The 44,653-nt window shown below is 62.5% G+C and carries 41 protein-coding genes and 5 tRNA genes; 31 read left to right on the forward strand and 15 right to left on the reverse strand.

All coding sequences use genetic code 11. The features are described from left to right. Positions 1–43: 43 nt before the first annotated feature. Positions 44–119: transfer RNA gene (locus tag Mgrana_RS11095), tRNA-Gly, on the forward strand. A 51-nt stretch (positions 120–170) separates the two neighbouring features. Here the strand turns inward: Mgrana_RS11095 and Mgrana_RS11100 are convergent. Further along, positions 171–1,217, reverse strand: coding sequence for a GGDEF domain-containing protein (locus Mgrana_RS11100; RefSeq protein WP_119357682.1), 1,047 nt, complete (start codon positions 1,215–1,217; stop codon positions 171–173). Positions 1,218–1,352: 135 nt separating this feature from the next. Between Mgrana_RS11100 and mreB the strand changes: the two genes are divergently transcribed. From mreB to Mgrana_RS11120, 4 genes are all read left to right on the forward strand, one after another. Further along, on the forward strand, positions 1,353–2,399 hold the full coding sequence (gene mreB, locus Mgrana_RS11105) for a rod shape-determining protein (protein WP_119357683.1): 1,047 nt from the start codon (positions 1,353–1,355) through the stop codon (positions 2,397–2,399). Between the two features lie 25 nt (positions 2,400–2,424). Beyond that, positions 2,425–3,420 carry a UDP-3-O-(3-hydroxymyristoyl)glucosamine N-acyltransferase gene (locus Mgrana_RS11110; protein ID WP_119357684.1) on the forward strand — a complete coding sequence of 332 codons (996 nt, stop codon included), beginning with the start codon at positions 2,425–2,427 and terminating at the stop codon, positions 3,418–3,420. Next, complete coding sequence (locus tag Mgrana_RS11115) at positions 3,413–4,201, forward strand: UDP-3-O-acyl-N-acetylglucosamine deacetylase (RefSeq protein WP_119357685.1); 789 nt, start codon at positions 3,413–3,415, stop codon at positions 4,199–4,201. Before Mgrana_RS11110 ends, Mgrana_RS11115 begins: the two co-directional genes overlap by 8 nt. Before the next feature lie 96 nt (positions 4,202–4,297). Further along, complete coding sequence (locus Mgrana_RS11120) at positions 4,298–5,260, forward strand: Gfo/Idh/MocA family protein (RefSeq protein WP_119357686.1); 963 nt, start codon at positions 4,298–4,300, stop codon at positions 5,258–5,260. A 3-nt stretch (positions 5,261–5,263) separates the two neighbouring features. Here the strand turns inward: Mgrana_RS11120 and Mgrana_RS11125 are convergent, their stop codons facing one another. After that, a complete protein-coding gene (locus tag Mgrana_RS11125; RefSeq protein ID WP_119357687.1) occupies positions 5,264–6,925 on the reverse strand; it encodes a tetratricopeptide repeat-containing diguanylate cyclase in 1,662 nt (553 codons plus the stop codon). Between the two features lie 199 nt (positions 6,926–7,124). Between Mgrana_RS11125 and gyrA the strand changes: the two genes are divergently transcribed. From gyrA to Mgrana_RS11145, 4 genes are all read left to right on the forward strand, one after another. Beyond that, positions 7,125–9,545: a DNA gyrase subunit A gene (gene gyrA / locus Mgrana_RS11130; RefSeq protein WP_119357688.1), complete on the forward strand. Its 2,421-nt coding sequence runs from the start codon at positions 7,125–7,127 to the stop codon at positions 9,543–9,545. A 118-nt stretch (positions 9,546–9,663) separates the two neighbouring features. After that, positions 9,664–10,683, forward strand: a complete 1,020-nt coding sequence (gene ispH, locus Mgrana_RS11135) for a 4-hydroxy-3-methylbut-2-enyl diphosphate reductase (RefSeq protein WP_119357689.1) — start codon at positions 9,664–9,666, stop codon at positions 10,681–10,683. Between the two features lie 17 nt (positions 10,684–10,700). After that, positions 10,701–11,720: a tRNA dihydrouridine(20/20a) synthase DusA gene (gene dusA / locus Mgrana_RS11140; protein WP_240631343.1), complete on the forward strand. Its 1,020-nt coding sequence runs from the start codon at positions 10,701–10,703 to the stop codon at positions 11,718–11,720. Between the two features lie 72 nt (positions 11,721–11,792). Then, positions 11,793–11,868 (forward strand) — tRNA-Asn (locus tag Mgrana_RS11145). Positions 11,869–11,940: 72 nt separating this feature from the next. Here the strand turns inward: Mgrana_RS11145 and Mgrana_RS11150 are convergent. From Mgrana_RS11150 to Mgrana_RS11160, 3 genes are all read right to left on the reverse strand, one after another. Then, a complete protein-coding gene (locus tag Mgrana_RS11150) occupies positions 11,941–12,615 on the reverse strand; it encodes a PHP domain-containing protein (protein WP_240631344.1) in 675 nt (224 codons plus the stop codon). Positions 12,616–12,700: 85 nt separating this feature from the next. Next, positions 12,701–13,642 carry a diacylglycerol/lipid kinase family protein gene (locus Mgrana_RS11155; protein ID WP_119357690.1) on the reverse strand — a complete coding sequence of 314 codons (942 nt, stop codon included), beginning with the start codon at positions 13,640–13,642 and terminating at the stop codon, positions 12,701–12,703. Between the two features lie 19 nt (positions 13,643–13,661). Next, positions 13,662–13,925, reverse strand: coding sequence for a GlsB/YeaQ/YmgE family stress response membrane protein (locus tag Mgrana_RS11160; protein WP_119357691.1), 264 nt, complete (start codon positions 13,923–13,925; stop codon positions 13,662–13,664). 158 nt (positions 13,926–14,083) lie between these two features. Between Mgrana_RS11160 and Mgrana_RS11165 the strand changes: the two genes are divergently transcribed. From Mgrana_RS11165 to hisD, 3 genes are read left to right on the forward strand one after another with little or no spacing between them, the layout of a single operon-like run. Next, the gene (locus Mgrana_RS11165) at positions 14,084–14,758 is read left to right on the forward strand and encodes a response regulator transcription factor (protein ID WP_119357692.1); all 675 of its coding nucleotides are present in this window, start codon (positions 14,084–14,086) and stop codon (positions 14,756–14,758) included. Between the two features lie 33 nt (positions 14,759–14,791). Then, the gene (locus tag Mgrana_RS11170; RefSeq protein ID WP_371862077.1) at positions 14,792–15,508 is read left to right on the forward strand and encodes a DUF3108 domain-containing protein; all 717 of its coding nucleotides are present in this window, start codon (positions 14,792–14,794) and stop codon (positions 15,506–15,508) included. A 60-nt stretch (positions 15,509–15,568) separates the two neighbouring features. Then, on the forward strand, positions 15,569–16,819 hold the full coding sequence (gene hisD / locus Mgrana_RS11175) for a histidinol dehydrogenase (protein ID WP_119357693.1): 1,251 nt from the start codon (positions 15,569–15,571) through the stop codon (positions 16,817–16,819). 10 nt (positions 16,820–16,829) lie between these two features. Here hisD and Mgrana_RS11180 read toward each other — a convergent pair whose 3' ends face one another. Continuing rightward, a complete protein-coding gene (locus Mgrana_RS11180; protein WP_119357694.1) occupies positions 16,830–17,387 on the reverse strand; it encodes a glycerol-3-phosphate acyltransferase in 558 nt (185 codons plus the stop codon). Between the two features lie 171 nt (positions 17,388–17,558). On the opposite strand from Mgrana_RS11180, the gene Mgrana_RS11185 reads away from it, so the two are divergent. The 9 genes from Mgrana_RS11185 to Mgrana_RS11225 all read left to right on the forward strand — a co-directional run bounded on the left by Mgrana_RS11185 (position 17,559) and on the right by Mgrana_RS11225 (position 26,849). Beyond that, positions 17,559–18,752 (forward strand): argininosuccinate synthase, encoded by a 1,194-nt coding sequence (locus Mgrana_RS11185; RefSeq protein WP_119357695.1) that lies wholly within the window; start codon positions 17,559–17,561, stop codon positions 18,750–18,752. 11 nt (positions 18,753–18,763) lie between these two features. Continuing rightward, positions 18,764–19,246, forward strand: coding sequence for a GNAT family N-acetyltransferase (locus tag Mgrana_RS11190; protein WP_119357696.1), 483 nt, complete (start codon positions 18,764–18,766; stop codon positions 19,244–19,246). Further along, the gene (gene argH / locus Mgrana_RS11195; protein ID WP_119357697.1) at positions 19,243–20,625 is read left to right on the forward strand and encodes an argininosuccinate lyase; all 1,383 of its coding nucleotides are present in this window, start codon (positions 19,243–19,245) and stop codon (positions 20,623–20,625) included. The genes Mgrana_RS11190 and argH overlap by 4 nt, the downstream gene beginning before the upstream one ends. A gap of 37 nt (positions 20,626–20,662) precedes the next feature. Next, positions 20,663–21,211 (forward strand): N-acetyltransferase, encoded by a 549-nt coding sequence (locus Mgrana_RS11200; protein WP_119357698.1) that lies wholly within the window; start codon positions 20,663–20,665, stop codon positions 21,209–21,211. A gap of 61 nt (positions 21,212–21,272) precedes the next feature. Beyond that, positions 21,273–22,391 carry a type II toxin-antitoxin system HicB family antitoxin gene (locus Mgrana_RS11205; protein WP_119357699.1) on the forward strand — a complete coding sequence of 373 codons (1,119 nt, stop codon included), beginning with the start codon at positions 21,273–21,275 and terminating at the stop codon, positions 22,389–22,391. Positions 22,392–22,441: 50 nt separating this feature from the next. Next, positions 22,442–23,608 (forward strand): glutamine-hydrolyzing carbamoyl-phosphate synthase small subunit, encoded by a 1,167-nt coding sequence (gene carA, locus Mgrana_RS11210; RefSeq protein WP_119357700.1) that lies wholly within the window; start codon positions 22,442–22,444, stop codon positions 23,606–23,608. A gap of 73 nt (positions 23,609–23,681) precedes the next feature. Beyond that, positions 23,682–24,542 (forward strand): cell division protein FtsX, encoded by an 861-nt coding sequence (locus Mgrana_RS11215; RefSeq protein ID WP_119357701.1) that lies wholly within the window; start codon positions 23,682–23,684, stop codon positions 24,540–24,542. Continuing rightward, positions 24,539–25,825: a murein hydrolase activator EnvC family protein gene (locus tag Mgrana_RS11220; RefSeq protein WP_240631345.1), complete on the forward strand. Its 1,287-nt coding sequence runs from the start codon at positions 24,539–24,541 to the stop codon at positions 25,823–25,825. Before Mgrana_RS11215 ends, Mgrana_RS11220 begins: the two co-directional genes overlap by 4 nt. Before the next feature lie 106 nt (positions 25,826–25,931). Further along, entirely contained in the window at positions 25,932–26,849 is a 918-nt protein-coding gene (locus Mgrana_RS11225; protein ID WP_119357702.1) for a carbohydrate kinase family protein, read from the forward strand. Positions 26,850–26,852: 3 nt separating this feature from the next. Here the strand turns inward: Mgrana_RS11225 and hisH are convergent, their stop codons facing one another. The 3 genes from hisH to Mgrana_RS11240 are packed head-to-tail and all read right to left on the reverse strand — an operon-like array spanning position 26,853 to position 29,092. Further along, the gene (gene hisH / locus Mgrana_RS11230) at positions 26,853–27,446 is read right to left on the reverse strand and encodes an imidazole glycerol phosphate synthase subunit HisH (RefSeq protein WP_119357703.1); all 594 of its coding nucleotides are present in this window, start codon (positions 27,444–27,446) and stop codon (positions 26,853–26,855) included. A 10-nt stretch (positions 27,447–27,456) separates the two neighbouring features. Then, positions 27,457–28,041 carry an imidazoleglycerol-phosphate dehydratase HisB gene (gene hisB / locus Mgrana_RS11235; RefSeq protein WP_119357704.1) on the reverse strand — a complete coding sequence of 195 codons (585 nt, stop codon included), beginning with the start codon at positions 28,039–28,041 and terminating at the stop codon, positions 27,457–27,459. Then, positions 28,034–29,092 (reverse strand): pyridoxal phosphate-dependent aminotransferase, encoded by a 1,059-nt coding sequence (locus tag Mgrana_RS11240; protein ID WP_119357721.1) that lies wholly within the window; start codon positions 29,090–29,092, stop codon positions 28,034–28,036. Before Mgrana_RS11240 ends, hisB begins: the two co-directional genes overlap by 8 nt. 204 nt (positions 29,093–29,296) lie before the next feature. Here Mgrana_RS11240 and mscL point away from each other — a divergent pair, with 204 nt between their 5' ends. The 3 genes from mscL (at position 29,297) to Mgrana_RS11255 (ending at position 30,450) form a co-directional block, all read left to right on the forward strand. Further along, positions 29,297–29,674 carry a large conductance mechanosensitive channel protein MscL gene (gene mscL, locus Mgrana_RS11245; protein ID WP_119357705.1) on the forward strand — a complete coding sequence of 126 codons (378 nt, stop codon included), beginning with the start codon at positions 29,297–29,299 and terminating at the stop codon, positions 29,672–29,674. A 128-nt stretch (positions 29,675–29,802) separates the two neighbouring features. Further along, positions 29,803–30,093 (forward strand): septum formation initiator family protein, encoded by a 291-nt coding sequence (locus Mgrana_RS11250; RefSeq protein ID WP_119357706.1) that lies wholly within the window; start codon positions 29,803–29,805, stop codon positions 30,091–30,093. Positions 30,094–30,150: 57 nt separating this feature from the next. Beyond that, on the forward strand, positions 30,151–30,450 hold the full coding sequence (locus Mgrana_RS11255; protein ID WP_119357707.1) for a hypothetical protein: 300 nt from the start codon (positions 30,151–30,153) through the stop codon (positions 30,448–30,450). Between the two features lie 306 nt (positions 30,451–30,756). Here Mgrana_RS11255 and dnaE read toward each other — a convergent pair whose 3' ends face one another. Together dnaE and Mgrana_RS11265 are read right to left on the reverse strand one after the other, a co-directional pair. Beyond that, on the reverse strand, positions 30,757–34,512 hold the full coding sequence (gene dnaE / locus Mgrana_RS11260; protein ID WP_119357708.1) for a DNA polymerase III subunit alpha: 3,756 nt from the start codon (positions 34,510–34,512) through the stop codon (positions 30,757–30,759). Between the two features lie 47 nt (positions 34,513–34,559). Beyond that, on the reverse strand, positions 34,560–34,973 hold the full coding sequence (locus Mgrana_RS11265) for a universal stress protein (protein ID WP_170146458.1): 414 nt from the start codon (positions 34,971–34,973) through the stop codon (positions 34,560–34,562). Between the two features lie 149 nt (positions 34,974–35,122). On the opposite strand from Mgrana_RS11265, the gene Mgrana_RS11270 reads away from it, so the two are divergent. The 3 genes from Mgrana_RS11270 to phoU all read left to right on the forward strand — a co-directional run bounded on the left by Mgrana_RS11270 (position 35,123) and on the right by phoU (position 37,518). Further along, the gene (locus Mgrana_RS11270) at positions 35,123–35,791 is read left to right on the forward strand and encodes a response regulator transcription factor (protein ID WP_119357710.1); all 669 of its coding nucleotides are present in this window, start codon (positions 35,123–35,125) and stop codon (positions 35,789–35,791) included. A 124-nt stretch (positions 35,792–35,915) separates the two neighbouring features. Next, positions 35,916–36,863 carry a sensor histidine kinase gene (locus Mgrana_RS11275; protein ID WP_119357722.1) on the forward strand — a complete coding sequence of 316 codons (948 nt, stop codon included), beginning with the start codon at positions 35,916–35,918 and terminating at the stop codon, positions 36,861–36,863. Further along, on the forward strand, positions 36,856–37,518 hold the full coding sequence (gene phoU, locus Mgrana_RS11280; RefSeq protein WP_119357711.1) for a phosphate signaling complex protein PhoU: 663 nt from the start codon (positions 36,856–36,858) through the stop codon (positions 37,516–37,518). Before Mgrana_RS11275 ends, phoU begins: the two co-directional genes overlap by 8 nt. A 13-nt stretch (positions 37,519–37,531) precedes the next feature. Here the strand turns inward: phoU and Mgrana_RS11285 are convergent, their stop codons facing one another. The 3 genes from Mgrana_RS11285 to Mgrana_RS11295 form a co-directional block, all read right to left on the reverse strand. Further along, positions 37,532–37,861: a metal-sulfur cluster assembly factor gene (locus Mgrana_RS11285; protein WP_119357712.1), complete on the reverse strand. Its 330-nt coding sequence runs from the start codon at positions 37,859–37,861 to the stop codon at positions 37,532–37,534. 77 nt (positions 37,862–37,938) lie between these two features. Further along, a tRNA-Gly gene (locus Mgrana_RS11290) sits at positions 37,939–38,014 on the reverse strand. Positions 38,015–38,026: 12 nt separating this feature from the next. Then, positions 38,027–38,103, reverse strand: a tRNA-Pro gene (locus Mgrana_RS11295). A 147-nt stretch (positions 38,104–38,250) separates the two neighbouring features. Here Mgrana_RS11295 and Mgrana_RS11300 point away from each other — a divergent pair. The 3 genes from Mgrana_RS11300 (at position 38,251) to Mgrana_RS11310 (ending at position 42,406) form a co-directional block, all read left to right on the forward strand. Further along, positions 38,251–39,384: a DUF697 domain-containing protein gene (locus Mgrana_RS11300; protein ID WP_119357713.1), complete on the forward strand. Its 1,134-nt coding sequence runs from the start codon at positions 38,251–38,253 to the stop codon at positions 39,382–39,384. A gap of 56 nt (positions 39,385–39,440) precedes the next feature. Beyond that, a tRNA-Lys gene (locus Mgrana_RS11305) sits at positions 39,441–39,516 on the forward strand. Positions 39,517–39,667: 151 nt separating this feature from the next. Then, positions 39,668–42,406 carry a lectin-like domain-containing protein gene (locus tag Mgrana_RS11310; RefSeq protein ID WP_147021182.1) on the forward strand — a complete coding sequence of 913 codons (2,739 nt, stop codon included), beginning with the start codon at positions 39,668–39,670 and terminating at the stop codon, positions 42,404–42,406. On the opposite strand, the gene Mgrana_RS11315 is transcribed toward Mgrana_RS11310, so the two are convergent. Continuing rightward, complete coding sequence (locus Mgrana_RS11315; protein WP_240631346.1) at positions 42,403–43,752, reverse strand: MFS transporter; 1,350 nt, start codon at positions 43,750–43,752, stop codon at positions 42,403–42,405. The two genes, Mgrana_RS11310 and Mgrana_RS11315, sit on opposite strands and share 4 nt — an antisense overlap. Before the next feature lie 73 nt (positions 43,753–43,825). On the opposite strand from Mgrana_RS11315, the gene Mgrana_RS11320 reads away from it, so the two are divergent. Next, a complete protein-coding gene (locus Mgrana_RS11320; protein WP_119357716.1) occupies positions 43,826–44,464 on the forward strand; it encodes an ArsR/SmtB family transcription factor in 639 nt (212 codons plus the stop codon). Positions 44,465–44,653: the final 189 nt, after the last annotated feature.

Below are 44,653 nucleotides of genomic sequence, written 5' to 3' on the forward strand. Positions count from 1 at the left end.
AAGGGTCCTGGGAGAGTAGGTCAGTGCAAGGGTTTTATTATTTGCGGGAGTAGCTCAGTTGGTAGAGCACAACCTTGCCAAGGTTGGGGTCGCGGGTTCGAGTCCCGTCTCCCGCTCCATAACCAAACCCCCCAGGTAAAGCTGCCTGGGGGGAGCTTAATTGTTATGTGCTAAGCTACTTCCAAGCGGTTCCGCCCCAGCGCTTTGGCTCGATACATGGCTTCATCGGCCCGTTGGATGAGGGTTTCGGCGGTGCTTCCCTTTTCCCAACAAGCCAATCCTATGCTGATGGTGGGGGATAAACTGCCAAGAAGAGGCTCTTTTCTTAGAGCCTCACTTAGGCGCTCGCCCAGCCGCTGGGCCCCGGCCTGATCGGTGTTGGGGGCCAAAACCAAGAATTCCTCTCCTCCCCAGCGACATACCTCATCTTCCGCCCGCAAGGCCGAGGCGATGCGCATTCCGACCTCGCGTAAAACCTGATCTCCTATGGTATGGCCGTGGGAGTCGTTAATCTGTTTAAAGTGATCTATATCAATCAAAAGAATTGAGAAACCAAGGGGACTATGGCAACGCAATTCACGTTCAATCCACGCTCCCATGGAACGGCGATTGGGTAGCCCGGTCAAAGCATCGGTATAGGCCATTTGGTGGACCGAGCTGTATTCAGCCTGGCTGTGAGCATAGAGGTAGATCATGGCTAAAAGCGCCAGCTGGCTGAGGAAAAATTGTCCGATGGGGTTGACGATTGCAAAATTTAGACCATTGCTTCCTTGGGCAACCAGCAAGCCCATAGCGGTGGTGCTCAGCCCGGCTAGGTAATAGACAACGGAGGCTAGAAGAGCAGCTCGCAGGGGTAAGATTAAAAAAGCGAGCGGGAAAAATAAGGCAAACCAAATGGCGCCATCCCCCAGCCCTTCCCGCTGTAGCGTCCCAGTGGTGGCTCGATAGGCCAGATTCCCCAGCTGGTATGAAAACATCAGGATTAATCCGGCCGCACCGACCCAGGCAGTACTGATCCAGCTTCGCCATAGCACCACCAGCAGGAAGCTGAACAACCCAATGACAAGGGGTATGGTCAGATTATCCCAAATCCCGACCCCCGGCGAGCGCTGGCCCATGAAGAGGGATAGCAGCGATGCCAACAAGCCTAAGCCCATGATCCCTAGCAGAAAGCTCCGCCGGAAGCGCTCATAGGGAGGGACGGATTGATCGCTCATCTGCTTGATTAATCTAACACCTTGCGCGAGGCTTCTCGGTGGGGTTTGACCGCAGGCGTGCTGGAAATGGCATGGGTGAGCGGGCTTCCCGCTTTGTTCTTGCCCTTCCCCCGGGAACAAGTACAATGAATCGCTATGGCTGGCTTGTTTTCATTGCGAGGGGAAGATGTGGGGATAGACCTCGGCACCGCCTCGGTGCTGATTTATATGCGCGGCAAGGGCATTGTGCTGCGTGAACCTTCGGTGATTGCTATGGTCTCGGGCTCTAAAGAGGTCAAGGCGGTTGGAGCCGAGGCCTACCGTATGCTGGGCCGAACTCCCGGTAACATTATCGCGGCCAGGCCGCTTAAAGATGGAGTGATCGCTGATTACACTTTGACCGAGCGGATGCTTACGCTGTTCATCAAGAAAGTTTTGCCCCCAGTGCGCTTTTTTCGCCCCCAGGTCATGGTGGGGGTGCCCTCTGGGGTCACGGAGGTGGAGCGCCGGGCGGTGGTGCAGGCCATCGTTGAAGCTGGGGCCAAGCGGGCTTATCTGATTGACGAGCCTCTGGCTGCAGCCATTGGTGCGGGGATCAAGATTGCCGAGCCTACCGGCAGCATGGTGGTGGATATCGGCGGTGGTAGTTCCGATATCGCGGTGATTAGCTTGGGGGGCATTGTCCGCTCGACCAGCCTGCGGATTGCCGGAAATGAATTCGATGATTCAATCATTCGCCACATTCGCAACAAGTACAACCTGTTGATAGGCGAGCGCACGGCTGAGGAGCTGAAGATTAAGATTGGGGCTGCAAGGCGCTTGCCGGGCGACCAGGGGGTGGTGGCGGAGGTACGGGGCCGGGACCTGATTACCGGGCTGCCTAAATCCATCGAGGTCTCTACCGATGATGTGGTTGAGGCCCTTCATGAACCTCTGGAGAAGATCGTTCAGGGGGTTAAGGGGATCCTCGAGGTAACCCCGCCGGAGCTTGTGGCGGATATTATTGACCGGGGCATCTTGCTAACCGGCGGAGGCTCTTTGCTGCGCAATCTGGATGTGATGCTACAGGAGGCTACGGGGGTACCGGTAGTGGTAGCGGAGAACGCGGTAGAGGCGGTCGCCATGGGTACAGGAAAAGCCTTGGACATGCTGCATGTGCTGCGGGAGGCTCTGGTAACTTCGGATAACGTGCTCAAGCGCTGATGGCTCACCGCTATTGGCGTGATGTATGTTGCTCTCTCAAATCGCTGCCCATCTTGAAGGAAGGCTCGAGGGCCCAGACCTCGAGGTACGGGGGTTGGCCTCACCGGATCTGGCGGCTCCGGGAGAGCTGGTGATGGTGCGTGAACCCCGGTTCCTCGAAGTAGCGCTCTCGAGTGGGGCCGCGCTCGTGCTGGATGAGACCAGCTTTTGCCCTGATGCGGTCAGCCGGATTCGGGTCCGCGACCTCCGGAAAGCCTGGCCCCGGTTGCTCGAGCTGTTCGCGGTTCCCCTGCTCTGGACGGGGGCAGGGGTTCATCCCACCGCTACGGTAGAAGCCGGTGCTGCTGTAGACCCGAGCGCGATGGTTGGCCCCTACGCCTTTGTGGCCTCCGGGGCTCGAGTGTTGGCGCGGGCGGTGGTTGGCCCCTATAGCTACCTCGGCGAAGACGCCGAGGTGGGGGAAGAGGGGGTGCTGGAGGCCCGGGTAACCCTGCACCGGCGCAGCTTGGTTGGCCCTCGCTGCTGGGTGGGTACGGGCACCGTGCTGGGAACCCTCGGTTTTGGGTTTCAAGAGGGGAAGCGTCTGCCCCACACGGGCCGGGTGGTGCTCGAGGAGGGGGTAGAGCTGGGGGCGGGGTGTGTGGTACAGCGCAGCGTGGTGGGAGAGACCCGCATCGGCGCGGAAACCAAGATTGGCGATGGCACCCAGATCGGTCACAATGTGCGAATTGGTCGGGGTGTGGTAATGGTCGGCAGCAGTGCCCTGGCGGGTAGTGTGGTGGTAGAGGACGGGGTGGTGATGGGCGGACAGGTGGTGGTGGCCGACCATGTGCGCATTGGGCGAGGGGCCAGAATTGCCGCGGGCAGCGGGGTGGCCAAGGATGTTCCCCCAGGGGAGACCTGGGCCGGGGCGGTCCTGGCCCGTCCGGCTCGAGAGCACTGGCGCCGGCTGGCCTTGCTGGACTGGCTGGTGGGGGTGGAGCGCAAATTGCGAGGCTGGCTGAGGTCGGGAGATGGTTGAGCTTGAGGGGATCGGGCTGCATACCGGACAAAGGGCTACCGTGCGCATTCACCCTGAATCGGGGCCGGTACGGTTTCGGGTCGGGGGGGTGGAGTTTCGCCCGCTGGCCTCGCAGGTTGTGGACACCGCGCGCTGCACCGTGCTGGGGGCCAACGGGGTACGGCTGATGACGGTAGAGCACCTGTTGGCGGCCCTCTTCATCCGGGGGATCTGGGAAGGGGTGCTGCTCGAGGTGACCGGTCCCGAGATCCCCATCTTGGATGGGAGCGCCCAGGAATGGCTCGAGGCCCTCGAGGCCTTCCCGAGCCCAGACGCCGCAGCCTGGTCGCTACCGGCGCCCCTGCGGCTCGAGGAGGGGCGCAGCAGCCTGCTGGCCCAACCAGCCGAGGCCTTCTCGCTGCTGGTGACCATCGCATTCCCGCACCCCAAGATCGGTTACCAAGCCGTGGAGTGCCCTCCCACACCTTTGGCGGAACTGGCTCCGGCCCGAACCTTTGGCTTTTTGAGTGAGCTCGAGGCGCTGCGCTCTCAAGGCTTAATCCAGGGGGCCTCGCTGCAAAATGCCCTGGTGTTCAGCGATACTGAGCCCCTGACCCCCCTGCGGATGTTGCGCGAGCCCGCTATGCACAAGGCCCTGGATTTCTTGGGGGATTTGTACCTGGCTGGAGTGCCGTACCGGGGCCGCTTTGTCGTGCATCGGGGCTCCCACCGGCTCCACGTAGAACTGGCCCGACGGCTCCAACCCACCTGGGCCGAGCTTTCAGCCAGCTTTCAGATATAAGCCTTAGCTTAGGATGGGCTTGATGAGAAAGCGGCAGGTTTAGGTGTATCATCCCATTCAGGTCATGAAGCCCTACTTCCGTGTTGCGGAGACTTTATGGAGCTAAACGTCGGCGTTGTGGGCGTAGGAGTGATGGGTACCTATCATGCTCAAGTGTATGCCGGTCTTCCGGGGGTTCGCTTGGTGGGGGTGGCGGACCCTGATCCATTTCGCCAGGCTGCTATTGAGCAGGACCTCGAGATCCCCGCTTACAGCAACCCAGAGGAGCTGCTGGGCCGAGTGCAGGCGGTTTCCATTGCCTCTCCCACCTCTCACCACTACGCTCAGGCCAGAATGTTCCTCGAGGCCGGAATTCATGTGCTGTTGGAAAAGCCCATGACCCGTACCGCCCACGAGGCCCGGGAGCTAGTGCGAATCGCCGAGCAACGGGGACTGGTCTTGCAGGTGGGGCATATCGTGCGCTTTTACCGCGCGGTCTCCGATCTGATGCAACTGGTGCGGGGCCCTTGGGTGTTGGAGGCCAGGCGGGTAGGCAACAACCGCCGAATTCGGGACATCGGGGTAGTCCTGGATTTGATGATTCACGACCTGGACCTGGTGTTGCTGCTGCTGAAAGAGCGCCCCAACCGCTACACGGTGGTAGGGCGGCAGGTGGATGGCCTGGATGAGTATGCCCAGGCGGTGCTGGATTTTCCTTCGGGGGCTCGAGCCCTCTTCACCGCCAGCCGCATCTCCCCCATGGCCGAGCGCAGCCTGACCATCACCCAGCCCGGCGAGGTGCTCCGGCTGGATTTTAACAGCGAGTACACCGAGCTTTCGCTGCACCGGGCCCCCTTAGGGGCTTCTGACCCTGATAAGGTCGAACCCAATGGGCGTACCCAGGTGCAGGTTGAACGCACCGCCTTCAACAACGATAACCCGCTGCGCCGTCAGCTCAAGCATTTCGTAGACCGCATCCAGAAGGGGGAACCCCCGCTGGTGACGCTGGAGGACGATTTGCTGGCGCTCGAGCTGGCCCTGGAGCTCTCGGCGGCCCTTCAGCCGGTGATGGCCCGGTAGAGGTCAGTACCTCAGGCAGTTCTTCCCGCTGTGCTTGGCTTCGTAGAGGCGAGCATCGGCGGAGTCTAGCAGCTTTTCGTGGTTGGGCAGGTGGGGGTCTGCCGCCAACCCTAGGCTGATGGTGACCTGGAGCTCGGGGTGGATGGTGCTCCAATCGTAAGCAGCGACGGCCAGCCGCAGCTGCTCACAGACCGGGCGGGCGGTCTCGAGGTTGCTCTGCGGCAGCACCAGCACAAACTCCTCCCCGCCGTATCGGGCCAGAAAATCGCTCTCTCGGGCATTCTGGCTCATGATCTCGGCCACCTTCTGGAGCACCAGATCTCCGATCAGGTGCGAGAATCGGTCGTTTACGTGCTTGAAGTTGTCCACATCCACGATGGCCACGGCTAAGGGCTGCTGGCTGTGCTGGGCCTGGGCATACTCCCTGGCCAGGGTGGCCTCGAGGTGGCGGCGGTTGTAGAGCCGGGTGAGGGGATCGCGGATCACCTGCTCTTCTAAAGCCTGCACCAACGCACTCTTCTCCAGGTTGGCCTGATGCAAAGCCTCCAGGGCTCGAGCCAGCTCTACGTTCTTCAGCCGCTCGATCTCGGCCTCAGCCCGGGCTTTTTCCAAGTCTCGAGTGATGCCGAACACCTTGAGGCGGCGCTCCACGCTTTCGGCCCGCACCGTCGTTTCAAGCTGATGATAGGCTTCATGGTGCTGGAGGGCCCGCTCAAAGTTGCCCAGGGCTTTGTGGGTTTCCCACAGGCGCTGGTGAACCTGTAGCTCGAGGTCTTTGGCCCCCAGGGCCTGGGTCTCGAGCAGGGCCTGTTGCAGGGCGGGTAGGGCTTGGGTGTGGCTGCCTTGGCTGGCGTGGAGGGTGGCCACGTTGATCCAGTAGTGGATCAGGGGTTCTTTGAGCCCGGTGTTTTGGGCGTGCTCGAGCACCCAATCCAGCAGCGTGAGGGCTTTGGCGTGATCGCCCTGCTGGGCCAGAGCCTCGGCCAGGTTAACCCGAACCTTGGCCTCCAGATCCTTCAGGTTGAGGGCTTGGCACAGCTCGAGGGCCTGATAGGAGACCTGGACTGCTTCCTGGAGCCGCCCTAAAGGGATGTAGCTGGAGGCCAGGTTACACAGGATGAAGGCCTCGCGGGGCTGATCCTGGAGCGCACGGGCCAGCTCAATTCCCTCCAGCTTGGCCCGTACGGAGTCCTCCTCCCGGCCCATCTGCTTGTAGACGATGCCGATGTTGTTGAGGCTGGCGGCGATACCGGACTGGTCCCCGATGCGCTGGTTGAGCCGATAGGTGCGCTCGACATATTCCAAGGCCCTCTCCAGCTCACCCAGGCCAGCATAGATGGCCCCGATGTAGTTGAGGCAGTCCCGCTCGAGCCCCGCATCGTTGAGGACCTGAGCGATCTGAAGCCCCTCGGAGAGCAGCGGCAGGGCTTCGGTGAAATTGGAGGCCTGATACTGACAGAACCCCAGATTGCGCAGGGCATACCCCTCCCCCTGGAGGTATCCGGTGGAGCGGGCCAGGTCAAGGGCTTTCTGGCTCAGTTCCTGACTGTAGGTGCGGCTGGCAAGCCGGTTTTCCCAGGCCTCCCGCACCCAAGCCTCGACCTGCGCCACCTCAGCCGGAGCGGGAGGTGGCTCGAGGAAAGAGGCAGGGGTATCCGCGACCATACTGGGCTCATGCTAGCGGATATACCCCTATGAGCTACCCAAATATAAACATATCCGCCTCAGGGGGATTAACCCTGCTCGAGGATAGAGGCTTCGGACTTCATTATGTTTTTGACATAACCACCCGGATGGGGTATACTGAAGAGTGCAGCAAGTGCCTCCAGGCGCTTTTTTTCTGCCGCTACATAGGAGCGAATGAATGTCCCAGGTTTTGCCGATTGAGATTACCGATGAGGTAAAGCAGAGCTTTATCAACTATGCCATGTCGGTCATTGTGGACCGGGCCCTGCCCGACGTGCGCGATGGCCTAAAACCGGTGCAGCGCCGCATCCTTTACGCCGCCTATCAAGATGGGGTTGTTCCTACGCGCAAGCACGTCAAGAGCGCCAAGATCGTGGGGGAGGTGATGGGTAAATACCACCCTCACGGCGATGCGGCCATCTACGACACCATGGCCCGGCTGGCCCAGGACTGGAACCTGCGCTACCCGCTGATTGATGGCCAGGGCAACTTCGGCTCGGTGGACGGGGACCCACCGGCGGCCCCTCGCTATACCGAGGCCAGGATCTCTGCCGTGGGCTATGAGATGCTGCAGGACCTGGACAAAGAGACCGTAGACATGGTGCCCAACTACGACGGCACCCAAACCCAACCTGAGGTGCTGCCCTCGGCTTTGCCCAACATGCTGGTCAATGGTGCGGCAGGGATCGCTGTGGGGATGGCCACCAGCCTGCCTCCCCACAACCTCTCCGAGACGGTAGACGCCTTGGTGGCCATGATCGCCAATCCGGAGATCGGCCTCGAGGAGATCCTGAAGCGCCTGCCCGGCCCGGATTTTCCCACCGGGGCCAAGCTCAGCCGCCGGGGCATCGCCGAGGCCTATGCCAGTGGGCGCGGGACCCTCAAGGTGCGGGCTCGAGTGCGCAACGAGGAGAAAAATGGGCGGGCCATGCTGGTCTTCACCGAGATCCCCTATCAGGTCAACAAAGCCGACCTAATCGCCCAGATCGCTGGCTTGGTCAAGAATCACGTGATCGAAGAGATCAGTGCCCTGCGCGACGAGTCCGATCGCCAGGGGATGCGCATCGCGATCGAGCTCAAGCGCGGAGCCAACCCCCAGGTGGTGCTCAACAAGCTCTACAAGCACTCCCGCCTTCAGACCACCTTCAGCGTGAACATGCTGGCGATTGTGAACGGCGAGCCCAAAGTGCTCAGCCTGCCCCAGATGATGCGGCACTACCTGGACCACCGGGCTCTGGTGGTGCGGCGGCGCACGGAGTATGAGCTGCGCAAAGCCCGGGAGCGAGCCCATATCCTCGAGGGCCTCCTCATCGCGTTGGACCATATTGACGAGGTCATCGCCTTGATCCGGGCATCTCAGGACGCGGCCGAGGCAAGGCTTGGACTGATCAACCGCTTCGCCCTGACCGAGATCCAGGCCCAGGCCATCCTGGATATGCGCCTTCAGCGTCTGGTCGGGCTGGAGCGGGAAAAGCTCCAGGAGGAATACCGCGAGCTGATGGAGGAGATTGCCCGCCTTAGTGCGATCCTCGAGGATGAGAAGCGGCTATGGCGGGTGGTGCAGGATGAGCTGCTGGAGGTCAAAAAGCGCTTTGGCGACGAGCGCCGTACCCAGATCACCGAGTTCGAGGAGGGGTTCAGCCTTGAGGACCTCATCGAGGACGAGCCGATGGTCATCACCCTGACCGCTCAGGGCTTCATGAAGCGCACCCCGCTCGAGGCTTACCGGGCTCAGGGCCGGGGTGGGGTAGGGGCCCAAGCGGGAAAGACCAAGGAAGAGGACGAGGCCATCTCGGTGTTTGTGGCCTCCATGCACGATACCTTGCTGATTTTCACCAACCGAGGCCGGGTCTACGGCGAGAAAGTCCATGAACTCCCCGAGGCCAGCCGACAAGCCCGGGGCACCCACGTGGTGAGCCTACTCCCGCTCGTCGAGGGCGAGGAAGTGGCGGCCCTGCTCAACGTGCGCGACCTGACCCAAGAGGGCTATTTTGTTTTTGCCACCAAAGAGGGCCTGGTCAAGAAGACCGAGATTCGGGAGTACCAAAACCTTTCCTCGGCGGGGCTCATCGCGATCAACTTGGTGGAAAACGATGCCTTGATCGCGGTCGGTATGGCCCAAGAAGGGGATCAAGCTATGCTGGCTACCCTGAGCGGCCAGGCCATTCGCTTTGACCTGGCGGATGTACGTGCGACCGGGCGGGCCAGCCAGGGGGTTACCGGCATCCGCTTCAAGGGGGGGCGCAGCGATCAGGTGGTCTCCTTGGTGGTGTTGCCCCAAGGGTACGAGGGGGAGGTGTTGGCGGTGGGTACCAAAGGCTACGGCAAGCGCACCCCCGTCTCTGAGTACCCTCTGCAGGGCCGCGGCGGACAGGGCGTGATCACCTTTAATACCAACGACAAAGTGGGGCAGCTCGGGGCTTTGATGCGGGTGCAGGGCACCGAGGACCTGCTGGTGCTTTCCAAGCGGGGCATTGCCATCCGCACCAAGGTGGCCAGCATCTCGCAGTATGGCCGGGCGACCAGCGGGGTCAAGGTGATGAATTTGGCCGAGGATGACGAGATGGCTTCGGCCTTTGTGATCGCTTTGCAGGAGTGAGCTTACCGAGGGCCCATCCGAGGGGACAGGTGAGCCTCGAGTTGGGCCGTTGGCAGGTTCACTTAGCATGCTGCCTTACCCCTGCCTACTGCCGGACGTGCTAGGGTAAGGCCTTGGTATGGTTGAGCGAATTTATCTGGCCAAGCCTCGAGGGTTCTGTGCAGGGGTGGTAATGGCCATTGAGGCGGTGGAAAAGGCCGCCCAGGAACTCAAGGGTGAGGGCGACTTGGTGGTGTATCACGCCATCGTCCACAACGATGTGGTGGTGAAGCGCCTCGAGGCTGAACACGGGGTGCACTTTGTCGAAGACCTGTCTGAGGTGGAGCAGCTACGCGCGGAACACAAGCTGGCCGATACGGTGGTCTTCTCGGCCCACGGTATTCCCCCCGAACTGCGCAGGGAGGCCGCTGAGCGGCGGCTATCCCAGATTGATGCGACCTGCCCGCTCGTCACCAAGGTTCACTCCGAGGCCAAGCGCTATGCCCAGGAGGGGTATACCATCCTCTTGATCGGGGATTCTGCGGATCATCAGGAGGTCAAAGGCACCCGTGGTGAGGCCCCAGAACACACCTTCCTGGTGGCGGTGCACACCCATATCGGCCGGGATCCCCGTCTGGCCGACCCCCGCACCCTACAAGTACCCAACCCCGAGAAGCTGGTGGTCCTGACCCAAACCACCCTCTCGGTGGATGACACCTTGGCCACCATCGAGATTTTGAAGCAGCGGTTTCCCCAGTTAGTGGTGCCCAGCCGCGATGATCTCTGCTACGCCACCAAGAACCGCCAGGATGCGGTGAAGCGGATTGCCCCACAGGTAGACCTATTTCTGGTGCTGACCAGCCTCCAATCCTCCAATGGGATGCGGCTGCTCGAGCTCTCTCGCAGCCTGGTGGGCCGGGCCGAGCGGATCAATACGGTTGAGGAGATTCAGCCGGAGTGGCTCGAGGGGGTCCGTTCGGTAGGCATTACCTCCGCCGCCTCTACCCCAGAGGATTTGGTGCAGGCGGTGGTGGCCCATTTCCGCGCCCTCAACCCCCAGCTTGAGGTGATTGAAGAGGGGGAGTGGGAGAACATCGCCTTTCGCGAGCCGCGCCGAATTTCCCCGGAGGAGTTTCGGGCCAAAGCCGTTTCCCCGTGAACTGCTGGAGGGGCCGCATGATGCCTAACCCTTCTGCTCATGGTTATCCTCATCCCCTCTCGGTCGCTCCCATGATGGATTGGACCGATCGGCATTTTCGTTACCTGCTGCGGCAAATTACCCGCCGGAGCCTGCTCTACACCGAGATGGTGGTGGATCGATCCATCCTGCTGGGCCATCGGCCTAAGCTGCTGGATTTCCACCCGCTCGAGCATCCGGTGGCGCTACAGCTAGGCGGAAGCACGCCAGAGACCCTGGCGGAGGCCTCGAGGATCGGGGAAGCCTGGGGGTACGACCAGATTAACCTGAATCTGGGCTGCCCTTCCGAGCGGGTTCAGGGTGGGGGGTTTGGAGCTTGTTTGATGAAGGAGCCCGACCTGGTGGCCGAGTGCATGGCGGCGATGCGTCAGGCGGTGTCGGTTCCCGTTACCGCCAAGCACCGGCTGGGGGTGGACGACCTCGAGTCCTACCCGCTGCTCTGCCGCTTCGTTGAGAGGCTGGCTGGGGTGGGAATTCAAACCTTTGTAGTGCATGCGCGAAAAGCCATCCTCAAAGGGCTTTCCCCTGCAGAGAACCGCAGCATCCCGCCCTTGCGCTACGGGTGGGTGTATCAGCTCAAACAGGATTTCCCCCACCTAAACATTGTGTTGAACGGTGGAATTCGCAGCTTAGAGGAAGCCCAGACCCACCTGGCCCACCTCGACGGGGTGATGCTGGGACGTGCGGTCTACGAAGACCCCTTCGTGCTGGCTGAGGCCGATTGGCGCGGGTATGGCCTGGCCTGGCGCCCCACTCGGCTCGAGGTGGCCCAGTCCATGATCGCGTATGCCGAGGCCCAGCTCGAGCAGGGCACCCCGCTGTGGGCTGTGGCCCGGCACATGCTCAACCTGCTCAAAGGTCAGCCGGGGGGGAAGCTGTGGCGGCGGGTACTCTCGGAGCAGGCCAACCGGCGGGGGGCTCGAGTGGAGGTGTTGCATCAAGCCCTGGAGGCTGTTGCGGTCCCTTCAAGGGCTACCCCGGCTGCTCAGCCGGCCTAGAAAAAGGTGAGCTTGCCAAGCGCGGCTGGCTCTGCTATATTAGCGTTCGCTCTTGGGCGCACTGAGACCCGTTCCGCGGTAGCTCAGTCGGTAGAGCGTCCGACTGTTAATCGGATGGTCGTAGGTTCGAGTCCTACCCGCGGAGCCAATCCCCCCCGGTCCTGCCGACCGGGGGTTTTTCATTTACTTATCCCTGCCTTTGGGGTTGTTCGCGCTCTCCTTAAGCCGGAGGGGATCTTCGCGGTCGGGCAAAATCCCACATCTTGAGGACGAAGGCCCAGGCTGGATGGGTCCAGTGGCCCATCACGGTGCCCTCTCGCAGGGCTTGAAGAAGATCGCTCGGCCCGCAGATGGGCCGCTGAGGGGTTTGTACCCAGGCATCGCCAACCTGACCCAGGGTATGGGCATCTGAGCCCGCGCTTTGGAGCCGCTGATGGGTTTCAGCCCAGCGAACCGCTACCCGATTCCAGTGCGGTCGGGAGATGCGGGCGTTGAAGGTCTCGATGATATCTATATTGTCGGCTAGCTGCTCGAGGGCCTCGGGGTTCAGCCGCCAGCGCTTGAGCGGGTCAAAGCCATGGGGTAAGAGCACCAAGCCTCCCTGAGCCCTTATGGCCGCTACGGTCTCTTCAGCGCTGAGCCCAGGGGGAATTTTCTCATTGAGAAATAGGCCTATCAACTCGCCATCGCGGCTCGAGATCTCCTCGCCCACGATTACGGTGAGGCCACTGCCCTGGGCTAGGGTTTGCAGCTTCTGGGCCCCCCAGACCTCGTTGTGGTCTGTGATGGCTTGAACGTTGATCCCACGCGCAGCACAGCGGGCTGGGAAGCTGGTAAGCGGGGTGCAGCAGTCGTGGGAAGCCTCACTGTGGCAGTGCAAATCAATCCGCATCATCCCTTTGGGGAAAGCCGCTGGGGCACCTGATTCTGCAGTCCTATCGGGGATTTCAGGGGGCATGTTTCAACTCGAGAATTCGCGCTCAAGAACCCTTCTCAGGGCTATTTGCATTTGGCTGGGAGGCTTGTGGGGGCGGGTCTTTGGGCTCGGCGGCAGGAAGCCAGACTTCCAGCGCTTTGGGCCAGACCTCTATTTCGATTTCACCAGGGCCATCTTGATGGTGCACCTCAGCATCGAGGTGGAAAGGTGTGCCGTCCCATTCCAGCCGTATGTGTTGGCAGCGCCGTACACTCACATTGGGAAGCTCCTCGAGCCGCTCCTGCAGCAAACTGGTAAGGTAGCCGATCACGCTAACGCGTGCGGTATCGCTCACCGTTACCACGTCTAACAGCCCATCGGTGGGATCAGCGCCTGGGGCTAGCCGAACCCGGTGGCTGAGGGCGGGGGTGTTCATCACCTCGAGCAACAGCAGCGGTTCTTCCAAGGCCTCTCCATCGCACCACATTCGCAGGGGCTGGGCCTGAAATCCGCTGACGGTTTGCAGTCCGGCCTGTAACCCGCGCAAAATGCTTTTTTCTCCCTCAGGGTCGTAGGTGTGGAGGGTGGAGGCAAAAATCCCCCACCCAGCGGCCTCAAGGAAGAGGTCTTCCCCCCAGGGGGTCTGTACCCGTCCTACATCCAGCCAAACTTTTCGGGGCTTGGCCAAGCCCTCCAGGATCTTTTGGGGAGGGAGGCCGAAGATACCCAGGGCCCCAGCCACGTTATTGGCTGTGCCCATGGGTACCACCGCCATTGGAGTCCTGCCGCCGGCCAGTCGGGCCGCTACGGCTCGCACTGTGCCATCTCCTCCAGCAGCCACCACCAGATCGGTGGGATGGGCCAGCACGGGGTCAAGCTCTTCAGGGGTTTCGGTCGGAGAGAACCAGGCCTCATACCCCGCGGACTTAAGGGCCAACAGGAGTTGAGTACTATCGAGGCTGTTGGCCCCGCCTGCGTTGGGGTTATGGATGAGGGTAGCACGCATAATGGTTTACAAGACAAAACTATAGGAGGCGCAAGGCCCTCAGGATAAAGATCAGCACGACTGCCCCCAGCACTCCCCACAGCAGCCCTAGCAGGCTAAAACTGCCGGCTGCCACCGCCCCGCCAATGTGTAAGACATCGCCGAACAGCCAGCGCCCCAGGGCTGAGCCCACAATTCCAATGACGATATTGGCCAGTGCACCCTGGCGGGCATCGGTTCCCATGAGCAGGCTGGCCAACCAACCAATCAAAGCCCCGACCAAAATAGCAATAATCCAACCCATATCCTGTGCTCCTTTCAGGCCCTTAGGGCGACTCGAGGAGCCTAGAGGGTGGGGCTGAGGCAGCGCTGAACCGCGGCTGAACTTCCCCTTGGCTGGGGTAGAATACCCTCAGCCGTTCTTCAGCTTGATCCCAAAAACTGTGCGAGATTCGGAGGGTTATGCAGCGCGTTTTAGTGATTGACGATGACTCGAGTGTGCGCAGCTTTCTCAAGCGAGGGTTATCGTATGAGGGGTATGCGGTGGACCTGGCCGAGAGCGGGGAGGCCGGTCTGGCCCAGGCCCGGATCCGCTACCCCGACCTGGTGATTCTGGATGTGATGATGCCGGGGATAGACGGCCTTGAGGTGCTTAGGCGGTTACGGGCAGCCGATGAGAAGCTGCCCATCATTATGCTGACCGCCCGCGATGCCCCCGAGGACCAGATTCATGGCCTCAACACCGGGGCCGACGACTACGTCACCAAACCCATCAGCTTCGAAGTGCTCATCGCTCGAGTGCGGAGCTTGTTGCGTCGTCACCAGGCGGAAGCCCCGAATGTGCTGCGCTTCTCCGACCTCGAGATGAACGCAGAGAGCTTCATGGTCAAGCGGGGGGGGCGCGAGATCACCCTGACCAGCCTCGAGTTTCGCCTGCTCCAGACCTTCCTGGAAAACCCCGAGCGGGTGACGAACAAACAGCTGCTGCTGGACAAGGTGTGGGGCACCGATTTCTTTGGGGATGCCAACGTGGTTGAGGTCTATGTTAAGCAACTCCGACAGAAGCTCGAGGCCGGGGGGGAACCCCGCTTGATCCAGACCATCCGTGGGGCAGGATATGTATTGCGCGAGCAATAAAGCCGATTGGGACCAGAAGGTAAGATAATCCTCATGGAGATGACCGCTGCGCAGTCCTTGCGCTACAAGCTCACCTACGCGGGGCATGCCGCTGGGGAGCAGCGCTTGCTGCTCGAGCCCCGCTCGGGAGGGGTGCGCCTGACCTTGGAGGCGCAGGTCGAGCTGCCCCTACCTAAAACCCGCCAGCGTTGGGAGAGCGAGCTAGACGCAGAGGGGTTGCCCAGGCGGTACCGCGAACGGGTGGAGGGCGGGGGGACCCGGGTGATGGAGGTGGAGTTCTCCAGGGAGGACGGCCTGGTCACGGTGAGCCAGGGCAAGGAGGACCTGGCCATTCCCTACCTCAGCGAGATGCACGATCCTCTCTCGCTGATCCTGGCGATAGGCGAGCTGGACCTCGAGGTCGGCGAGGTAGAGACCTTCCAGTTGGTTGGAGGCCGGGCGTATGTGGAGCGCCTTCCCGACCAATCCCTCAAACAGGCCGGGGATGCCGAGGAAAAACCGGTGCGGGTTTACCGCTTGCGCCCTGGCCTAAGCCTGCTCTATTTTGACGAGAAGGATTACCCCGTTCGGCTGACCCAGAAGGTGGGGGAGCATGTGTTTGAAGCCGAGCTGGTGGAGGTGCAGCGGCTGGAGTTTGGCGCTCGAGCGGAGAAGGGCCGGGGGGAGCGGGTTCGTGTGGTTGCGGGGGAGCCCGAGGGGGGAGCCCATAACCCCAGCCGCCGTCGCCGCCGCCGTAAGCGATACGGCTGATCGGGGGGATCCTCCTGGCTTTTGCCTCACGCGGCCATCCGGTATGCTGGCCCATAGCTCATGATCAGGTCTCCGGAACAACTGCGATCTCGTTTTGCCAACCGTCGGCCCACGCTCGAGTACGGGGATGCCCTCGAGACCGTGCGGGGCATCCTTCGCGCGGTCGAACAGGAAGGGGATGCTGCCCTTGACCGCATCAGCACCGAGCTGGATGGGTACCCCGTGCTAGAAATTCCCAAGCGGCAGTGGCGAGAGGCCTACGAGGCCCTCGATGCAGAGCTGCGCGATGGTCTCGAGACCGCCAAGGAGCGCATCGAGGCCTTTTATCGTCGGGAGCCCTGGGGCGGGTTCCTCGAGGCAGGCCCGGAGGGGGTGTTGGGGCAGCTGGTGCGCCCGCTTGACCGGGTTGGGGTGTATGTCCCCGGCGGCAGTGCCCCGCTCCTTTCCACCGTGTTGATGACGGTGGTCCCGGCCCAGGTGGCTGGGGTAGGGGAGACGGTTGTGGCGAGCCCACCGCAGGTGCATCCCGGTATCTTGGCCGCGGCTTGGGTGGCCGGGGCGGACCGGCTCTTCGCCATGGGGGGGGCCCAGGCCGTGGCCGCGCTGGCCTATGGCACCGAGCGGGTGCCCCGGGTGGACAAGATCATGGGGCCGGGGAATCGCTACGTGGTGTTGGCCAAGCGTGAGGTGTACGGCAGCGTGGGGATGGAGGGCTTGCCCGGCCCGACCGAAACCCTGATCATAGCCGATGCCTCCGCCGATCCCCGGCTGCTTGCGGCGGACTTGCTGGCCCAGGCCGAGCATGGCCCCGATTCCGAGGCCTGGTTGCTCTCGCCCCATCGGGAGCTTTTAGAGCGGGTCAGCGAGGAGCTCGAGCATCAGCTCTCGAGCCTTCCCCGGGCTGAGGTGGCCCGCAAAGCCCTGTCCAGAAGCGGATTGGTCCTGGTAGAGGACCTGGAGGAGGCCCTGGAGCTGGCTAACCTCTATGCCCCTGAGCACCTGTGCCTTTCCGTACACGATCCGCTCGAGCTGGTGGGCTGGGTGCGCAACGCGGGGGGAATTTTCCTGGGGGAGCACTCCTGCGAGGCCCTGGGGGACTACCTTGCCGGGCCCAGCCACGTGATGCCCACCTCGGCTACCGCCCGCTTTGGGGGAGGGCTGGCCCTGCGGGATTTTCTCAAGGTGATCCCGGTGGTGGGGCTCACCCAGAAGGCCGCGGCCCGGCTCTCGAGGCTGGGGGCCCGGATGGCTCGAGAAGAAGGCTTGGAAGCCCACGCCAGGGCCCTGGATCGGCGAACCAACCTGGACTAGAGCGCTCTCCTCAGGTGAGGCTTCGCCTCTGGCCGGGCCGATGCCTTAGCAGGATCGGGGCCGCCACCCCGACCCCGAACCAAAGATAGGCCATCCCCCCGCCGATAAAGAGGCTCGAGAGCGGGAACACCAGTGCGGCCAGGAACACCGCCCGGTTGGGGTTGCGGGTGAGGGCATAGGCCAGCCCTACCAGCAGGAGCCCAGCCCCCAAAAGGGATAGCTTGACCGCGAACAACGCCCCCACGGCTGGGGCCAGGCCTCGCCCTCCACGGCCCAGCAGCCACACGGAGTAACAGTGCCCGAGCACCGCAAAGGCCCCGGCCACCAAGCCCCCGTTGAGGTCTCGAGCCATAAACTCTCCTAGGGCTACCGCCATCAACCCCTTCATCCCCCCCAAAACCCCCACCAGCACGCCGGGAACCACACCCAGGGTGCGCCAAGCCCCTAGGGTTCCGAGGTCGCCTGACTCCTCAGTCATCAGGTTCTTGCCCTGCATCAGCCCGAACCAGTAAGCGAAGGGGAGCGAACCGAACAGATACCCGAGCAAGGCTGCATACAGAAGGGCCATGGCTTCTACCCTACCGCATTCGGAATCTGGGGGCGCTCTATCCTTGACGGTGGTGAGGTGGGTCCGTATACTTATGCGCATGCCTTTTCCCGGCTCATGGTTGTACTTCATCTGCTTAGGCTGTACTGTAGAGGCTTGTGTGGCCAAGTGCCCCGCCTCTGAGGTGAATGAATGAAAATCGTGCTTGCATACTCCGGCGGCTTGGATACCAGCATCATCCTGAAGTGGCTCATTGAGCACTATGGTGCCGAGGTAATTGCTTTTACCGCCGATATTGGTCAAGGGGAAGAGGTAGAGGAAGCCCGAGTCAAGGCCCTCAGAACCGGAGCAATCAAGGCCCAGGCCCTTGATCTGCGCGAGGAGTTTGTCCGCGATTTTGTGTTTCCGATGTTCCGCTCCGGCGCTTTGTATGAGGGGTACTACCTGCTGGGGACCTCGATTGCCCGACCCCTCATCGCCAAGCACCTGGTGCGCATCGCCCAGGAGGAAGGGGCCGAGGCCATCGCCCACGGCGCAACCGGCAAGGGCAATGACCAGGTGCGCTTCGAGCTCACGGCCTACTCGCTCAAGCCGGACATCCGGGTGATTGCGCCCTGGCGCGAATGGGAGTTTGTGGGGCGCCCGGAGATGATTGAATATGCGGCCAAGCACGGGATTCCAGTCCCGGCCACCCTCGAGAAACCCTACAGCGTGGATGCCAATCTGCTGCACAACTCCTTTGAGGGTGGGGTGTTGGAAGACCCCTGGGCTGAGCCGCCGGAGGGCATGTTTCGCCTGACCACCGACCCCCATATGGCCCCTGACCGTTACGAGTACCTCGAGGTGGAGTTCGTGGGGGGGAATCCGGTGGCGGTGAACGGAGAGAAGCTGGCGCCTGCCGCGCTCTTGGCCAAGCTCAACGAGATTGGGGGGCGCAATGGGATCGGGCGGATTGATTTGGTCGAGAACCGCTTTGTGGGGATGAAGTCGCGGGGGGTGTACGAAACCCCAGGCGGGACCCTGCTCTACCATGCCCGGCGCGCGGTGGAGAGCCTGACCGTAGACCGCGAGGTGTTGCACCAGCGCGATGGCCTGGCCTCGAAATATGCAGAGCTGGTCTACAATGGCTTCTGGTTCGCACCCGAGCGTGAGGCGCTGCAAAGCTATTTTGACCATGTGGCTCAGACCGTGACCGGCACGGCCCGGCTCAAGCTGTACCGGGGCAGTGTGATCACCGTAGGGCGCAAATCCCCGCTGAGCCTGTATGACAAGAGCCTGGTCAGCTTCGACGAGAAGGGGGGGTACAACCAGGCCGACGCCGATGGGTTCATCAAGCTGAACAGCCTGCGGCTGCGGGTACGGGCCAAGGCCCAGCCCAAGGATTGAGGAGGGGGGAAGTGCTCGAGATTCGCCCGGCTCTCCCCACCGATGCCGAGACCATCGCGGCCTTGGTGCGCCAGATCTGGGCGGGGCAGGTTGCCCCAGACTCCTCGGGGCACCGAGAAACCGCAGAGAGGGTTCAGGCCGACTTGGCGCGCGGGTATGTCTGGCTGGCGCAGACCGATGGGGTGGCGGTGGGTACGGTGCGGCTAACCCGCCACCCTCACGAGATTGGGGTATGGGAACTTCGGAGGCTCGGGGTGCGGAGGGAATACCGTAAAACCGGATTGGGGCAGCGGCTCATGGAGACCGCGCTGGAAAAGGCCATCGCCCTGGGGGCTCGAGAGGTCCGTTTGGCGGTTCGCTACGATCAACCGCGGCTGCTCGAGTGGTACACCCGGTTTGGCTTCGTCCAGGACCCCCAGCTGCGCTACAGCTCCCCCAACCCCCTCACCCCACCCCCCTTCATGCTGCGCAAGACCCTGGAGGTGAGCTCATGAGCCAGCGCACCTGGGGGGGGCGTTTTTCCGAAGCCCCCCATCGGCTGGCGCAGGAGTTCAATGCCTCCTGGAGCTTCGATCAACGCTTGGCCCTGGTGGATATCGAGGGGTCTTTGGCCCACGCGGCCATGCTGGCCCACCAGGGAATCCTTGGGCCTGAGGAGGAGGCCCAGATTCGCCAGGGTCTCCTCGAGGTGCGGCAGGAAATTCTAGAGGGCCGGTTTGAGTGGCGCGAGGCCTTGGAGGATGTTCACATGAACATCGAGACCCGCCTGATCGAGCGGATTGGCCCGGTAGGGGGCAAGCTGCACACCGCGCGCAGCCGCAATGACCAGGTGGCCACGGATCTGCGGCTATGGCTGCGTGGGGAGCTCAGCTCGATTCTGGCCGAGCTGGGGGTGCTGCGCCGGGTGCTGGTTCAGGAGGCGGGGCGCTTCCTCGAGCCCCCCCTGATCCTCCCCGGGTACACCCATACTCAGCGGGCCATGCCGGTGCTGCTCTCGCACTGGTTCCTGGCCTATTACGAGATGATCTCGCGGGATGCCGGTCGCCTTCAGGACGCCCTCGACCGCCTCAACGAGTCGCCTTTAGGTGCGGCGGCTCTGGCCGGTACGGGGTTTCCGATTGACCGCCACCTCACCGCACAAACCCTGGGCTTCACCCGCCCCATGCGCAACTCGCTGGACGCGGTGGGTTCGCGCGATTTTGCCCTCGAGGCCCTGGCGGCTCTGGCCATCGCCCAGCTCACCCTTTCCCGCTTGGCCGAGGAGATTGTCCTTTACAGCAGCTTTGAGTTTGGCTTCCTGACCCTGCCCGACGCCTTCAGCACGGGCTCCTCGATCATGCCGCAGAAGAAAAACGCCGACCACGCGGAGCTGATCCGGGGTAAGGCGGGACGCGTGCTGGGCAGCTTCGTGGCCCTAGCCACGGTGCTTAAGGGCCTGCCGCTGGCTTACAACAAGGACCTGCAAGAGGACAAGGAACCGCTTTTCGATGCCTGCGACACCTACCGAGCCTCGGTGAAGCTGCTGGCCGCGATGCTTCCGGGGCTCCAGTGGCACCCTGAGCCGATGGCTAAAGCCGCGGAATCGGGGTTCTCGCTAGCCACGGAGCTTGCGGACTACTTGGCGGAAAAGGGTGTGCCCTTCCGCGAAGCCCATCACGTGGTGGGGCGGGTGGTGCGCCATTGTCTGGAACAGGGCAAAGAGCTGCGCGATCTCAGCTTGAGCGAACTGCAGGGCTTTCACCCCGCTTACCAAGCCGATGCCCTCGAGCTCACCCGGCTCGAGACCGCCATTCACCGACGACGCTCCTACGGGGGAACCGCGCCGGAAGCAGTGCAAGAAGCCTTGAAGGCGGCTAAGAAAGAGCTTGTGTAGGGGTGCATGACCTGCGCCCGCTGGGAGCGAGAGACGAATGAGCAGCATCATCGAACTGGGAACGGTCCTTCTGCCGCGAGTGCGCTGGGATGCGGGGGTTGAGCTGCGCAAGGCCCGCATGGCCGATGTAGAGCCCATCTACACCCTGATCAAATACTGGGCGGAGCGCGGATTAATGCTGGTGCGCAGCCACAATCACCTCTACGAAAACCTGCGCGATTTTTTTGTTTTGGAGGATGAGGATGGGCAGATTGTGGGCTCGGGGGCGCTTCATCTTTTGTGGCATGACATCGCTGAGGTGCGAGGTCTGGCCATTCACCCCGACCGGCAGGGGCAGGGTTTGGGGCGCTGGCTGGCCCTGGCGGCTGAGCGCGAAGCCAAGGATCTGGGGGTTCCACAAATCTTTGCCTGGACGCTCCAGGTTAAGTTTTTTACTGCGCTCGGTTATGGGGTGACCACCCGCGAGAACCTGCCCCCGAAGGTCTTCCAGGAATGCAGCGCCTGCCCCTTCTACGACAACTGCCGAGAGATTGGGGTGACCAAGGTACTCGACCCTCAGCGAGCCTTTAAGCACCCGGTGCGGTGAGCAGAGGGGCGGTGCGGGTATGACCTGCGGTGAGGGAGGCGCTGGGGAATAGAATCAGAGTATGGGACTCCTTACCGATTACCTCGCTGCCCTCCTCAAGCAAGCCCAGTACCGCCCCGGCGAAGGGGGATACCTGGAAGGCACCCTTCCCGAAATCGGGGGTTTATTGGTGCGGGGGCGCAGCTTTGAGGAATGCCGCGAGCGTTTGCAAAACGAGCTCGAGCTGTGGCTGGCCAAGAGCCTGCTGGCCCATCAGCCGCTGCCTGAGCTAGGGGGAGCGGGGGCTGCCCTGCAACAACTGGCCCTCGAGACCACCCCCTCTACCAACCCGACCGAGCAAGTCATCCTCAAGACGGTGCGCACCATCCTCGAGGAGCTGCGGGCCCAGCGCCGCGGAGGGCGGCCCGAGGATCGCCCCCCATCCCAGCCGCAAGCCCAGCCCCCACGCCAGGAGCCCAAGCGCCCTTCTACCCGGGTCTCGGACTACGTGAGCGAGGTGGGGCTCGGGCTCCAGGTAAGCCGCAACGGCGGCAACGAGGTCGAGGAGAAGATCCTGGAGCGGGTCAGCAGTTTCTTGGGGGAGCGTTTCGCTGCGCTCGAGGGCCTCTACGAGAAACTCAAGGTGGCCGCCACCAAGGGGGGTGGGGAGTTTCAGTACTCGCTGGCTTCGGCCAGCCAAAACGATATCGGGATTGTCACCCAGTTCTGCACGGTGCTCAAGGAGACCGGTTTTCTCAAGAGCTATACCTATAGCTCCAAGCAGCGGCGGATTTACGGGCGCCTCACCGCCGAAGGGCGGATGAACAATTTTCTGACCGGGGGGTGGCTCGAGCGCTATGCCAAGAGCGTGGTGCAACTGGCCCTCCGGCGGCGCAACCTGCCCCATGATCTGCTGGCCAATCCGGTGCTGATCTACCCCAACGGGGACCGCTTCGAGGTGGACTTGCTGGCCCGCACCCCCAGTAAGTTCTTGATGCTCGAGTGCAAAACCGGCAACTACGATGTGGCGCTGGAGCGCCACCAGCGCATCGCCCAAGACCTGCGCATTCCCGCCAAGCAACTCATCTATGTGCTTTTGGGGATTCCCGAACAGGTCCTGGACGAGCTTAAGAATCAGTGGGGCTTCACCTTTGCCAACGAGAAAACCCTGGAGGTAGAGCTAGAGAAGCTTCTAACCTGACCCCGCTTACGTATATAAATGCAGAAAGTTCGTATACTCTGGAGCTTGGGATGAAAGAGCGCGCGGTGTTGGTCTTAGAAGATGGGACGGTGTATCACGGCTATGCCTTCGGACACCGGGGTAAGAACGTAGGCGAGGTGGTCTTTAACACCGCCCAGACCGGCTACCAGGAAATCCTCACCGACCCCAGTTACAACGGGCAGATCGTGGTCATGACCTATCCCCATCAAGGTAACTATGGGGTCAACGTTTTTGATATGGAGTCCAATCGCCCTTGGGTGCGTGGTTTCGTGGCCAAGGAGTTCAGCACCTACGCGGCAGGTCCCCGGGCGCAGCAGAGTCTGGCTGAGTTCATGAGCGAGTACGGGGTGGTGGGCCTGGAGGGCATAGATACCCGGGCCCTGGTGCGCAAAATCCGCGAGGGCGGGGTGATGAAGGGGGTGATTGCCCATGCCAGCGCTTTTGGCTCCCCCACCCACCGTTTCAGCCCAGCCGATACCGATGCGCTGCGCGAGGAGGCCCGGAAGTGGACCGATATTGACGGGCGTGACATGACCCCGGAGGTCTCCACCCCGCTGCCCTATCAGTTTCCTACCTTCAAGGGCCGCCGCCGGGTGGTGGTGATGGATTTTGGCATTAAGCATGCCCAGATGCGCTACATGGCCGAGATGGGCTTTGAGCTGATTGTGGTGCCGGGCAAGACCAGTCCGGCCCAGATCATGGCTTTAGAGCCCCACGGCCTATTCGTTTCCAATGGCCCTGGCGACCCCTCTATGCCCCGCTATGCCCACGCCACCCTGTGGAAGCTGATGGGTTTGGTGCCTACCTTCGGCATCTGCTTGGGGCATCAGCTCCTGGGTTTGGCTGCTGGGGGGCGCACCTTCAAGCTCAAGTTTGGGCATCGGGGGGCCAATCACCCGGTCAAGAACCTGCTGACCGGCAAGGTGGAGATCACCAGCCAAAACCACGGCTATGCGGTAGACCCGGAAAGCCTCGAGGAGTTCCAACCCACCCACATCAATCTGAATGATGGAACCCTGGAGGGCATGGCCCACCTGCGGTATCCGGTGTTCAGCGTGCAGTATCACCCCGAGGCCTGCCCGGGCCCGCACGACTCGCTCTATTTATTTCAACGCTTCCTCGAGGAAGTGGACGCCTTCAATGGCTTGACCGGCCTGCCGGTCGAGAAGCAACGAACGGATAAACTGGGGGTTTGAGGGGGGGAAAGGCCAAAGCCGCTCTAAGCCCCAATTCACGTAACCAACCGGCATAAACGGTACACTGGCTTTCGTGTACGCGCTCTCTCAGGCTTGGCGCTCGCTGAGTCAGCACCTGACCAGCACCCTGGCTACGTTCTTTACCGCACTGGTATCGTTTTCCCTGCTGTTTCTGTTGGGGTTGGTGCTGTGGAACCTCGACCGTGTGGTGGCCTCCCTCGAGGGGGAGCTCGAGGTGGCGGCTTTTCTCAAGCCGGAGGCCGATGCTCAGGCGCTTCTGGCCCAGATCAAGACCTGGCCTGAGGTGGCCCAGGTCAACCTACAAACCAAGGAAGAGGCCCTGGCCACGCTTCAGCTTGATTACCCCTACCTGGCTCAGGCCCGGGAGTTCATCCAGAACCCACTGCCCGACACCCTGCGGCTCAAGCTCTCCGACCCCCAAAAGGTGCGCGAGGTGGGGCGGCGGCTCGAGCGCCTCAATGGCGTGGACAGCGTGGAGTATGGCGGTACCCTCACCGAGCAATTGGTGCGGGTACTTACGGGACTGCGGGTTGCGGTCAACATCCTAATCGTACTGCTCTTGTTGGACACCCTTTTCAGCGTGATGGGGACCATCCGCCTGTCCATCGAGAACCGTCGCGATGAGCTGCGGGTGATGCAGCTGGTGGGGGCTACCCGTCGTTTCATACAGGGCCCCTTTGTGGCTGAGGGGATTCTCTTGACCCTGGCCGCTAGTCTGCTGGCCTTGATCCTGGGGGCGCTTTCCTATCGCTTTTTGGCCGCAGCCCTGCAAAACCTCTTGCCGTTTGTGCCGGTGCTGAGCCAGAGCGATCTCATCCGAGCCTCAGCCGCGATGGTGCTCCTGGCCTTGCTTTTGGGGGCTATGGGGGCGTTTATCGCCAGCCGGGCCAATCTGCGGGAGGCGGATTTGTGAAGGGAGTCTGGAAAAGCACCCTCTTGGGGCTGGGCTTGGCCTTGGTCTTGTGCATGGGGCCGGCTTGGGCTCAGTCTCTGAGTGAGCTCCAGCAGCAAGCCCAGGAAAACCAGCGTCTGCAACAGCAACAGCAGGCCCGTATTGCCCAGCTTAACCGCGACCTGGCCAACCTAGATGCAGCCACGGCTCAGCAGCTTGGCAAGCTGCGCGGCCTCGAGGCCCAGATCACCCAGCTCGAGCGGGAGAAGGCCGCGCTTACCGCCCAGATCACCAGCCTGGATAACCAGCGCAAGGATACGGAGGCGCGGATTGCCCTGCTGGAACAACAGCTCGAGGGGCTCAAAGCCCGGCTCTCTACCATGCTTCAAAGCTTGTACCGCGAGAAAGCGGGCCGGTATTTGCCGCTGTTGCGGGCCCAGTCCTTCACCGACCTGGCCGTGCGCACCCGTTGGGTGGGTCGGCTGGGCCAGCATCAAACCGACCTGATGGACCAGATCACCACCACCGTGAGGCAGCTTAACGACGAGCGCACCCGATTGCAGCTGCTGGTCAAGGACTTGAGCGATAAGCGCCAGGCCCGGGCAGAGCGCATCCAGGCCCTCAATCAAAACCGGGCCTCAGTGCAGGTGACCCTGGCCAGCCTGAAGCAACAGAAGGCTGGACGGCAGGTTTTGCTGCGCGAGACCCTGGTGGCCCAGGCCCAGCTGCAAGCCGATTTACAAAGCTTGCGGGCCCGCATCACCGCTGAGTTGCGCCGAATTGAAGAGGAGCGCCGACGGGCTGAGGAGGCCCGGCGCCAGGCTGAACTCCGGCGACAAGCGGAGCTGCGCCGTCAGCAACAACAGCAACAGGCCAACGCCCGTCCCCGAGACACCGCCCCCGATTCCGCCCCGGTGCCCCGGGAGCTGGTGGGTTCGCTGCAGTTCCCCGTACAGGGGGGGCGGGTGGCTGAGGCCTATGGTGCAGGGGGCAATGACTGGCAGACCATTCAGGGTTCGGAGCCCTCGAGCCTGGTCGCCGCCGCCGCCAATGGGGTGGTGATTGATAGCCTGTATATCGCCAACCTGGGCTGGACCCTCACCATTCGCCACAGCGAGAACGTGGCCACCCAGTATGTGAACCTCTCGGAACCTCGAGTCTCGGTGGGAGAGCGGGTATACCGGGGGCAGATCATCGGGAACACCGGTGGGGGGGTGTTGATCCCCAGCGATGAGATGTGGTTCCGGGTGATCGTGATCAGCAGCGATGGGTTTCGCTACGTAGACCCCTCGAGGTATTACTGACCCAGTGTCAGGATTTGGCCAGCTGCACCTTCAAATCGGATCGGCGCTCGGCTACACTAGGCTTAGCCAACCTGCGAGCGGAGGTTGAATGGCCCGGAGGCCAGGAATGCATGTTTTTGTCTTAGGCGATGTCTCGGTAGACCTGATCTATTTCCTTGATCGAATCCCCGAACCGGGGGAGGAGGTGCCCTCGAGCCGGGCTCTGATGATGCCGGGTGGGGCTGGAGGCACCCTGGCGGCCCATCTGGCCAGTCTGGGCCACCGGGTTTGGCTTGCCAGCCGGGTGGGCCATGACCCCTTCGCTGAGGTGGCCCTGAGCCAGCTGCGCCGGGTGGGGGTGGACCTCAAGTACCTGCAGAGCGATCCCGAGCAAAACACCTCCTCGGTGCTGATTCTGCTGCTGCCCGGCGGGGAACGTTCGATGGTTTCCGCGGGTGGGGCCAGCCGCTATCTCGACCCTGCCCTGTTCAAGCCCCGGTTTCTGGAGGGTATGGAGGCCCTGGTGCTCTCGGCATATGCCCTGGTAGGGGGGCCGCAGCGCCAGTACGCCATGAGCGTGCTCGAGGCGGCCCGAAAGCGGGGCTTGCCTATCTTCGCCGACCTGGGCACCGGTGCGGTGCGTTCGGCGGGGCGGGAGCTTTTAGACCTTCTGCACGACGTGCCCTACCTTCTGATGAACCAACAAGAGCTCCTGGCCTTGACCGAGAAACCCTCGATCAGCGAGGGGGTGGCCGAGCTGAGGGGCTGGGGCTTGGAGAATGTGGTGGTCAAGGTGGGGGCCTTGGGCAGCATCGTGATCACCCCCAAGCGCCAGGAGCTGATTGAGCCCTATGTGCTCGAGCATGCGGTGGACACCACCGGCGCAGGGGACGCTTTCACGGCGGCCTTTGCCCACGCCATCATGGAGGGGAAAGACCCCTTTACGAGCGCCCGCATTGGCAACCTGGCCGGGTCGTTGGCGGCCAGTGCGGTGGGGGCCCAGGGCCATCTGATCACCGTGCAGGACTTGCTGCAGGAGAAGTAGTGATCAGCTTTTGAAGTGGGTTCGTAAGGAGCGCAACAGCTCGAGGCCGCTGGCCCCGCTTTTTTCCGGGTGAAACTGGGGGGCCACCACATTACCGTGGGCATAGACCGCGGTGTAAGGGGTGCCGTCGTACACGGAAATGCCGATGCTGCCCTCAACCACCGGGGCATAGTAGGAGTGCACGAAGTAGAAATACCGCTCGGAGAGCCCCTCGAGCCACCCGCTAAACTCCACCGTGTTCCAGCCCATCTGGGGCACCCGCGGGGCCCGGAAGCGCCGTACCGTGCCCGGAATCAGGCCTAGCCCAGGCACCTCAGGGGCTTCCTCGGAGGCTTCAAACAAAATTTGCATCCCCACGCAGATGCCCAGAAACGGCTTACCCCTGGCGATATGCTCCCGTACTCCTTCTTCGAACCCCGAATGCAAGAAGGAGCGCATCACCTGACCGAAATGCCCCTGTCCAGGCAGCACCAGCAGGTCGTGGCTGCGGGCCTCAGCCGGGTTGGCCGAGAGGGTGACGGTGAATCCGGCTGCTTCCAACCCTTTGGCCGCCGAGCGCAGATTGCCTGAGCCGTAGTCAATGAGTAGGGTTTTCATGCGGACCCCCTCACAACACCTCCTTGGTGCTGGGGAGGTCGGTGCGCGTCACCCGGGTGGCTGCGTACAGGGCCCGGGCCAGGGCTTTGAAGGTGGCCTCGATCACGTGGTGGGCTTCCCGTCCAGCCAAAACCCGCACGTGCAGGGTTAGCCCGGCGTGGTTGACCAGCCCCCGCAGGAACTCGCGCAGGTGGTAGGCGTTGACCCCGCCGGCGGCCCCCTCGAGCCCGAGTTCCTCCGGTACAAAGGCCAGGTGAGGGCGGCCAGAGAGGTCCAGCACCACATTGACCAGGGTCTCGTCCATGGGCACACTGGCCTCGCCGTAGCGTTCCAGGCCCCGCCCATCCCCCATCGCCTGTTTGAGGGCCATCCCCAAGGTGATGCCCAGGTCTTCGACCAGGTGGTGCACATCCACCTCGAGGTCGCCCTTGGCGGTCACCTCGAGGCCAAACCTCGAGTGCCGGGCCAGGGCGTAGAGCATGTGATCGAGAAAGGGCAGACCGGTCCCCACCGAGCTGAAGGGGGCCCCGTCGAGCTGGAGGGTGAGCCGAATTTGGGTCTCGGCGGTGTTGCGTTCAACCGTGGCGCTACGCATGGGAAACCTCAGGAAGGGCCAGGGCCGCCTCTAGGAAGCGGGTGTTCTCCTCCGGGGTCCCGATGGAGACCCGGATGCAGCCCTCGAGGCCGAAGTAGTGATCCTGGCGACGCACCAGGATGCCCCGCGCGAGCAGTCCTTGGTAGGCCGCAGCGGCATCGGGGGTGCGGATCAGGAAGAAGTTGGTCTGAGAGGGATAGACCTTCCAACTCGGATGCTCTTGGAGTGCAGCGTACACTCGCTCGCGCTCGGCCACCAGGGTCTGCACCACCCCACGGGTGTACTCCGGGTGCTCGAGCACGGTGAGGAGGATGGCCGCAGTATGGGCAGGGACTCCGAAGGGGGGTAGAAAGTTCTGGACGACCGCGCAGACTTCGGTAGATCCCAGCAGATACCCTGCCCGAATCCCCCCCAGCCCCCAGGCTTTGGAGAAGGTGCGCAGCAGGGCGACGTGGGGGTTGGTGCGGGCTAGCTCGAGGTGGTCGCTGCCGGAGAACTGCTGATAGGCCTCATCCAACACCAGCAACCCACCGGTTTCTCGAGCCTGGTGAGCCAGAACGGCAACCTCGGAAGCGGGGAACAGCCGCCCGGTCGGGGCATGGGGGTTGGGTAGAAAGACCAGGGCCGGCTCGCCCTTCATGGCCTGGGATAGCCCTTCGGTGGGCAGGGTAAACTCTGGGCCCAAGGGAACCTGCTGGTAAGGGGCGGCCTGCATCTTGGCCGAGAACGCATAGTGAGGAAAAGTGGGGGCGGTGTCTACGACCCGATTGGCGGCTTGTACCAGGGCCTGGATCAGCAGGTTGGAGCCTGGGCTGACCACCAACCCCTCAGGGGGCCAGCCCAGCCCCTCGGCGAGCTTGGCCCGCACCTCGTCCGCATGAAGCGAGGGGTAGCGGTTCCAGTGGAGCCCCTCGAGCCGCCGAAGCGCCTGTTGCTTCAGCTCGGGAGGTAAGTCGTAAGGGCTTTCGTTCTGGTCGAGCTTGATGGGGGCATCCACCGCCCGATAGGGATAGCTCGCCAGACCTCGCAGGTGGGGTTTGAAAGCGTTCACGAGTTTGATTGTCAGGGCTCGAGGGGTGGGGGTCAAGAGCGGAGCGAGCCCTGCTTCCCCCGGATTGAGGCGGTCTTGACGTACCCCCTCGGGGTAGCTTATGGTGACCGCGGGTCGTTTTGTTCCATCCTTAACCAAGCGCATTGCCCGTGGAAGCTCTTCAAGCGACCTGAGTGGTTCTCTCTATACACCCTGGAGGTATGTATGTGGGAAGGTTTTAAGAACTTCATTCTGCGCGGCAACGTGATTGACCTGGCGGTGGCGGTGGTGATTGGGGCTGCTTTCACCCAGATTGTGGATGCCCTGGTCAATGGGCTGATCAACCCCCTCCTAACCCTGGGCCTGCCCCCTCAGCTCAAGTCCATCGAGAACGCCTGGTTGATTGGCCCCTTCAAATTTGGCTTGATCGTCTCCGCGATCATCAGCTTTTTGGCCAAAGCTGCGGTGGTGTACTTCTTCATCGTCCGTCCCTTTCAAAGCTTTGCGGCTCGCTTCACCCCTCCCCCCGCTCCTGCCGCTACCCCGGAGGATGTGCTGCTGCTGCGGGAAATCCGCGATACCCTCAAGGGCCAGAGCCGCTGAGCCAGGAAACCAGAAGCCGGGCAGGGCCCGGCTTTTTTTAAGCCCGTGAGCAGCCGGGGTTCTTTTGGCTGAGGGGAGGTAATTTGCACGGGTACTAGCCGAATTGCTGTGCTATACTCTCAAACAACGTGGAGAAGCCGATTTACCGTTTTCTGCATTTGGTTTTTGCCTTAGGCACACTGCATCTGTTGGTGCTGGGGGGTCTCGAGGTGCAGCGCTTTTTCCATACCCAAAGCGAGATTCGAGCCGCTGTGCAGCAGGTCCAGGCCCTGGAAAAATCGGTTGCGGCCCTGACCGGTGAGGTGGACTCGGCCCAGACCCCGGTCTTTCGCGAGGCGATGGCCCGGCGAATGGGCTATGTGCAAAAAGATGAGGTGCTTTACCCCAAATCGGCCCTGAACCCCTCGACCGGCCGCTGAACCGCAGCGCGAGGCGGCTCTCAGTTGGCCCTCCTGGGCCGGGGTATGCTATGGCCAATGCTGGAGCGCCTGACCGAGCAGTTTTTAGAGGACGAAACCTTGACCGCGGGCCTATCAGAGGAAGATGCCAGCGAGCTGGTGGGTTGGCTTCTGGGCATTGCCGAAGACCTCGAGGAGCAAACCTCGGCGGGTGAGGGGGGCTTTGAGCACTACCTGGCCCAGCTCAAGCGCCTGGGGGCTCAAGTAGCCCGGTTATCGCGCCGGTACAAGATCCCGGTGGAAGAGCTGGTGGACTTGATTGAGCTGGCCTGGGAAGAGCCGGGTGAGCCGGGGGGCTCACGCCCCATGCAGGCTTAGGCGGCTCCTCCAAGGATTAAGAAACCTTAATCCGCTAATGTGCAAATGTAACGCAGCCGTAACGATTTCCCGTATACGCTACGGGATATGAGCAGGGAGCCATTGCAGGCACAAATTGGCTGGGCCAAACATACCCTCTCCGGGCGGCAGCCCATGCCGCTGCGGGGTTCGCGTATTTCCATGCGCAATTGGCTTCTGCCGGCTCCCAGTGAGTGGAGCGGCTCAGCTGGCCATCGGAATTCCCACGGCAAGCCTGCCTCCCGGCCTACTGCTTAGAACGACCGCAGGAATCGCGCCTGCAATGCTCTAAAACGGCACCACGGGCCCCGGATCCTCCCCGTTAGAGCGGAAGCCCTCAGGGGGCTTACTGGTTGCCAGCAGGGCATCGCGGTCGGGGATCAGATAAGCCTCCAGCCAGTCCAGGGCAGCCAAGGCCGACGCCGCCTCCTCTGTGGCCTTGACCTCGCGGGCTTCTACCAGGGCCCAGCCGCCCGGACCCCGCACCTTGATCTGTACTGGAACGGAGCCGTGGAATTCATCCAAGCGGCTCCTCAGCTCGAGCATCCGCTCCTCGTCCAGCAGGGCCAGGTCGAGACTCAGCTCCAGGACTTTGGGCATGCCCTCGAGGTGGTCATAGGGGTACACCTCTTGAGCCATCACTCGGAAGGTCTCGCCCTCCCCGTCAGGTTCAACCTCAGCCACCACCAGCACCGCCGCATCTTCACGCAAGAGCGGAGAGACCCGGTCATAGGCTTTACCGAAGGTGACCACCTCGACCGCTCCGGTCTCGTCGCCCAGGGTGAACCGCACCAACATCCCCCCGGATTTGGTGGGCTTTCTGGCAATCCCCTCTACCAGACCGGCCAGCAGCAAACGAGCCCGGGTACGATTTCCCTTCATCTCGTGGTAGCCCTTGGGCAGCTCTTCGATGGTGCAACTGGCGGCCTCCCGCAGCCCCTCATAGCGCGAGAGCGGGTGCCCGGTAACGTAGATGCCCAGGGCTTCTTTCTCGAAGCGCAGTTCGGTCAGGGTATCCAGCACCGGTTGGCTGGGGATGGCGGGTTCTTGCGCATCCCCGAACAGCCCCATCATGCCCGACTGGGCCTGTTCGCGTTCCACCTGGGCCCACTTGAGGAGGTCATCGAGGGCTGCAAGCATGGGCCCGCGCCCCTGCGGATGAAGGGCATCGAAAGCCCCCGCCTTGATCAGCGATTCCATGACCCGCTTGTTGGCCACGCTGGCGTCTACCCGCTTGAGGAACTCCGGCAGCGACTTGAACCGCCCACCGCGCTCGCGCTCTTGAATGATGGCTGCGGTAGGGCCCTCGCCCACGTTTTTTACCGCGGATAACCCAAACAAGACATTTTGGCCCACCGCGCTGAAGCTGAAGCCGGAGTTGTTGATGTCTGGAGGCAGCACCTCGACCCCCATCTGGCGGGCAGCGCGGATGTACTCCGCCACCTTGTCGGAGTCGTGGCGTTCGACGGTGAGCAGCGCGGCGTTGAACTCGACGGGGTAATGGGCCTTTACATACGCGGTTTGGTAGGTGAGGATCGCGTAGGCTGCCGAGTGCGACTTGTTGAATCCGTAGTTGGCAAAGGCCTCGAGCAGATCGAAGAGCCGATCGGCCTCCTCCGCGGGAATTCCCCTCTCTGCAGCCCCCTGCTTGAACTGCGCCCGGTGCTTTTGCATCTCCTCAACCTTCTTTTTGCCCATGGCCCGGCGCAGCAGATCGGCCTCGCCCAAGCTGTATCCTGCGGCGGCTGTGGCGATCTGCATGATCTGCTCCTGATACACCGGAATCCCGTAGGTTTCGCGCAGGATGGGCTCCAAGAACTTTCCGGCGTTGGGGAAGGGGTCATAGGTTACCGCCTCGCGCCCGTGGTGGCGGCGAATGTAGGTGGGGATGTTTTCCATCGGGCCGGGGCGGTACAGGGCCCCCAGGGCGATGATGTCCTGGATGCGCCGGGGCTTGAGGCCACGCACGGCTGAGGTCATCCCCGCTGAGTCCAGCTGAAAGATCCCCTTGGTCTCGCCCCGTCCCAGCAGTTCGAAGGTGGCTGGGTCGTCAATGGGAATCGTGTCGTAGTCAATCTCTACGCCCTTTGACTCCTTGACGATGCGTTTGCACTCGTCCAGGAAGGAGAGGGTGCGCAGTCCCAGAAAGTCCATCTTGAGGAAGCCGAGGGCCTCCACTGAGCTCATGTCGTACTGGGTGACCTTGCCGCCGCCGTCCCCGGCCCGCATCAAGGGGATCCAGTCCTGTAGGGGCACATCGGAGATCACCACCCCTGCGGCATGCACCGAGCTTTGGCGGTTGAGCCCCTCGAGCTTCTGGGCTACCTCCATCACCCGGGCCACCAAGGGGTCTTTTTCCATCTCGGCCCGGAGATCAGGAATGGTCTCGATGGCCTTTTCCAAGGGGGTAGGCTTGCCGAAGACCACCGGAATCAGCTTGGCCAGCTCGTCTGACTTTTTGAGGGGCAGACCAAAGACCCGGGCGGCATCCTTGATGGCGGCCTTGGCTGCCAGGCTACCGAAGGTGCCGATCTGGGCGACCATCTCATCGCCATAGCGTTGTCGGGTGTACTCGATTACCTCGGCCCGCCGCACATCGGAAAAGTCGGTGTCAATATCGGGCATGGAGACCCGGGCCGGGTTCAAAAACCGCTCGAAAAGCAGGTCGTAGGCCAGGGGGTCTATGTTGGTGATGCGGATGGCGTAGGTGACCAGGCTTCCCGCCGCGCTGCCGCGCCCGGGCCCCACGCTGATGCCCTGGTCTTTGGCCCAGTTGATGAAGTCCTGAACGATCAGCAAGTAGCCAGGGAAGCCCATCCGCTCGATCACGCTGAGTTCGTAGACGGCCCTCGAGAGGATTTCCCAGGGTCCCCAGGTCATGTTCTCGGTCAATTCAGGCAGAACCGCGCGGGCGGCCTCGAGGTCCTCCAACCGGGCCAGCTCCAGCGATAGGGTTTCCCCGTCCCCGTGTGGGACGGACTTTCCCAGCTTGCGGAGAAACTCGCCGTAGAGGGCAGCGGTGATCTTGTCGGGGTAGCGCCTCAAGAGCCCGGCGAAGGTCAGCTCGCGCAGATAGGTGATCTCGTTGCGTCCCTCGGGCAGCGGAAAGCGGGGAATGCGGTACTGGACCTTCTTGGGCACCAGCTCGACCTCGCACCTCCGGGCGATGTCCACCGAGTTATCAAAGAGCTCGTCGTGTCGGGCACCCCATGCGCTTTTTTGCGCCGCAAAGGTTTGGCGCATCTCCTGAGGGGTCTTGACGTAGAACTCGTCACAGGGAAACTTCCAGCGACCCGGGTCATCCCAGGTGGCCTTGCTCTGCACCGCCAACACCACCGCGTGGGCCTCGGCGTCCTCCTTGCGCACGTAGTGGCCGTCGTTGGTGGCCACCAGCCCCAGGCCATATTTGTCGGCGAACTCCTTGAGCACCCGATTGACCTTTTTTTGCTCGGGAAGGCCGTGGTCTTGGATCTCCACGAAGTAGCGATCCTCCCCGAAGATGCTCAGGTATTCCTGCAAGCGCCGTTCGGCCTCCTCGTGCCGCTCTTGCAGGATGAATTGGGGGATTTCCGCCCCCAAGCAGCCGGTCATGGCGATGATTCCGGCGCTGTGCTCGCGCAGGATTTCTCGGTCAATGCGGGGCTTGCCGTAGAAGCCCTCGAGGTAAGCCCTGGAGGCCAGGCGGCAGAGGTTCTGGTAACCCTCCATGTTCTGGGCGAGCAGGGTGAGGTGGAAGTATCCACCGTCCAGGCCCTTTCCTTGTTTGCGGTCAAAGCGCGATTCCGCTGCCACATAGGCTTCGTAGCCAAGGATCGGCTTGACCTCATACTCTTTGGCATATTTGTAAAACTGCACCGCCCCGAACATGTTTCCATGGTCGGTCATGGCCAGCATGGGCTCCTCGGGGCTCACCTGCTTGACCCATTTCAGCAGGTCTTTGAGCCGGGCTGCCCCGTCCAGCAGGGAAAACTGGGTGTGCTGATGGAGATGGGCGAATTTGCAGGCCGGGCAATCCTCGAGATGGGGGTTCAAGTCTTTGGGCATCTCCCGTCCATCATAAGACCCGCCTGGGGCCCACACCGGGGGTTGGCTCAGCGTTTGCGGATCACCAAGAGGGGGGTGGAGCAGTTGTGGAACACCTTGTCGGTCACGCTGCCCATCAGCACCCGCTCAATGCCCTTGCGGTTGTGGGTGGCCATCACGATCAGGTCGTGGTCCTTGGCGGCCTCGAGGATTGCGGTCACTGGGTGGGTCTCGGCCAGGAGGGTTTTGGCCGGCACCCCCTGGGCCCTGGCCTGGGCCGAGAACTGCTCGAGCACCTCCTGGGCCCTGGCCCGCAGCCGCTCGGCTGTTCTCAGGGGCCTGGCTGAGGAGGAGGCGGGGTCTTCCAGGGCGTAGAGCAGGGTCACCTCCCCTCCAGCCGCACGGGCCAGCTCGAGGCCTCGCTTTAAGGCCTCCCGCCCAAACCCGCTTCCATCGGTGGGGATCAGAATTCGCTTGAACACATCCACCTCCTGACACCGGCCAGCACCGCCCGGTAACACCGACCCAACCCTTGCCCCACTGTAGAATCAAACCGCCGGGACTTGTGCCCTAGCCCACACTAGGCTGGCTTGACATTTCCTTGACCGATCTACGCCTACACTAAAGGCTGATGTCAAAGCTGCTCTTGGTCGAGGATGAACCCGCGGTGCGGATGGGCTTGCGACTCTCGCTTTCCAAGGCCGGCCACCAGGTGCTCGAGGCGGCTACCTCGAGCGAGGGCTGGGATAAGCTGGCCGGGGCGGATTTGCTGATCCTCGATTGGATGCTCCCCGACGAACCTGGGGTGCGGCTTTTAGAGCGTCTGCGCCGGGATGGGCGCTATGAGGGCCTACCGGTGCTGATGCTGACCGCTCGAGCCGGGGAGGCCGACCGGGTGGAGGGGCTTTCGCGCGGAGCTGATGATTACCTGACCAAACCCTTTTCCACCCCCGAACTGGTGGCTCGGGTACAGGCCCTGCTGCGGCGGGTGGGGAAGAGTGGGCGGCTCGAGCGGGGCGGGCTGGCCTTAGACCTCGAGCGGCACCAGGCCTTTCTGGATGGGCTCAGCTTGGAATTAACCCGCCGCGAGTTTGACCTGCTTTCTTTCCTGGCCCGGCATCCGGGGCGGGTATATACCCGTGAGGAACTTTTGGAGCGGGTCTGGGGCCAGGAGTTCCTGGGTACAGCCCGCACCGTGGATCAACACGTAGCCCAGCTGCGCGATAAGCTGCACGAGGATCCCAAAAACCCGCGGTTTTTGGAGACGCTGCGTGGGGTAGGGTATCGCTTCCGCGAGTAGTAAGGTAGGGGTATATGCCAAAGGGGGGCGCCAAGGGGCAGCAGGCTGAGTGGCGGTTGCGCCGGGCTGATCTTCACCGGCTTTGCGAGAGGGGGTTGTGAGCACCTCCCGCCAGCTCCTCGAGATGGCCTGGGAGGCAGCCCGCGAGGGGGTGCTGGTCTTTTCCGAGGAGCGGGTGGTTTACCTCAATCCGGTCGCGGCGGCCCTGTTGGGCGTCGAGCGGGAGAAGGTTTTGGGACGGCCCCTGCTGCTGGCCCTGCGCGACCACAAGCTCGAGGCCCTGTGCCACCTGGGGGGGGAGGTCACGGTGGAGGCTCGAGGCCGCATGCTCTGGGCCAAGTCGGTGCCGGGGGTGCTTTTGCTCTGGGACCAGACCGAGGAGCAGGCCCGTCTGGAGGCGCTTGAGGAATCAAGCCGGGTGCTGGCGCATGAGTTTCGCACCCCGGTTACGGGAATGCTCTCGCTGCTGGAAGCCCTACAGGCCGGGCTCTCGGGCGCAGAGCACGACGAAGCCCTGGCGCTTTTATACCAGGAAACCCAGCGGCTCAAGCGTCTGGTCGAGGATCTGCCCCTGACCAAGCGGCCTTCGCAGGAGCGGACCTTTGCCCTCGAGGAGCTACAGCCGCGGCTCGAGCGCTTTCTGGCCCCGATGCTGGCCGAGCGGGGCTCTTGGATTGCCTGGGACATCCGCCACACCATCCGAGCCAACCCCGATGCGGTGTATCAAGCCCTGCTCAACCTGCTGGACAACGCCCTCAAATACGGGCCCAGCGGCAAGATTGAGGTGGTGAGTCAGGAAACCCCGGAAGGGGTTTGGATCGAGGTGCGCGACCGGGGTCAGCCGCTGCTCGAGTTCGAGCGGTTGTTTCAGCCGGGCGCGCGGGGGATGCATGCGGCCAATGTGCGGGGAACCGGACTGGGGCTGGCCCTGGTGCGCCGACTGGCCTCGGGTTGGGGAGGGGAGGCCTATGGCCGGGCTCTGGCCCAGGGCAACGCCTTTGGCCTGACCTTTCCCCGATATCCTGGGGCTAAGGTGGTGGTTCAAGACCCCGAAGGAGAAACCTATGCGTGAAACCCTAGACCGCGAGTTAGGCCATCTCACCCAGGAGACCATCCGCATGATCTCGGTGGTACGGGAGATGGTAGACCATAGCGCCAAGGCCCTGGCCGAGCAGAACCCATCCCTGGCCCAGGACATCCTGGCCCAGGACAAAGAGGTGGATGCCCTGGAGCTGAAGATCGAGGCCGAGGCCATCGGGCTGATGGCCCGGCAGCAGCCGGTCGCCAGCGACCTGCGCTTCATCTTCACCGTGATCAAAGCCCTGACCGACCTGGAACGGGCGGGGGACTACGCGGCCCATATCGCCGAGGATGTGATGGTGCTGGCCAAGGAGTCCCCGCTCAAGAACTACATCACCCTCCCCGACATGGGGCGTCGCCTGACCGATATGCTGGACTTGGTCTCCAAAGCCTTGGCCGAGCGAGACCAAGAGGCGGCTCAGGAAGTGTTGCGCCGCGATGACGAGATTGATGGGCTGTATGAAGAGGTCACCCGTGAACTCCTAACCTACATGCTCGAGGACCCCCGCACCATCTCCAAGGCCCTCACCCTGATGCGGGTGGCCCGCAGCTACGAACGATTGGGGGATCACCTCGAGAACATCAGCGAGCGCATCTTGTACTGGCTGACCGGCAAGATGGAGAAAAAGCCGGAAGATGTGCATTGAGGAGAGGGCAGACCTACACGTTGAACCCAAACATCCGCATCTGCCGTTTGCCGTCCTCGGTCATCTTGTCCGGACTCCAGGGGGGGGTCCAGACGAACTCCACGTTGACTGCATTAACCCCCTCGAGCCGCATCACCGCGATCTCGGCATCGGCCTTCACGATATCCTGAGCCGGGCAGCCGATGGCCGTGAGGGTCATGGTGATCTCCACTATGCCGCCCTCCTTGACCTCGGCGTCATAGACCAGCCCCAGATCCACCACGTTCACGGGGATTTCCGGGTCTCTGACCACCTTCAGGGCCTCTAAAACCTGCTCTTTGCTGGGGAGCACTGCCTCGCTCATAGTGCCATCATAGGGCACCCAAGCGCCGAAAAGCTGGCCCGTCTTTCAAATGAAAATCCCACCTGAGGTGGGATGGTTGGAGCGGGAGACGGGATTCGAACCCGCGACATCAAGCTTGGAAGGCTAGTGCTCTACCAACTGAGCTACTCCCGCAGGCTTGCCGACTGGTCGGGGAGACTGGATTCGAACCAGCGACCCTCTGCTCCCAAAGCAGATGCGCTACCAGACTGCGCTACTCCCCGCCTGCAAGGTTGAGGTTAGATGCGGCCTGAGCCTTCACTCTCGAGCCGTCCAAGTCTACAGTTTGCCCTTCCCCTGGCTTAATGTCAATGTGAAGGGCTGCGCGACCGCACAATGCCCACACGGTTCATCCCCTAGGCTAGGGAGCGATGAGCGCATCAGGAGCGGCCGATAAAGACCTGCTCGAGTTCCTTAAAGAAGGCGCAGCAGGGGTTTTTCAAGGGTTGGGCCGGGTTAATATTGTGGTGGTGGGCAAAACCGGCGCGGGCAAGAGCACCCTGATCAACGCGCTGTTTCAAGGGGAACTGGCCCGAACGGGGGTGGGCCGACCGGTCACCCCCCACACCCAGGAAATCAGCAAGCCTGGGGTGCCGGTGCATATTTTCGATACCAAAGGCCTCGAGGTGGCGGATTACAGCGCGATCCAGAAGGAGATCGCCCGCTTGATTCGTAGCCGGGCGCGCCAGGCCGATCCGCTCGAGCACATTCATCTGGCCTGGTTGTGCATCCCTGAAGCCACCAAGCGGGTGGAGGAGGCGGAGACCGCTCTGGCCCGCGACCTGGCCGGGGAGGTTCCGCTGATCGTGGTGCTGACCAAGTCGGTGGAAGCGGAGGGATTCGCGGCTGAGGTGGAGGCCTTGATCCCCGAGGCCAAGGCGGTGATTCCGGTGCTGGCTCGAGACATGCCCTTGCGGGGGGGAACGGTATTCAAGGCCTTCGGTCTTGAGGAGCTGGTGCAGCGCTCAATGGAGCTGCTGCCCGAGGGGGTAAGGGCGGCTTTTGCCGCGGCCCAGAGGGCCAGCATTGCGGCCAAGCAGGAGGCCGCACGCCAGATTGTGACCAAGGCTGCGGTGGCCGCTTCCGGAGCGGCCACGGTTCCGATCCCCCTGAGCGACGCGGTGCTGATCTCGGGGGTACAGGTGGCCATGCTGAGCGGCATCAGTAAGGTCTGGGGGCTGAACCTCGAGCGCGGCTTTTTCATCACCCTGCTGAGCAGCCTGTTGGGTACCTTGGGGGCTACGGTGGTGGGCCGTACGGTGGCCGGTGGGCTGGTCAAGCTGATTCCGGGCCTGGGCTCTCTGGTCGGGACCACCATCAACGCCACCACCGCGGCCACCCTGACCAAAGCCCTGGGGGAAGCCTATATCGCCACCCTAACCGCCCTCACCCACGGGGATCCCCAGCGGGCCCCCACCCCTGGGGAGGTCGCGGCGGAGCTGCGCAAACGACTGGGCCAGCTCCGCTGGAAACCAGGGTCGGATCAGACCAACCTCGAGCCTTGACAGAACCCCCTGCAAGCGCTACCCTAGCCTTTGCCGACGGCAGGAATGCCGCGCGTGGGCCGTTAGCTCAATTGGCAGAGCAACTGACTCTTAATCAGTGGGTTACAGGTTCGATTCCTGTACGGCCCACCACTGAAACTCCAGATCGAAAGGGCCGGGGCTAGTTCCCCGGTTTTTGCTTTGGGTTGCCCGCGCTGGGTAGGGCTGGCGTGACCCTCGAACCCCCCTTTGCGTTTATTTGTGCTCACCCATCGCCTGGGGCTCTGTTACCCTGGTGGCTTAGGTGAGTCGCCCATATACCCTCCTCAAGTACCTTCAGTGCCTTTTGGGTGCAGCCTTATCCCTTCGCTTCGCACTGCTAGGGGTGATCGGCATCGCTGGACTGGCCTGGGCTCAGTTCCCCATTACCCAGAGCTTTACCACCAACACCGCTCCTGGCTGGGTGCTGGGGGGGAATGCCTCCCTGACCAGCGGAGGCGTTGATCCCGCTGGGGCCGGATATCTGCGCCTGACGGGCAATTCCGGCAACCAAAAGGGATACGCCTACTACAATGTGGCCTTTCCCAGCAGCCTGGGGGTGACCATAGACTTCGAGTATCTCGCCTGGGGAGGGAGTGGGGCCGATGGGATCTCGATGTTCCTCTTTGATGGGAGCACCACCAGCTTCAAAATCGGCGATTTCGGGGGTGGGCTGGGGTACTGCCAGGGCTATAGCAGTGCCCTGGTGGGTGGGCTCTCCAATGCATATGTGGGGATTGGCCTGGATGAGTTTGGCAACTTTGCCAGCTCTACCGACCGTTGCCCCAACGGAGGCCCGGGCGTGCGCCCCGATGCCCTCTCCATTCGCGGCCCCGGCAACGGCAACAGCGGCTATGCCTATCTAACCGGTACCGGAACCCTCGCAGCCGGAATTGACTATCCTGGCGGTACGGCCCGTCCGGCGGCCTCGACCTATTACCGCCGGGTGAATGTTTCGATCGTCCCTAGCGGCTCGAGCTATAGCATCACCGTAAGCTGGCAAACCAGCCCAGGGGGGGCTTTCACCACGCTGCTGGGTCCCTACACCATGCCCTCTCCCCCTCCCAGCACGCTCAAGCTGGGCTTTGCTGCCTCTACCGGGGGCTCAACCAACTACCACGAGATCCGCAATGTCTCGGTTAATCTGCCCGCTGACCTCTCCATCAGCAAGACCGGCCCGGCCAATGGGGTGGCCGGTGCGCCCATCAGCTACATCCTTACAGCCAGCAACGCCGGGCCCAACGCCGTCACTGGAGCGACGATCACCGACACGGTGCCGGCCAGCATAACCAACGTCACCTGGAGCTGTAGCGCTTCCCCTTTAGCGAGCTGTGGAGCTACGTCTGGCTCGGGCAACAACCTGAGCTTGAGCGCCAACCTCCCGGTGGGTCAGACCGTCACCGTAACGGTTAACGGGACCATAAGCCCGGTGGCTGGAGCCACCACCATCACCAACACCGCCAGCATCAGCCCTCCTACAGACCGTACCGACTCCAACCCCGCCAACAATACCGCCTCGGTAAACACGGCAATCACCGGGTATACCGTCTCTGGAACGGTGTATTCCGACCTCGAGCCCGACGGGGTTCGTGCTCCCAGTGAGACCGGAACGGGCCTGAGCCTCTACGCCAAGCTGGCACAGGCTGCGGGCTCGAGCTGCACCCCTCCGGCCTTGCTCGCGGCGGCGGTGAACCCCTCTACGGGAGGGTACAGTTTTCCAGGGGTGGGCCCAGGAAGTTATTGCATCGTCCTCAGCGGCAACAACAGCCTTTCCGACCTCACGCCGAGCTTGCCCACAGGTTCGGGCTCCTGGCGCTTTGTGAATCCGCCCAATGGGCAGCTGCAAGTGACGGTGCCGGCGGCCAATCTGCCCGGCCAGGATTTCGGTTTGTTCAACGGTGGACAAGTAACTGGGCGGGTTTTTTATGATAACGGAGAGGGCGGGGGGACCGCCAACGATGCACTGCAGAACGGCACAGAGCGTGGTGTGCCCAATGTTCGGGTGAGTGCTGCTCAAGGCAGCAATATCCGCAGCGCCCTCACCGACTCTCAGGGTAACTACATACTCTGGCTCCCGGCCAGCCTATTTGTTGCGGGGAACGTGGTCCTCTCCCACGCCCAGCCTGCTCCCACCGGAACCAACCTGGGGGGAGGGAGTGTGGTGTTGGCCTCTGGGTTCAACGCTCCAGCCGCTCAGCAGCGCAACCTAAACTACACGCTGGGGCAAAATTATCTGGGCTACAACTTTGGCATCGTGAAGCCCAGTCTGTTTTCTCCCGCCCAGTCGGGGCAGAGCACCAGCCCAGGAACCGTGACCTATAGCCACCTGTTCAAGCCGGGAACCCTCGGAAGCGTGACCCTGAGCCTAAGCGGGGGGAGCTATGCCTACCAAGTGCGGCGTGATGCCAGCTGTGACGGCAATTTTGGGGGTACGGCCTCGGCCTGGCAGAACTTGCCGCTAAGTTTCAATGTGGACAGCACCTGGCCTCGAGACCCCGATGGTGGCCTCAAAGGTTGTGCGCTCGAGGTTCGGGTGGTCGTTCCTGCGGGTCAGCCCAGCGGAGCCGTAGACTCTGCAACCTTCACCGCCAATCTGCTTTGGAGCGGCAACCCCAACGTAACCGATCCAGAAGTCCTGACCGACACCACCTCCATCGGAACCTTGGGGGCCTTGAGCCTCTACAAGCAGGTGCGCAACTGCGGGAGCGGGGCTTGCAGCGGAGCCTACAGCACCAATGTCAGCGGGGCCCCAGGGAATGTGCTCGAGTATTGCATCAACTACCGCAACCTCAGCACCCAAACCCTCACCCAGGTGGTGATCACCGATCCCGTGCCCTTCTTCACCAACTACGTGCTGGGGAGCCTTAGCCTGAACGGCAGCACCCTTACCGATGCCGCGGATTCCGATGCCGGGCAGGTGCTTTCCGGGGTGGTCCGGGTGCAGGTGGGAACCCTGGGCCCCGGCGGCAATGGGCAGGTGTGCTACCGGGTTCAAATTCGCTAAGAAGCCCCCATAGGGCTGGAGGCAGAGCGGGATGGAGCCGCCTCGTGGTCGGGGATCAAGCGCTCGGCCTGACGAATGAAGGGCAGGGCATAGGCCAGCAGGGCAATGGCTGCTTCGGTCAGCCCGGCCAGTACCAGCATCAGCCCCATTCCGGCTCCTGGCCCAACCCCTACCCAGGGGCCGAAAACCTCGGCGAGCGGGCCACCGGGCATTAGGGCAGGGGTAAAGAAGCGATCGGCGGCAGGGCCAGCCAGCAGCATCGCTAGGGGAGAGGCCATCCAGGCGATCATCCGGCGGGCTGCGAACACCTTGCCCTGAATGTCCGGCGGCACCTTGGCCTGCCAGATGGCCTGGTTGCAGCCGTTGAGGATGGGGCCGATCAGCGAACCGATTAACGCCGCCCCCATCCATACCGGTAGGCTTTGCCCCAGACCCATCGGCACCGCTCCCAGCAGGCCCCCCAGGGCCATGCCGAAGAGCACCGCGTTGACCTTGTTTCTGGGCCCTCCCCAGAGGGCAAGCAGAACCCCGCCCAGCACCCCCCCAAGGCCTGCTGCCGACTCTACGCTGCCCAAGGCCAGCTGGTTATACCCGGTGCGCGAGAGGATCATGGCGGCCATCACCGTGAAGCCGAAGTTTTGCGCCAGGTTAACGAACAAAAACACCGTTTGAAGCCCGAGCAATGGTGGGCGGGCCAGGATATACCGGAACCCGAACAAGGACTCTTGCAGTAGGCTACCCTGTGCTTCCTGCCCTTCTTTGCTCGTGGTTGGTTGTGGAATCCTGACCCAGATCAGGGTGCCCATCGCAACCAGAAAACTCGCAATATCCACCAGCAAGATCCCCTGTAATCCGATCAACCCCAACAGTGCAACCGCCAAGATGGGAGCGCTGATATTGGAGGCTGATTCCGCCAGCGACATCATCCCCGAGGCCCGGGCATAGTGCGCTTTGGGGATCATGGTGCTGATGGCTGCGGAATAGGCGGGCCACTGAAAGGCCTGAAAGGCTCCGATCACGAACCCCCCTACATAGAGATGCCAGAGCTGTAGGTGTCCGCTGGAGTACAGCAGGAAGATCAAGGTGCCCACGGTTCCCCCGGCGATATCAGAGAACATCATCACCAGCTTGCGGTTCCAGCGGTCTACCAGGGCTCCAGCGATGGGGCTAAAGGCAATCAGGGGTAGAACCGTGAAAAACCCCATCAGGGCCAGGCTGGTCGCTGCTTCGGTCTGCTTGAAGACGTAGAGGGTGAGCCCAAACTGGGTCATGGCGGACCCTAGGAGCGAGACCAGTTGCCCGGCCCACACCACCGTGAAAGCGCTCATACCGCTGGGAGGACGCATCCGGTTTAGGGTAGCTCGAGCCTACTCCAAGCCCAATCCTCAAGTTAGAGTAGGGCTATACATCGGAGTTTTTATGCCCATCTGCCAACCCATGCTCGAGCTTCACCATCCGCTGGCCGCCCGCATTCTGGCCGACCCCGACCGGGCGGCCCTGCTCAAACCCTTCATGCGCGCCCCCATGAGCCTGAAGTGCGCGGCCGATGAGCTGAAGGTTTCCCTTCAGGCCTTGCACTACCGCGCGGGGCAGATGTTGGAGGCCGGGTTGCTCCAGGTGGTGGGTGAGGAAGCGCGCCGGGGGCGGCCCATCAAGGTGTACCGAGCCACCGCAGCGGCGTTTGAGGTGCCCATCCAACAGGTGCCACCCCCACTGCTCGAGCGGCTCGAGACCCATGCCACCTGGAAGCGGCTGTTCGAGGAGGGGTTGAACCTGTTGGCCTCCAACGGTTATGGTCAGGGGAACCTGCGGGTTGGCTTGGGTGAGGATGGCAACCTGATCTGGAGTGCTGGAGGGGATCAGGACCCCAGGCCCCTCGAGCTGGATGAGGATCAACCGGCGGTTTTGGACTTCTGGAGCGCAGGGGTGCGCCTGAGCCGGGAAGAGGCCAAGCGTTTGCAGCAGGAGCTTTGGCAGCTTTACGAGCGTTATGCAGGCCGTAGCCAGGGGGAGCGTTATGTGCTGCACATGGGGTTGGTCCCGCGCCCAGGGGGATAAAGATCGCCCAGGGGCATTTGCTACACTGCCTGCATGGCGGTTCGCAAGCAGTACAGCATCACCGGGAAGGTGGGCGACAAGGCTCTCGAGCTGACCTTCGATGGGCAACACCTGCACGGCCGGATAGGGGGGGCCTTGGGCAAAGAGGTGTCCTTGAACCTGGAATCGGGGTTCATCCAGGGCCGGGTG

It is taken from the genome of Meiothermus granaticius NBRC 107808 (assembly GCF_003574355.1).
In the GTDB taxonomy this organism is placed as follows: domain Bacteria; phylum Deinococcota; class Deinococci; order Deinococcales; family Thermaceae; genus Meiothermus; species Meiothermus granaticius.

Coding starts and splice junctions, on each gene's coding strand:
- Mgrana_RS11100 (WP_119357682.1), bottom strand. CDS start 1,217: ATGAGCGATCAATCCGTCCCTCCCTATGAGCGCTTCCGGCGGAGCTTT.
- mreB (WP_119357683.1), top strand. CDS start 1,353: ATGGCTGGCTTGTTTTCATTGCGAGGGGAAGATGTGGGGATAGACCTC.
- Mgrana_RS11110 (WP_119357684.1), top strand. CDS start 2,425: ATGTTGCTCTCTCAAATCGCTGCCCATCTTGAAGGAAGGCTCGAGGGC.
- Mgrana_RS11115 (WP_119357685.1), top strand. CDS start 3,413: ATGGTTGAGCTTGAGGGGATCGGGCTGCATACCGGACAAAGGGCTACC.
- Mgrana_RS11120 (WP_119357686.1), top strand. CDS start 4,298: ATGGAGCTAAACGTCGGCGTTGTGGGCGTAGGAGTGATGGGTACCTAT.
- Mgrana_RS11125 (WP_119357687.1), bottom strand. CDS start 6,925: ATGGTCGCGGATACCCCTGCCTCTTTCCTCGAGCCACCTCCCGCTCCG.
- gyrA (WP_119357688.1), top strand. CDS start 7,125: ATGTCCCAGGTTTTGCCGATTGAGATTACCGATGAGGTAAAGCAGAGC.
- ispH (WP_119357689.1), top strand. CDS start 9,664: ATGGTTGAGCGAATTTATCTGGCCAAGCCTCGAGGGTTCTGTGCAGGG.
- dusA (WP_240631343.1), top strand. CDS start 10,701: ATGATGCCTAACCCTTCTGCTCATGGTTATCCTCATCCCCTCTCGGTC.
- Mgrana_RS11150 (WP_240631344.1), bottom strand. CDS start 12,615: ATGATGCGGATTGATTTGCACTGCCACAGTGAGGCTTCCCACGACTGC.
- Mgrana_RS11155 (WP_119357690.1), bottom strand. CDS start 13,642: ATGCGTGCTACCCTCATCCATAACCCCAACGCAGGCGGGGCCAACAGC.
- Mgrana_RS11160 (WP_119357691.1), bottom strand. CDS start 13,925: ATGGGTTGGATTATTGCTATTTTGGTCGGGGCTTTGATTGGTTGGTTG.
- Mgrana_RS11165 (WP_119357692.1), top strand. CDS start 14,084: ATGCAGCGCGTTTTAGTGATTGACGATGACTCGAGTGTGCGCAGCTTT.
- Mgrana_RS11170 (WP_371862077.1), top strand. CDS start 14,792: ATGGAGATGACCGCTGCGCAGTCCTTGCGCTACAAGCTCACCTACGCG.
- hisD (WP_119357693.1), top strand. CDS start 15,569: ATGATCAGGTCTCCGGAACAACTGCGATCTCGTTTTGCCAACCGTCGG.
- Mgrana_RS11180 (WP_119357694.1), bottom strand. CDS start 17,387: ATGGCCCTTCTGTATGCAGCCTTGCTCGGGTATCTGTTCGGTTCGCTC.
- Mgrana_RS11185 (WP_119357695.1), top strand. CDS start 17,559: ATGAAAATCGTGCTTGCATACTCCGGCGGCTTGGATACCAGCATCATC.
- argH (WP_119357697.1), top strand. CDS start 19,243: ATGAGCCAGCGCACCTGGGGGGGGCGTTTTTCCGAAGCCCCCCATCGG.
- Mgrana_RS11200 (WP_119357698.1), top strand. CDS start 20,663: ATGAGCAGCATCATCGAACTGGGAACGGTCCTTCTGCCGCGAGTGCGC.
- Mgrana_RS11205 (WP_119357699.1), top strand. CDS start 21,273: ATGGGACTCCTTACCGATTACCTCGCTGCCCTCCTCAAGCAAGCCCAG.
- carA (WP_119357700.1), top strand. CDS start 22,442: ATGAAAGAGCGCGCGGTGTTGGTCTTAGAAGATGGGACGGTGTATCAC.
- Mgrana_RS11225 (WP_119357702.1), top strand. CDS start 25,932: ATGCATGTTTTTGTCTTAGGCGATGTCTCGGTAGACCTGATCTATTTC.
- hisH (WP_119357703.1), bottom strand. CDS start 27,446: ATGAAAACCCTACTCATTGACTACGGCTCAGGCAATCTGCGCTCGGCG.
- hisB (WP_119357704.1), bottom strand. CDS start 28,041: ATGCGTAGCGCCACGGTTGAACGCAACACCGCCGAGACCCAAATTCGG.
- mscL (WP_119357705.1), top strand. CDS start 29,297: ATGTGGGAAGGTTTTAAGAACTTCATTCTGCGCGGCAACGTGATTGAC.
- Mgrana_RS11255 (WP_119357707.1), top strand. CDS start 30,151: ATGCTGGAGCGCCTGACCGAGCAGTTTTTAGAGGACGAAACCTTGACC.
- dnaE (WP_119357708.1), bottom strand. CDS start 34,512: ATGCCCAAAGACTTGAACCCCCATCTCGAGGATTGCCCGGCCTGCAAA.
- Mgrana_RS11270 (WP_119357710.1), top strand. CDS start 35,123: ATGTCAAAGCTGCTCTTGGTCGAGGATGAACCCGCGGTGCGGATGGGC.
- Mgrana_RS11275 (WP_119357722.1), top strand. CDS start 35,916: ATGGCCTGGGAGGCAGCCCGCGAGGGGGTGCTGGTCTTTTCCGAGGAG.
- phoU (WP_119357711.1), top strand. CDS start 36,856: ATGCGTGAAACCCTAGACCGCGAGTTAGGCCATCTCACCCAGGAGACC.
- Mgrana_RS11285 (WP_119357712.1), bottom strand. CDS start 37,861: ATGAGCGAGGCAGTGCTCCCCAGCAAAGAGCAGGTTTTAGAGGCCCTG.
- Mgrana_RS11300 (WP_119357713.1), top strand. CDS start 38,251: ATGAGCGCATCAGGAGCGGCCGATAAAGACCTGCTCGAGTTCCTTAAA.
- Mgrana_RS11315 (WP_240631346.1), bottom strand. CDS start 43,752: ATGCGTCCTCCCAGCGGTATGAGCGCTTTCACGGTGGTGTGGGCCGGG.
- Mgrana_RS11320 (WP_119357716.1), top strand. CDS start 43,826: ATGCCCATCTGCCAACCCATGCTCGAGCTTCACCATCCGCTGGCCGCC.